The 57,671-nt window shown below is 40.9% G+C and carries 50 protein-coding genes and 1 other annotated feature (1 of these 51 running past the window's edge); of the genes, 45 read left to right on the top strand and 5 right to left on the bottom strand.

All coding sequences use genetic code 11. From position 1 onward, the window contains the following. Both NCCP2331_RS13505 and NCCP2331_RS13500 read right to left on the bottom strand, forming a co-directional pair. Positions 1 to 494, bottom strand: partial view of an LCP family protein gene (locus NCCP2331_RS13505; RefSeq protein WP_251671351.1) — the 5' end (the start) only. 520 nt of this gene lie to the left of the window's left edge; only the first 494 of its 1,014 coding nucleotides appear in the window; the start codon lies at positions 492 to 494; the stop codon falls past the left edge of the window. Positions 495 to 515: 21 nt separating this feature from the next. Then, the gene (locus NCCP2331_RS13500; RefSeq protein ID WP_153721387.1) at positions 516 to 1,151 is read right to left on the bottom strand and encodes a DUF1232 domain-containing protein; all 636 of its coding nucleotides are present in this window, start codon (positions 1,149 to 1,151) and stop codon (positions 516 to 518) included. A gap of 207 nt (positions 1,152 to 1,358) precedes the next feature. On the opposite strand from NCCP2331_RS13500, the gene NCCP2331_RS13495 reads away from it, so the two are divergent. The 17 genes from NCCP2331_RS13495 (at position 1,359) to NCCP2331_RS13415 (ending at position 17,998) form a co-directional block, all read left to right on the top strand. Then, the gene (locus tag NCCP2331_RS13495) at positions 1,359 to 1,856 is read left to right on the top strand and encodes a redoxin family protein (RefSeq protein WP_251671348.1); all 498 of its coding nucleotides are present in this window, start codon (positions 1,359 to 1,361) and stop codon (positions 1,854 to 1,856) included. Positions 1,857 to 1,874: 18 nt separating this feature from the next. Continuing rightward, positions 1,875 to 3,029, top strand: a complete 1,155-nt coding sequence (gene msrB / locus NCCP2331_RS13490) for a peptide-methionine (R)-S-oxide reductase MsrB (protein ID WP_251671346.1) — start codon at positions 1,875 to 1,877, stop codon at positions 3,027 to 3,029. 190 nt (positions 3,030 to 3,219) lie between these two features. Beyond that, on the top strand, positions 3,220 to 3,846 hold the full coding sequence (locus NCCP2331_RS13485; RefSeq protein WP_251671338.1) for an HD domain-containing protein: 627 nt from the start codon (positions 3,220 to 3,222) through the stop codon (positions 3,844 to 3,846). Positions 3,847 to 4,183: 337 nt separating this feature from the next. Then, positions 4,184 to 4,810 (top strand): SIMPL domain-containing protein, encoded by a 627-nt coding sequence (locus tag NCCP2331_RS13480; protein ID WP_251671336.1) that lies wholly within the window; start codon positions 4,184 to 4,186, stop codon positions 4,808 to 4,810. Between the two features lie 204 nt (positions 4,811 to 5,014). Beyond that, positions 5,015 to 5,176 carry a hypothetical protein gene (locus tag NCCP2331_RS13475; protein ID WP_228551029.1) on the top strand — a complete coding sequence of 54 codons (162 nt, stop codon included), beginning with the start codon at positions 5,015 to 5,017 and terminating at the stop codon, positions 5,174 to 5,176. A 353-nt stretch (positions 5,177 to 5,529) separates the two neighbouring features. Next, a complete protein-coding gene (locus NCCP2331_RS13470) occupies positions 5,530 to 7,011 on the top strand; it encodes a sodium:solute symporter family protein (protein ID WP_153721381.1) in 1,482 nt (493 codons plus the stop codon). Positions 7,012 to 7,025: 14 nt separating this feature from the next. After that, positions 7,026 to 8,273 carry an AGE family epimerase/isomerase gene (locus NCCP2331_RS13465; protein WP_194841079.1) on the top strand — a complete coding sequence of 416 codons (1,248 nt, stop codon included), beginning with the start codon at positions 7,026 to 7,028 and terminating at the stop codon, positions 8,271 to 8,273. After that, positions 8,264 to 9,502, top strand: a complete 1,239-nt coding sequence (locus NCCP2331_RS13460) for a hypothetical protein (RefSeq protein ID WP_251671334.1) — start codon at positions 8,264 to 8,266, stop codon at positions 9,500 to 9,502. Before NCCP2331_RS13465 ends, NCCP2331_RS13460 begins: the two co-directional genes overlap by 10 nt. Then, positions 9,499 to 10,272 (top strand): glucosamine-6-phosphate deaminase, encoded by a 774-nt coding sequence (locus tag NCCP2331_RS13455; RefSeq protein ID WP_153721378.1) that lies wholly within the window; start codon positions 9,499 to 9,501, stop codon positions 10,270 to 10,272. The genes NCCP2331_RS13460 and NCCP2331_RS13455 overlap by 4 nt, the downstream gene beginning before the upstream one ends. Next, a complete protein-coding gene (locus NCCP2331_RS13450; RefSeq protein WP_153721377.1) occupies positions 10,265 to 11,407 on the top strand; it encodes an N-acetylglucosamine-6-phosphate deacetylase in 1,143 nt (380 codons plus the stop codon). The genes NCCP2331_RS13455 and NCCP2331_RS13450 overlap by 8 nt, the downstream gene beginning before the upstream one ends. A gap of 1 nt (position 11,408) precedes the next feature. Beyond that, positions 11,409 to 12,164, top strand: coding sequence for a sugar isomerase domain-containing protein (locus NCCP2331_RS13445; RefSeq protein WP_153721376.1), 756 nt, complete (start codon positions 11,409 to 11,411; stop codon positions 12,162 to 12,164). Positions 12,165 to 12,215: 51 nt separating this feature from the next. Next, positions 12,216 to 13,361, top strand: a complete 1,146-nt coding sequence (locus NCCP2331_RS13440) for an ROK family transcriptional regulator (protein WP_153721375.1) — start codon at positions 12,216 to 12,218, stop codon at positions 13,359 to 13,361. 129 nt (positions 13,362 to 13,490) lie between these two features. Continuing rightward, entirely contained in the window at positions 13,491 to 14,483 is a 993-nt protein-coding gene (locus NCCP2331_RS13435; RefSeq protein WP_153721374.1) for a LacI family DNA-binding transcriptional regulator, read from the top strand. Between the two features lie 30 nt (positions 14,484 to 14,513). Further along, the gene (locus NCCP2331_RS13430; RefSeq protein WP_251671332.1) at positions 14,514 to 15,452 is read left to right on the top strand and encodes a sugar kinase; all 939 of its coding nucleotides are present in this window, start codon (positions 14,514 to 14,516) and stop codon (positions 15,450 to 15,452) included. A gap of 17 nt (positions 15,453 to 15,469) precedes the next feature. Continuing rightward, complete coding sequence (gene eda, locus NCCP2331_RS13425; RefSeq protein WP_153721372.1) at positions 15,470 to 16,093, top strand: bifunctional 4-hydroxy-2-oxoglutarate aldolase/2-dehydro-3-deoxy-phosphogluconate aldolase; 624 nt, start codon at positions 15,470 to 15,472, stop codon at positions 16,091 to 16,093. Further along, positions 16,093 to 17,160, top strand: coding sequence for a mannonate dehydratase (gene uxuA / locus NCCP2331_RS13420; RefSeq protein ID WP_251671330.1), 1,068 nt, complete (start codon positions 16,093 to 16,095; stop codon positions 17,158 to 17,160). Before eda ends, uxuA begins: the two co-directional genes overlap by 1 nt. A 1-nt stretch (position 17,161) precedes the next feature. Continuing rightward, a complete protein-coding gene (locus NCCP2331_RS13415; protein ID WP_251671328.1) occupies positions 17,162 to 17,998 on the top strand; it encodes an SDR family oxidoreductase in 837 nt (278 codons plus the stop codon). A gap of 116 nt (positions 17,999 to 18,114) precedes the next feature. On the opposite strand, the gene NCCP2331_RS13410 is transcribed toward NCCP2331_RS13415, so the two are convergent. Then, on the bottom strand, positions 18,115 to 19,092 hold the full coding sequence (locus NCCP2331_RS13410; RefSeq protein WP_194841078.1) for a LacI family DNA-binding transcriptional regulator: 978 nt from the start codon (positions 19,090 to 19,092) through the stop codon (positions 18,115 to 18,117). Positions 19,093 to 19,347: 255 nt separating this feature from the next. On the opposite strand from NCCP2331_RS13410, the gene NCCP2331_RS13405 reads away from it, so the two are divergent. From NCCP2331_RS13405 to NCCP2331_RS13305, 20 genes are all read left to right on the top strand, one after another. Then, the gene (locus tag NCCP2331_RS13405; protein WP_251671326.1) at positions 19,348 to 20,355 is read left to right on the top strand and encodes a TRAP transporter substrate-binding protein; all 1,008 of its coding nucleotides are present in this window, start codon (positions 19,348 to 19,350) and stop codon (positions 20,353 to 20,355) included. A gap of 310 nt (positions 20,356 to 20,665) precedes the next feature. Then, positions 20,666 to 21,169, top strand: coding sequence for a TRAP transporter small permease (locus tag NCCP2331_RS13400; RefSeq protein ID WP_153721367.1), 504 nt, complete (start codon positions 20,666 to 20,668; stop codon positions 21,167 to 21,169). Then, complete coding sequence (locus tag NCCP2331_RS13395; protein ID WP_153721366.1) at positions 21,170 to 22,450, top strand: TRAP transporter large permease; 1,281 nt, start codon at positions 21,170 to 21,172, stop codon at positions 22,448 to 22,450. A 14-nt stretch (positions 22,451 to 22,464) separates the two neighbouring features. Then, positions 22,465 to 23,865 (top strand): glucuronate isomerase, encoded by a 1,401-nt coding sequence (gene uxaC / locus NCCP2331_RS13390; protein ID WP_251671324.1) that lies wholly within the window; start codon positions 22,465 to 22,467, stop codon positions 23,863 to 23,865. Between the two features lie 11 nt (positions 23,866 to 23,876). Then, a complete protein-coding gene (locus NCCP2331_RS13385; RefSeq protein ID WP_153721364.1) occupies positions 23,877 to 25,334 on the top strand; it encodes a tagaturonate reductase in 1,458 nt (485 codons plus the stop codon). Next, positions 25,309 to 26,799, top strand: a complete 1,491-nt coding sequence (locus NCCP2331_RS13380; protein WP_251671322.1) for a UxaA family hydrolase — start codon at positions 25,309 to 25,311, stop codon at positions 26,797 to 26,799. Before NCCP2331_RS13385 ends, NCCP2331_RS13380 begins: the two co-directional genes overlap by 26 nt. Before the next feature lie 20 nt (positions 26,800 to 26,819). Next, positions 26,820 to 28,181, top strand: coding sequence for a hypothetical protein (locus NCCP2331_RS13375; protein ID WP_153721362.1), 1,362 nt, complete (start codon positions 26,820 to 26,822; stop codon positions 28,179 to 28,181). Positions 28,182 to 28,310: 129 nt separating this feature from the next. Further along, on the top strand, positions 28,311 to 29,279 hold the full coding sequence (locus NCCP2331_RS13370; protein ID WP_153721361.1) for a tetratricopeptide repeat protein: 969 nt from the start codon (positions 28,311 to 28,313) through the stop codon (positions 29,277 to 29,279). Positions 29,280 to 29,534: 255 nt separating this feature from the next. Beyond that, positions 29,535 to 30,821, top strand: coding sequence for a trigger factor (gene tig / locus NCCP2331_RS13365; RefSeq protein WP_251671320.1), 1,287 nt, complete (start codon positions 29,535 to 29,537; stop codon positions 30,819 to 30,821). Between the two features lie 201 nt (positions 30,822 to 31,022). Next, positions 31,023 to 32,291 (top strand): ATP-dependent protease ATP-binding subunit ClpX, encoded by a 1,269-nt coding sequence (gene clpX / locus NCCP2331_RS13360; protein ID WP_153721359.1) that lies wholly within the window; start codon positions 31,023 to 31,025, stop codon positions 32,289 to 32,291. 133 nt (positions 32,292 to 32,424) lie between these two features. Next, entirely contained in the window at positions 32,425 to 34,731 is a 2,307-nt protein-coding gene (gene lon / locus NCCP2331_RS13355; protein WP_153721502.1) for an endopeptidase La, read from the top strand. Then, positions 34,728 to 35,309 carry a ribosome biogenesis GTP-binding protein YihA/YsxC gene (yihA, locus tag NCCP2331_RS13350; protein ID WP_153721358.1) on the top strand — a complete coding sequence of 194 codons (582 nt, stop codon included), beginning with the start codon at positions 34,728 to 34,730 and terminating at the stop codon, positions 35,307 to 35,309. Before lon ends, yihA begins: the two co-directional genes overlap by 4 nt. A gap of 124 nt (positions 35,310 to 35,433) precedes the next feature. Continuing rightward, the gene (gene hemA / locus NCCP2331_RS13345) at positions 35,434 to 36,810 is read left to right on the top strand and encodes a glutamyl-tRNA reductase (RefSeq protein WP_153721357.1); all 1,377 of its coding nucleotides are present in this window, start codon (positions 35,434 to 35,436) and stop codon (positions 36,808 to 36,810) included. 202 nt (positions 36,811 to 37,012) lie between these two features. Beyond that, entirely contained in the window at positions 37,013 to 37,843 is an 831-nt protein-coding gene (gene ccsA, locus NCCP2331_RS13340; RefSeq protein WP_153721356.1) for a cytochrome c biogenesis protein CcsA, read from the top strand. Positions 37,844 to 37,858: 15 nt separating this feature from the next. Further along, on the top strand, positions 37,859 to 38,788 hold the full coding sequence (gene hemC / locus NCCP2331_RS13335; protein WP_153721355.1) for a hydroxymethylbilane synthase: 930 nt from the start codon (positions 37,859 to 37,861) through the stop codon (positions 38,786 to 38,788). Continuing rightward, positions 38,781 to 39,545 carry a uroporphyrinogen-III synthase gene (locus tag NCCP2331_RS13330; protein WP_153721354.1) on the top strand — a complete coding sequence of 255 codons (765 nt, stop codon included), beginning with the start codon at positions 38,781 to 38,783 and terminating at the stop codon, positions 39,543 to 39,545. The genes hemC and NCCP2331_RS13330 overlap by 8 nt, the downstream gene beginning before the upstream one ends. Beyond that, positions 39,542 to 40,522, top strand: coding sequence for a porphobilinogen synthase (gene hemB / locus NCCP2331_RS13325; RefSeq protein WP_153721353.1), 981 nt, complete (start codon positions 39,542 to 39,544; stop codon positions 40,520 to 40,522). The genes NCCP2331_RS13330 and hemB overlap by 4 nt, the downstream gene beginning before the upstream one ends. After that, positions 40,523 to 41,815: a glutamate-1-semialdehyde 2,1-aminomutase gene (gene hemL, locus NCCP2331_RS13320; RefSeq protein WP_153721352.1), complete on the top strand. Its 1,293-nt coding sequence runs from the start codon at positions 40,523 to 40,525 to the stop codon at positions 41,813 to 41,815. It begins immediately after the preceding gene. A gap of 732 nt (positions 41,816 to 42,547) precedes the next feature. Continuing rightward, positions 42,548 to 43,177, top strand: a complete 630-nt coding sequence (locus tag NCCP2331_RS13315; RefSeq protein ID WP_153721351.1) for a hypothetical protein — start codon at positions 42,548 to 42,550, stop codon at positions 43,175 to 43,177. 214 nt (positions 43,178 to 43,391) lie between these two features. Next, positions 43,392 to 43,610, top strand: a binding site (T-box leader). A gap of 185 nt (positions 43,611 to 43,795) precedes the next feature. Then, on the top strand, positions 43,796 to 46,441 hold the full coding sequence (locus NCCP2331_RS13305; protein WP_251671317.1) for a valine--tRNA ligase: 2,646 nt from the start codon (positions 43,796 to 43,798) through the stop codon (positions 46,439 to 46,441). A 25-nt stretch (positions 46,442 to 46,466) separates the two neighbouring features. Here NCCP2331_RS13305 and NCCP2331_RS13300 read toward each other — a convergent pair whose 3' ends face one another. Continuing rightward, positions 46,467 to 47,267 carry an ATP-grasp domain-containing protein gene (locus tag NCCP2331_RS13300; protein ID WP_251671315.1) on the bottom strand — a complete coding sequence of 267 codons (801 nt, stop codon included), beginning with the start codon at positions 47,265 to 47,267 and terminating at the stop codon, positions 46,467 to 46,469. Further along, positions 47,264 to 48,130 (bottom strand): ATP-grasp domain-containing protein, encoded by an 867-nt coding sequence (locus tag NCCP2331_RS13295; RefSeq protein ID WP_251671313.1) that lies wholly within the window; start codon positions 48,128 to 48,130, stop codon positions 47,264 to 47,266. Before NCCP2331_RS13295 ends, NCCP2331_RS13300 begins: the two co-directional genes overlap by 4 nt. Before the next feature lie 61 nt (positions 48,131 to 48,191). Between NCCP2331_RS13295 and NCCP2331_RS13290 the strand changes: the two genes are divergently transcribed. The 8 genes from NCCP2331_RS13290 (at position 48,192) to NCCP2331_RS13255 (ending at position 57,569) form a co-directional block, all read left to right on the top strand. Next, complete coding sequence (locus NCCP2331_RS13290) at positions 48,192 to 49,394, top strand: bifunctional folylpolyglutamate synthase/dihydrofolate synthase (RefSeq protein WP_251671311.1); 1,203 nt, start codon at positions 48,192 to 48,194, stop codon at positions 49,392 to 49,394. Positions 49,395 to 49,505: 111 nt separating this feature from the next. Beyond that, positions 49,506 to 49,943: a PulJ/GspJ family protein gene (locus tag NCCP2331_RS13285; RefSeq protein ID WP_251671309.1), complete on the top strand. Its 438-nt coding sequence runs from the start codon at positions 49,506 to 49,508 to the stop codon at positions 49,941 to 49,943. A 1-nt stretch (position 49,944) separates the two neighbouring features. Continuing rightward, positions 49,945 to 50,394 carry a PilW family protein gene (locus tag NCCP2331_RS13280; RefSeq protein WP_251671307.1) on the top strand — a complete coding sequence of 150 codons (450 nt, stop codon included), beginning with the start codon at positions 49,945 to 49,947 and terminating at the stop codon, positions 50,392 to 50,394. A 37-nt stretch (positions 50,395 to 50,431) separates the two neighbouring features. Beyond that, positions 50,432 to 52,183, top strand: a complete 1,752-nt coding sequence (locus tag NCCP2331_RS13275; protein WP_251671305.1) for a hypothetical protein — start codon at positions 50,432 to 50,434, stop codon at positions 52,181 to 52,183. 41 nt (positions 52,184 to 52,224) lie between these two features. Continuing rightward, positions 52,225 to 53,628, top strand: a complete 1,404-nt coding sequence (locus tag NCCP2331_RS13270) for a VanW family protein (RefSeq protein WP_251671303.1) — start codon at positions 52,225 to 52,227, stop codon at positions 53,626 to 53,628. 15 nt (positions 53,629 to 53,643) lie between these two features. Further along, on the top strand, positions 53,644 to 55,305 hold the full coding sequence (locus tag NCCP2331_RS13265; protein ID WP_251671301.1) for a GspE/PulE family protein: 1,662 nt from the start codon (positions 53,644 to 53,646) through the stop codon (positions 55,303 to 55,305). A gap of 12 nt (positions 55,306 to 55,317) precedes the next feature. Further along, positions 55,318 to 56,355 carry a type IV pilus twitching motility protein PilT gene (locus tag NCCP2331_RS13260; RefSeq protein WP_251671299.1) on the top strand — a complete coding sequence of 346 codons (1,038 nt, stop codon included), beginning with the start codon at positions 55,318 to 55,320 and terminating at the stop codon, positions 56,353 to 56,355. A gap of 2 nt (positions 56,356 to 56,357) precedes the next feature. Further along, on the top strand, positions 56,358 to 57,569 hold the full coding sequence (locus NCCP2331_RS13255) for a type II secretion system F family protein (protein WP_251671297.1): 1,212 nt from the start codon (positions 56,358 to 56,360) through the stop codon (positions 57,567 to 57,569). Positions 57,570 to 57,671 lie beyond the last annotated feature (102 nt).

Raw genomic sequence — 57,671 nt, 5'->3', positions numbered from 1 at the left:
TTAGAAAAGCCCTCAAAGTTTACAATGGCATAATATTGCACGTCCACATCGAAATTATGCTTTATGGTCTTTCGCACCAGCTCCGGTCCGCCGAGAAAAAAAGCGGCATTTAATTTTTGCATGCCGTATTCGGGAACTTCCACATATGTATCACGCATTAAAGAAACCAGTTTCACTTCATTTGTATCTTGATTATAATGACCGATCATCAAAGCATCTGAACGTGCTTCTTCTTCGTCAGCTCTCGCATCATTGCCGATTAAAAGAACGTTAATTTCCCCGAACTGTGCTTCTGCACCTTCAAACGGTTCAAATTTCATATTTTCCTTACTGTCGCTATCGCTTACTTTATCTTCATTAGCCATCGATACCCCATTATTATACTGGTAAGCAAAGTATCCCGCACCTGCCAGTAATAAAAACAAGAGAATAAGGAAAATGTTCCTGCGTCCTTTGTTCTTCTTCTTTTTCAAGAATTCACTTCTTTTCTCCACTTTCTTCACCTGCTCATCTGATTATGAATTTCTGGTTACAGCGTTTGAAGCAATCTGCACTGCGACTGCGTCATCGAGAAAGCCGATGGCGAATAAATAGTCCGGGATTACATCGATTGGTACAATGAAATACAGCAATGCGCTTCCGATAATCGCCAGCTCTTTCGTATTGCCGTTTTTCGTCTTAAACCGGTTGAATAAATATTTCATCTGGTCAATAAAAGGACCGATTCCTCCAGTGCTCTTCAGCTTTTCCTCAAATTCATGAAGTATACGTTCCTCACCATCTACCGTTTGAGAAAAAACTTCGTAATCGGTCAGCTGTTTTTCTACAGAAGAAATGGAAATGTTGGCAGAGAGCAGTTCCGAAGTATGTAAGAGCTGTTCAATTGTTTCATCATAAGCTGAAGTTGAATCTTTCTCATTATCTACAGGATAACCTGCCGATTCCAGCAACTTGGTCAATGGCAGATTCAGAACAGATGAAAACTGCTCCAGGTGATCAAGCGTTGCTTTTCGCTTATGGTTAATAATACGAGAGATCGTAGCTGTATCAATATTCGTTTGTTCACTTAACTTGCGCATGGATATAGACCGATTAGCCAGAGTTTCCCGCAATAACTGCCCAATAGTAATTTCAAGACTTTCTGACGCCATGAAAAGAGCCTCCTTTTAAAAGACATCAGTCAAAGATGTTTACCTATTTGTCTTCACTATAAAAAATAGTAAAGGAGTGTTGACAATTTGTCAACGTCTGCCGAAAACCGTATACTTTAGTCAGAGGGCAAACTGCAAAGGAAGTATCTTATGAATTTAAAGAGTTGCCGTTTCATTCTATAGGAATTTATAAAAGGAGGAGCCGTTATGCTGAAGAAATTCTTACTCCTGATCGCGGTGATTTTCGTACTGTCTGCCTGCTCGCAATCATCTGGCTCTGAAAAGGATTCAGCATCTGAGATCACGCTGAATACGATCGATGGGAAGTCAGTCAGTTTAGCTGATTATGAAGGAGAAAAAGTATACGTGAAATTCTGGGCGTCTTGGTGTTCCATTTGTCTTGCAGGCCTGGAGGAAGTCAATGCACTGGCTGGAGAAGACAATGATTTTGAAGTGCTGACTGTAGTTGCTCCTGATTATAATAATGAAATGGAAAAAGAAGATTTCATTGTTTGGTTTAAAGGACTGACTGGTGTAAATGATTTGCCGGTGCTGCTAAATGATGGAGGGAGCCTTGCGAAGGAATTCAATGTAAAAGGTTATCCGACATCTGCTTTCTTCGACAGAAGCGGGCAGCTGATCCGTTCGCAGCCTGGACATTTGTCTAATGAAAAAATAAAAGAGGCCATGGCTTTAATTGAGTAGAGAAAGGGGACAGAGCAGATGAAAATGAAATATCTTGTGGTTTTATTGGGATTATTGCTGCTTGGAGCCTGTTCATTCGAAAACGCTAATACAAATACAACAGATTCCGGTACGGATACAGATTCACTGCGACAAGAACTCGCGGAGGTTTTGAACTCGCCATCTGATTCAAAATATCCTGCAAATCCGAATAAAGATTTGACATTCAATAAGGATAATCTCCAGGAAGTGTATTTGGCAGGTGGCTGTTTCTGGGGAGTAGAAGCATATATGGAGCGCGTGTACGGGGTATATGACGTCACTTCCGGCTACGCAAATGGTACAACGGAAAATCCGACTTACAATGAAGTGATCACAGGGAAAACGGGCCATGCAGAAACCGTGCACGTCCAATTCGATCCCGAACGAACTGATCTGGATACAATACTGGACCATTTCTTTATGATTATCGATCCTACTTCATTGAATAAACAAGGCAATGATCGAGGCACACAATATCGTTCAGGAATTTTCTATAGTGATCCGGCTCAAAAAGCTATGATTGATGAGAAAGTAAAGAAGGAACAAGAGCAGTATAAAAAAGATATTGTGACAGAAGTTGAACCATTGACAAGCTACACATTGGCAGAAGACGAACATCAGGACTATCTTGAAAAAAATCCGAACGGTTATTGTCATGTTAAATTTGATACGCTGGAGGGCCAGGAAATTCCGTCTGTTATCGATGCAGCGGCCTATCCCAAGCCGAGCGAACAAGAATTGAAAGAAAAATTGACAAAAGAGCAGTATCAAGTAACACAGGGCGATAATACTGAAGCGGCGTTCTCTAATGAATATTGGGATACGTATGAAGATGGGATTTATATTGATGTAGCAACAGGAGAACCGCTTTTCTCAAGTGCTGATAAATATGATTCACAATGCGGCTGGCCAAGCTTCACGAAACCAATCATTCCCGAAGTCGTGACAGAGCATAAAGATAAGAGTTTCAATATGGAACGGATTGAGGTGAGAAGCCGGGCGGGTGACAGTCATCTTGGGCATGTGTTCCCAGATGGACCGAAAGATAAAGGGGGGTTACGTTACTGTATTAACAGTGCGGCCATTGACTTTGTCGCGCTTGAAGAGATGGAAGACAAAGGTTATGGCTATCTGACAAGCTACGTAAAATAATGTACAATAACAGTAATAGTAACTGAAGGAAAGGCAGCTCAGGCTCCCTTTCCTTTTTAACGATTTGAGATTGGATCGGGACTTTGTGAAGTGCCAAATAGAATGCTGCTGTAAAGCGAAACAACTATCACGGCATCTTAACAGAGTACTGCATCATAGTATGTAGTACGAACAAGAAAGGAATGAAAATATGAGAGAAATGGTTGCAAGCTGCAGAGAGCTTGTGGAAAAGATTTACATTCAATATGATGCGAGTCACGACCTGGATCATATTGACCGTGTAATGAAGAATGCAGAGAAGATTTTATTGAAAGAACCTGCAGCGGATAAACTGGTTGTACAATTAGCAGTTCTGCTGCACGATATTGAAGACGCTAAATATGAGGCAATGCATGAAGCGACGACGAATGAAATGCTGGATCAAATAGGAGCTTCTGCAGATCTTTCTGCAAAGATACTGTCTGCTATCGAAAGTGTGTCATTCAATGGCGGGCATGCAAAAGAGATCACGTCTATTGAAGGAGCGATTGTCAGAGATGCCGATCGTTTGGATGCAATCGGAGCGATTGGAATCGCAAGGGCATTCGCGTTTGGCGGTGCCAGAGGAAGAAAGCTATATGATTTAGAGGAAGAAGCACGCAGAACAATGTCCGCTTCAGAGTACCGCGCAAAAGAAACGGCTTCTGTAACACATTTTCACGAAAAACTATTATTGCTGAAAGAGTTGATGGTGACGACTGAAGGAATGCGTCTTGCAGAAGAACGCCATGATTTTATGGTGTCTTTTCTGAAACAGCTTAAGAATGAAATCGAATAAAAATTATTGGTTTCACAATCTGAAAATTAGATTTCCTATTCTGAACTTTGTCTGATAGAATTGAGTTACTGAGCATACGATTCTATCCTATGAAGAAAAAGGTGAGTCCTTGGATAAAAATAATAAATTATTTGTCATTACATTAATTGCCATTGCACTATTTACATTAGGCGGCTTTGCCGTGCAAAAAGGTTTTATCACATTTTAGAGAAGTCCTTAGGTCCTTATAAATGACCTGAGGGCTTTTTATTCTGCAATCAAATGTTGACCTGCTGCATATAGTATAGGTAGCTGCAACGGAATTTTTCATGAAATTATTAAAAGGAGTGTTTCCATTATGTATAACCAGGAAGAGCGAACGATTACAGTTTTCGGAGAAGGTGCGGTAAAGGCATCCCCTGACCGCGTGCAGATTGTTATATCTGTGAATTCGAGAGGAACGGAACTGCAGGAAATTCAGCGGGACAATGCCGACAGAATGAACCAGGTCAACAAAGCGTTGACAGCCGCAGGTATTTCACAAGATTCCATTCAGACGATAGATTACCAGATTCGTCCCGTATATGACTACTCGAATGGGGAACAGCGGTTTCAAGGCTATGAAGTGATTAACACGATCCGTATCACAAGTGATAACTTGTCCCGTGCAGGAGAACTTGTGGATTTGGCTGTAAAAAACGGCGCCAATCAAATTGGTTCGATAGAATTCAGCTTGCAGGACGAAGGTGAATATTATCAAAAAGCACTGGCACTTGCCCTGCAGGATGCAGAGAAGAAAATGATTACGATCGGTACAACATTGCAATTGCCGAACAAACCAATTCCAATGACAATAGAAGAGCAGCATGCTAATCAGCCGATCGCATTTCGGGCAGTTGCGATGGCAGATACAGTTTCCACACCTATTTCTTCCGGCACACTGACAATCAGTGCGAGTCTGCTAGTCAAGTATCAGATTGTCTGACGATGGGTGGCATACGTTTTGACTGTCTGCTACTATGAGATAAAAATGTTTGGAAAGAGGCGTCGCTGATGGATCTCTATTCATTATTAATGAGCGAGCGGTGGACGGGCAAGGTGCTGGCATAGGGCAAAATTTGAACACTGGCAACAACTATTCTTTTAAGAAGACTGAATATAGAGGACATGTGACGAGCCTGTTTTGCTTGTGGTAATTGGCGGAGAAGGCACGATTCGCGAAGTGTTGAATGGCATAATAGGATTCGAGCACGTTACGATCAGTATCATGAAAGCGAGTATAGGAAATGACTATTCCAGGGGATTTTCTGCTTTTCATGATATTACTGAAATTGAAACTTATTTAACGTGAAGTAGATGATAATTTCTTAAAAGTAAATATGAATTGCAAGCTTCTCGAATAACGGAAACGTTAGAGAAGTTTTTTTATTCATGTTGATGATTCAGTCAATATATTAACTAGTAAAAAAGTTGGCAGAATATGCGAACTGTGAAGTTTACTGTATTACTTTTGTAAAGGCATTTTTAGTACCTGTATTTCATATTCTGAAGTATCTTAGACTTACCTCATATATACAGTAAGTAAATTTTACTAATTCATAAACATTTCCGAAAAGTAAAAATGTAAGCATTTACAATTAGAAAATGGTATGTTATTTTGTATTTAGTCATAGACTATGATTAAATGAAAAGGAGAGTGAAGACATGGCGATGCTAGATTGGTTAGTAATTATTTTATTCTTTGTCGTAATGATAGTTATTGGATTTACTTCGTACAACAAAATTAGCGGGTCAAAGGATTTCTTCGTTGCCGGAGGAAAGTTGCCTTGGTGGTTATCCGGAATATCCCATCACGTCTCAGGTTACAGTGGTGCTGTATTTGTTGCATATGCTGCGCTAGCATATACTCACGGTTTTAGTATTTATATTTGGTGGGCATTAACTATTACCGTTGCTGTTATCACAGGAGCATACTTGATGGCTCCACGTTGGGCTCGCTTACGAATTAATTATGATATTGAGTCTCCCACTGAATATTTATCACTTCGTTATAATTTGCCTACCCAGCAGTTGATGGCTTGGTGTGGTGTGTTATTAAAACTATTTGATGTAGGAGCTAAATGGGCTGCTATAGGAATTCTGCTAAATGTTTTTACAGGTATTCCAATAATCTATGGAATTTTAGTATCAGGAATTGTTTCTCTTATCTATATTACAATCGGTGGATTATGGGCTGATGTTTGGACAGATTTTGCACAGTTTATCGTACAAATTGTTGCGGGTCTGGTTATGTTCTTTGTCGTAATGAATATGTTGGGTGGACCCAGTTCGCTTACAGGAATTTGGGCGCAATTACCGCAAGAAAACTCCATGTTGTTTAGAGAGCCATATACAGTCTGGTACGTCTTCTTCTACTTTTTCGTTGTATTCCTAAGCTACAATGGTGGAACCTGGAACTTGGCAACACGTTACATTTCTGCTCCTTCAGGTAAAGAAGCGAAAAAAAGCGGAATTTTATCAGGAGTGCTTTACCTTATCTGGCCATTGTTTTTATTTTTCCCGATGTGGGCTGCGCCTTTAATTCTGCCTGGCTTGGAAGATCCATCTAAACTATATGGTTTATTAGCTCAAGAATTATTGCCAGCAGGTTTGGTTGGGTTAGTACTAGCTGGTCTATTTGCTGCTACGATGTCAATGACTTCCTCTGATGCGAATACAATTTCGGCAGTTATTACACGCGATATTTTACCGGTTATGAATAAAAAGTATATTAATATGAGTCAGAAAGAGTCACTACGAATTGCTAGAATTACAACATTTACATTTACATTGATTACATTAGTTATTGGTATACAAGCTGAAAGTTTTGGTGGAGTATTAGGATTAATCATTTCCTGGTTCGGCGCACTAATTGGGCCTATCTCTATCCCGATGTTACTAGGTTTATTTCCACAATTTAAACATTCAGATTCAAAAGCTGCTATCAGTTCCATATTGGCAGGTTTACTCATGTTTGTACTTACAAAGTACGCATTCACACTGCCGCTATCATTATCAGTCGGATCACCGGTTCTAGTATCTGGAATCGTCTTTATCGGTATGGGATTACTAAACCGTAATACACCTGTCAAACCAGAAGTTGAAGCTCTTATTCAAGCTGTATCTAAAGATGATGTTAAAGCATAAGGGAAGTGATAGCATTGAATCGAGAAAAGTTATTGGCATTCTACACATCACAACTTAATGATAATTTTATACCCTATTGGGAATCAAAAATCGATGAACAATTCGGTGGTGTGTTCTCCTGTATTCAAAACGACGAAGACACTATACTCAGTCACAATAAGTATACTTGGTCTCAAGGCAGATTCTTATGGATGAACAGTCGATTGCTGCAATTGCGTGAAAGATATACATTAGCGGTAAATAAAAAATGGGAAAGATCTGCTCATAAAACGTATGAATTTTTGCAATCAAATGGTAAATTAGAAAACCAGCATGTTGTAAATGCAACAGAAGCAGATGGGACAAAGATAGATACAGAATTGGATGTAAGTATTTTTGCAGATTGTTTTTATATATTAGGCTATAACGCTTATGCAAACTATGTAAAAGATCAAACTATTTTTCATGAAGCGCTGGATACGTATCGATTGGTTAAAAGAAGAATAGAAGAGAATAACTTCAAATCTGAACCTTATCCAATTCCTGATAAATTTGAGTCTCATTCGATTCCTATGATTCTGATAAATGTAGCCGAAGAACTTTATGACACGGCTATCATTTTCGATGATCATTCTTCTTTAGAATTGAAGGAAGATATTAAAATTTATTTTATCAAGATTATGAAAGATCATTTTAATGGATCCAGAATCGTAGAAATGTTGCCTAAGAGAGACGAAGATAAAGATACGTTGCTCGCACGTCATGTAAATCCCGGTCATACTTTGGAGTGTGTATGGTTTTTGTCAGAATCACTTCATCATTTTACAAGTGAAGAGCAACGAAAATACGAAATTATGCTTCTTCAGTTAATTAAAGATACACTTGCAACTGGCTGGGATAAAGAATATGGCGGACTATTCAGGTTTGTAGATGAAAAAGGTGGAAAACCGGCTGGTCGTTTAATTCATGATAGATTTGAAGAACTAATTAATGACACATGGGAAACTAAGTTATGGTGGCCACATTCGGAAGCGCTTTATACTATTTTAAAATTCGCGTTAACATATGAAGATCAGGATTTATTGTTATGGTATGAAAAGCTAGAGTCCTATGTGTTTTCTACCTTTCCTTCATCTGAAGGAAAGGAATGGACTCAAATTAGAGATCGCTTTGGTCAACCAATTCGAAAAGTTGTTGCGTTACCCGTAAAGGATCCATTTCATATCGTACGCAACTTCTTGTTAATTCAACATCTTCTGAAAGGTGATGAAAAATGGAGGTAAGTACTCTCATTAAAGATATTACTCCAGAATTGCCTATTGGTTTAGCCGGATTCGCCCATAGGGAAGCATATACTGATTCAGTATATGCTCCGATTTTTTTAAAGCTATTTTTGTTTTCAGAAGGTAAACAAACAAAAATTATTGTTATAGCTGATTTGATATGGTGGGATGATAATTTTGTAAGTGAAACAAAAGATGAAATCTGTCGAAAATATAATATAAATGTACAGGATGTTATCTTTCACGCTACTCATAATCATTCAGGACCACAGACATCAGAAAAGTTTAGTGAGCAACTTGGCAAATATGATCAAAATTATGTGAGATGGTTAAAGAATGAAGTTCTTAGAAGTTTTGAATTACTCATTAAATCACCACGTATAAAGGTTACTTTAGAGGAATATACTGGGAAATCAGAAATTGGCGTGTATCGGCGAAAGATTGTGGACGGTTCCTGTTTGATGTTACCCAATTTGACTACAGAAATTGATGACACATTGACCGTCCTGCTTTTAAAGGATGTTAATCATAAAAACGTTGCAGGATTAATACATTTTAGTTGTCATCCAACCTGTACAGATGAAAATGCAGTGTCCAGTGAATATGTTGGAGTTTGCTGTGAAAAAGTCAGTCGTGAGCTAGATGGGATACCTGTAGCTTTTCTACAAGGTTTTTCTGGCGATATACGTCCTTGTCTTATAAATGATGGAACGTTTTACAGAGGACGGCTATCTGATATGAAAGCACTTGGTTTAAGGGTTGCAGAGGATGTCAGACGAATTCTAACCAGTCAACCTGCCATAGTAGAAGAATTCCAATTCTGTACTGAGAAGCTGACTCTACCTTTGCTTTTCACAAGAGCAACAAATGAACATGAAGATAGTACGCTGATGACAGAGTGGCGAAATTTAACGAAAAATGTGGCCGATGAACAAATGCTGAATATAACTTACTGGCGGTTATCAAAAGAAGTAGGGTTTATATTTTGTAATGCTGAAATGGTTCAAAGTTATGGGCAGAAAATTGCTGGTATAGATTCGACTGTTTTACCAGTTGCCTACAGTGATGGAATGATTGGTTATGTTGCAGATGAACTACAATTGGAAGAAGGCGGCTATGAATCCAATCAATTTATTTATTACTTTAACTTAAAAGGTAAATTAAATAGAAAAAGTGCACAGAAAGTTATTTCCAATTTAGAATGCTTGGTTAGGAGGAATATAAAATGAATGCAATTCTACAAGAAGGTATAAAAGGTACTCTCACCTATAGAGTATTTAAGTCTCGAGAAGAAATGGGTGAACATTCTGCAGATCTTGCAGCAAATAAGATTAAGGCTGCTTTAAACGAAAAAGATGAGGTTCGTGTAATTTTTGCATGTGCTCCATCCCAAAATGAGATGCTAAGACACCTAGTTGAAACTCCGGATATCGATTGGTCCCGCATCGTGGGTTTTCATATGGACGAATATATTGGACTTCCAGAAGATTCTACTCAATGGTTTAAGTTCTATATTGAAAATCATTTACTATCTAAAGTTTCGTTAAAAGAATTTCATTTTATTGATGGAACTAAATCTCCAGAGAAAATGATGGAGGAATATACAAGTTTATTGAATGAAGCTGAAATTGACGTTGTGTGCTTAGGTATCGGTGAAAATGGTCACATTGCTTTCAATGATCCACCAGTAGCTGATTTCAATGATCCGTTTATGATAAAAGAAGTGCAATTAGATCAATTTAGTCGCCAGCAACAAGTAAATGATGGTTGTTTTGAAACTTTGGATGAAGTTCCGACTCATGCGCTTTCCCTGACAATCCCCGCATTAATTAGGGCGAAAAGGATGGTTTGCACGGTGCCGGGCATTACGAAATCCCGAGCAGTCAAGGAGACATTATCTAATGAGATTTCTACAGATTGTCCTTCAACTATTCTTAGAAAACACAATGATGCTTATCTAATTATGGATAAATCTGCTTTTGGAGAATACTATGATTAAATTTAAAGGTAATACTCTTGAAGGAAAGTCAGTAGAAGTAACGATTGAGTCAGGTTTAATTAAAACTATAAAAGATATTAATTGGGATCCCACATTACTCACGATTGCACCGGGCTTAGTTGATATACAAATTAATGGATATAAAAGTCATGATTTTAATGCTGCTCCGCTAAGCGAAACTGATTGGGAACATGTTATTCAAGAATTACTGAATATAGGAGTAACCACTTTTTATCCGACGGTCATTACAAATAGTATTGAACGGCTGAACTATATTTTTCAAGAAAATGTAGACGTGTTATCAAAAAGACCAGATTTAGTTAAGCATATCGGCGGTTTCCATTTAGAAGGACCATTCTTATCACTGGAAGATGGACCACGTGGAGCGCACGAGAAATCTTTCATTAAAAAACCGGATTATGAAGAATTTCTCTCTCTCCAAAAATCCGCTAAAAAAATGATAAAAATTATTACGATGTCACCTGAGTGGGAAGGGTCTGACGCATTCATCAGATCAGTAGTTGCAGATGGAGTCAAAGTTGCAATTGGACACACGTCAGCAAATACAACGCAAATTCGGAATGCAGTAGAGTCTGGAGCAAGTATTTCAACACATTTAGGCAACGGGGCCCACGTTTTAATGAAACGGCATCCAAACTACATTTGGGATCAACTTGCAGAAGACGCGCTGTGGACAAGTGTAATTGCAGACGGCAATCATCTTCCGGAAAATGTAATAAAAGTTATGAAACGTGTAAAAGGTAAAAAGCTAATTCTAGTCAGCGATAGCGTAGCGTTAGCAGGTATGCCTGCCGGAAAATATCAAGCGTCTGTTGGCGGCTCTGTAACATTAACTGAAAGTGGCAGACTTCAATTGTCTGATCAACCTGAATTATTGGCTGGTTCAGCACAGAATTTATTACAAGGTATAGAGTTTCTTGTGAAAAATAATATTGATACTCTTGATGAAGCAATTAGAAGAAGCTCAATATTTCCAGCGAAGTTTATGGGGCTTGAATTTGAGGGCCTTAAGGTTGGAGCAAAAGCAGATTTAGTATTACTAAATACGTCAGGGACAGTTTTTGAGGTAGAGGTAGTATTTAAAGAAGGGATACTTAGGAAAGGAGAATTTTGAAATGTCTAAAATAATTGCTGATTATTATTCTGAGATCAAAAAGTATTTGGATGAAATAATAAAAACAGAGTCGGATCAAATAAAAAAAGCAGCTGAGATGGTGGCATCCCATATTAGTGATGATAAGATATTTTACGTATATGGACCAGGAGGACATTCAAACTTAGCATCACAAGAAGTATTTTTTAGAGCGGGTGGGCTAATGCACGCAAGTGCAATTTTAGATGAAGGAACATTATTAAGTGGCGGTGCACTCAGGTCAATGGCAATTGAAAGAACGCCGGGATATGGAAGGATTGTTATTGATGATTATAACTTGCAAAATGGCGATTTGCTCATCCTTACAAATGCTTATGGTATCAATGCAGCTACTATTGATGCTGCTTTGGAAGCGAAAGATCGTGGAGTTACTGTGATAAGTATCAGTTCATTTTCGCATGCAAATAATACACCAGAAAATCATCCTGCCAGACACCCGTCAAAATTAAATCTTCATAATATCAGTCATTTAAGTATTGATTCAAAAATACAAGTTGGGGATGCTGTAATAAATATAGAAGGACAAGAGCAAATGGTGGGTGCTATGTCTACATTTGCCAATGCTTTTATACTTAATGCCATTACATTAGAGACTGTTGAAATACTTGCTAGAAAAGGTATAAGTCCGCCAATTTGGAAGAGTGGGAATGCAACAGGCGGTGATGAATGGAATAATCAGTTTATATCACGTTTTAAGGGAAAGATAAGGAAATTATAAGCAGATCGGGTATAATGGAAGGAGAGGATTAAATAGAATTGGAGAAATTTCATGATAAAAGGAACTAGTTTTTTACGAGAGAAAAATAAAAGAAGACTTCTGGCTAAAGTCAGAGAACTAAATGAAACATCACGACAAGAATTGGTTAATTTAATGGGAGTAAGCAAAAATACGGTTTCTCTCATAGTTGATGAACTAATTAATGAAGGTATTATTGTAGAGAAAGGTAGTAAAGAACCAGGATTAAAAGGAAGACCGCCTATACGTATTCAAATTAATCGTGAAGGATATCGGGCGATTGGTTTTACTTTCAATCAATACGAACTCAAGTATATTGTAGTTGATTATTATGGTGATACAGTGGAAGAACGGACGATAAATTTAAATGGTACGGATCATGAATTAGTCTTGTCGAGAATAACTGAAATCATAGAGAGTCTTATAGCTAAATACAAATTAATAATAGGGATAGGAATTGGTGTCCCGGGTATCGTAGATGTCGATGAAAAAATGATCTTAACTTCAACATCCCTTAATTGGAAAGAGGTCTCTTTCAAGAAACTGAATGCATTTACCGTGCCAATCCATATCCACAACAGTGTGAATATGGGTGGTTTAGATGCAATGATTAGAAACGGATTTGTTGAGGATGAGGGCATTTTTTATATTCGTGTAGGTGAAGGAGTAGGCGGATCATATTTATATGGTAAAGAAATCATTTATGGCGCCAGCTGGACAGCAGGCGAGGTAGGTCATATTTCCATAGACAGCCAGGGACCTAAATGCCGTTGCGGTCAGGTTGGCTGTTTAGAAATGTTGATTAACCATCGCTCCGTAATTAACAAGCTGAAAAAAGAAGGAATTGAAATTGCGATGAAGGGAGAGGATTTATTTTTTACAGACGAACAATTGAAATCACTCAGTATTCAAAGCGTGATTGGTGAAAATGGAGCCTATTTAGGAAGAGCCCTTATTCAGATTATTCATCTGATTAATCCTAAGTATATTTTGATTGATAGTTCATATAATCAATTTGATGTTTTTAGTAAGCAATGTGAACATATGATAAATCAGCATACATTGCCTGCTTCTATCAGGTCTACTAAAATCACATTTGAAAATCAGCGAAATAGTCTTTGCAAAGGTTCTGCACTGGTTGCAATCTTATACTATGAAAATTATACAAACACTATTTAGATAAATTTAAATAAAAAATCTTTTAGGATTGACATCTCTTACAGTTGTCCTTTATGTTAGTTATAGATTTTTTATTTTTCTATTAATTTACTAAACCGGTTTAGTAAATGAGTCTGGAGGTGATTTATTTTGAAAGTTACCATGTTAGAAGTTGCGAAACAAGCAAATGTATCCAAAAGCACTGTCTCGCAATACATCAATAAAAGGTATGAATATATGTCTCCCGATACTAGGAAACGTATTGAACAGGCAATAGAGGAACTGGATTATGTTCCAAATTCGATTGCTAAAAGTCTTAAACAAAAAAAGACCAAGACAATTGGCGTAATAGTTGCAAATATTCTACATGAATTTTCTACTGAGATCATTCGCTCGGTAGGAAATGAATGTGATAAGAACGAATATCATATTTTTGTTTGTAACGCAGATGATGATCCAAAGAAAGAAAGAGGATATATCGACAATTTACTTGCAAGACAAGTGGATGGTCTCATTATTATTCCTACAGACGGCAATGGAACATATTATAGTGATCTATATAAAAGAAAGGTTCCTATCGTGTTTCTGGACAGAAAGACCACTACAACATCTTATCCAACCATAGTTTTGGATAATGAAGAAACTGCGAGGCTGGCAGTTGAACGTATTGTTCATGAAGGCAAAAAGAAAGTGGCTGTGGTGGGTACTTCTTTAGATAAATATATTAGTCCAAGGATTGAGCGTATTGAAGGTTACAAAAAAGCTTTAAAACACTACGGATTGAAGTCTGAGCCTTCATGGGTTATAGCTGAGGAACGTTTGAAGATTCAAATGGAATTGATCAAATTATGGGATTCACCTGGACAGAAACCTGATTCATTTTTCGCAATTAATGACATTGCACTAATTGAACTATTATACTTCGTGAAAAAGTTAAAAGCTGATGTACAGGAACAACTAACAATCGTGGCTGTTGATAATTCACCATTCCTAGATATATTACAAAGCAAAATATCGATTATTCATCAACCGACCCGATTAATGGGCGTGTCAGCTGTTGAACTTTTAATGCAAATGATAAACACAGACAGCATTGAAATCGAACAGCCTTTAAAGAAATTTACACCCACAATATCTAGTTAAAGAGGAGAGAGGGAAATGAGGCAATTCAGAGTGTTGACGATCGGTGATTCGATGATCACGATGACCCCGTTAAAAGAAGGCCCAATGAGAATGAACCATTATTTTGAGCGTAAAGTGGGAGGTGCTGAACTGAACTTTTCTATTGGGATGGCACGCCTCGGACTAACACCTTCCTTCATATCCAGGGTAGGAAAAGATGAATTCGGTCAGTATATTTTCAACTATTTAAGAGGTGAAGGAGTAGATGTTTCACAGATTGATTTCGTGGAAAATAAATCAACGTCTCTAAACTTCCGTGAAATTTTTAATAATGGTGACAGCCGAACTTATTATTATCGCACAAATGGGCCTATCTTATCGTTAGAACAGCAGCATTTAAAAGAAGAACACATTAAAGAGATGGATTTAATTCACCTTTCGGGAGTCTATTTGGCTCTCGATTCAAGTACGCTAGACATCGTTTTAAGAATAGTAAAAATAGCGAAGAAATACAATATACCCGTTTCATTTGACCCGAATCTTCGTTTGAAGTTATGGAGCATTGAAGAAGCTAGAGAAGCGTTTGAAAAGATTTATCCATTTGTTCAAATTTTCCTAACAGGGGAAGAAGAGATTGAACTGCTAATCGGGAGTGCTAATAAACCGGATATCGAAATCTTTACCGGGAAGCATACTATTTCTCATTTTGTGATGAAACGCGGTCATCGAGGTGCTTCATTATTTACAGATGGTGAATGGTACGATCGCGGGATTTACCAAGTTGATGCAGTGGATACCGTTGGAGCCGGTGACGGTTTTGATACAGGATTTATTTACGCCTATTTGAATCAATTAGAACCACTCGATATGCTGACCTATGGCAATGCTGCAGGAGCCCTCGTAACTACAGTTGTTGGAGATAATGAAGGACTGCCGTCACTGCATGAACTTGAAGCTTTTATAAATGGAACAAAGTCTATTGAAAGATAATTTTGGGAGGTTTTTAAATGGATTCAGTCATTAAAAGTATAGAAGAACAACGTGTCGTTGCGGTAATACGTGCAGATACTGCTGAAGAAGCAATAGCTATTATTGAGGGTGCGGTAGCAGGAGGGATTTCATTAATTGAGCTAACATACACTACTCCGGATGTAGCGGAAATATATGAAAAAACTCGCCATTTATCATTTACTTTTGGAGCTGGTACTGTAAATGATATTGAAACAGCAAAAGAAGCAGTTGAATTAGGAGCTGGATTTATTGTCAGTCCATATTTTGATCCTGAGGTTGCTGACTATTGTATGAATGTACAGATTCCTTATTTTCCAGGCTGTATGACTGTTAAGGAAATGATGATAGCAAAGAAAGCAGGAGCACCGATCATAAAACTATTTCCTGCAAATCATTTTGATTCATCGTTCATAAAAGCTGTGAAGGGTCCTTTACCTGATGTGAAGATTATGCCTACTGGCGGAATTGGGCTGCACAACCTTTCGGAATGGCTGCAAGCAGGGGCTATTGCTGTTGGAATTGGAAGCGATTTAAATAAAGCATATGCTGAAGGCGGAGTAGCAGCAGTTACTGATATTTCAAAAAAATATACAAGATTGGTGAAGGGAGTACAAGTCTGATGAAAATGACATTTCGATGGTATGGTGTTAATAACGACACAATTGAATTAAAGCAGATCAAGCAAATTCCTAATGTCGAAGGAATTGTATGGGCTCTTCATAAAAGGCCTGTAGGCGAAGTTTGGCCAATCGAAGAAATCGATGAAGTATTACAACATATCCAAGACAATGGATTTCATGGCGAGGTTGTAGAGAGCGTAAACGTACATGAAGATATCAAGCTGGGGTTAGACTCCCGTGCCCGTTATATTGAAAATTATAAAGAAACAATACGCAACCTGGGCTCCAGGGGTGTAAAGGTTATATGTTATAATTTCATGCCGATTTTTGATTGGACCAGGACTGATTTATTCTATCCGCTTGAAGACGGTTCCACTGCTCTTTTCTATGACCATTCAAAAATTACGAAGATGACTCCGTCTGAGCTTGTTGAAGAAGTTTCAAAGTCATCAAAACTGACTTTACCTGGTTGGGAAAAGGAAAAAATGGCTCAACTAAAAGAGTTATTTGAGCAGTATGAAAACATCTCTGAAGAAGACTTGTGGAGTAATTTGGAATACTTCTTATTAGAAATATTACCTGTGGCCGAGGAAGCAGGGATCAAGATGGCTATCCATCCAGATGATCCGCCATTTTCTATTTTCGGTTTGCCGAGGATTATGACAACTGAGAAAAGTGTGGAGCGTTTATTGCAGATTTCTCCATCTCCTTCAAATTGTCTAACTTTATGCACTGGTTCATTTGGTGCTCGTTCTGATAATGATGTAGTGGCATTGACCGAGAAATATATAAAGAACTCTCCATTTACACACGTTCGCAATGTAAAACATTTTGAAGACGGAAGTTTTGTTGAAACATCTCATTATACAACTGATGGTTCAATTGATATAGCGGGCGTAATTGAGCAATACGCAGATCAGCAATATGAAGGCTACGTGCGACCGGACCATGGCAGACATCTATGGGATGAAGAATGCAGAGCGGGTTATGGTTTATACGACCGTGCACTTGGAATTATGTATTTACATGGACTTTGGGATGCTTACTCCAGAAAGAGAGGAAACTAATATGTATCCAATACACTCATATTTCAAAAATAAAACTGTGGTGATCACTGGCGGCAGTGGCATTTTATGTTCTGAAATGGCTCGTGCTCTATCAAAACAACAAGCTAATATTGTGATTATAAATAGAACTTTAGAAAAAGGAGAGAAAATCGCAGATGAGCTTCGTTCACTCGGCGGGCAGTCGATGGCATTGTCTGTAGATATCTTAGATAAAGACTCGCTTTTAGATGCAAGAACGCAAATTCTAGATAAGTTTGGCGCTATCCATGTATTGATTAATGGTGCGGGTGGTAATCATCCAGATGCGATTACATTTGATGAATATTTCATTGAAAACAGTAAGGGAAATACATTCTTTGATTTAGACGAAACTGGATTCAAACAAGTCTTTAATACAAACTTCCTGGGAACATTCTTAGCTACCCAGGTCTTTGCTGAAGAATTGCTGAAAGTCGATCAGTCATCCATTTTAAATATTTCTTCTATGAGCGGGTATAGTCCTCTGACAAAAGTACCTGCATACAGTGCTGCGAAATCGTCAATAAATAATTTTACACAATGGCTGGCAGTGTATTTTGCCGGAACATCCATCCGAGTTAATAGTATTGCGCCTGGATTTTTCTTAACGGATCAGAATAGAGCTTTACTTACGAACGAAGACGGCAGTCACACAGATCGGGCAGAAAAGATATTAAGCCAGACACCTTTAAAAGAGTTCGGACAGCCTGATGATCTAATTGGCGCCATGCTCTTTTTGACAGATCCTCACTATTCAAGATTTATTACAGGAATCATCATCCCTGTAGATGGCGGTTTCTTAGCATACTCCGGTGTGTAACATCGATTAATAATTATCAAGGGCGAAATGTTGGTAACAAAAATAGACCTCAGACAATTCAAAAGGAATTGTCTGAGGTTTATTAGATTTTGGATTAGAATAAAGTAGAATTAATTTTAAATATCATTTCTTGTAGATTCTCTAACTACAAGAGAGGAACGTAAAGAATATACCATTTTTTCATTTGTACCTTTATCTATTTGCATAATTAAGGTATTCACTAGAGACTGGGCAATACTATCATTTGAAACACCGACACTAGTTACAGGTACTTCCAGATTGCTCATTTGAGGAATATTATCGTATCCGATAATTGAGATATCTCTTGGAATATGAATGTTCTTTTCCTGAAGTCCTCTTATAACTCCTGATGTTATATCGTAACTTGAACATATAACTCCGTCGGGAAGATTCGTATCCTCTTCTAAAATCTCCTGAATGCAATTATAGCCGTTTATCCAATCGAGTCCTTTACTATTAAATACAGAGTGATCTATTTCAAACTTTTCAGTTGCATGGATAAAACTGTTTAATTTGGCCAGTTGCCGATCGTCCCGGCTGTCAGTATCACCAATAAACGCCAGTCTTTTGTATTTTCTTTCACTGAAAAACTGAACAGCCTGTGAAATTGCTCCTTCGTAATCTACATCTACAATTGAAAAGTTCTTTTGGGGCGAATTTACACCATATGCGATAATGGGTATATTTAAATGGTTTCCCGTAAAGTCAGTCATTGCCTGCTCATCAAAAGCGATGACCCCGTCCACTTGAAATCTTTGAAATTGCTGTAAGGAAATCTCAATTTCATCTATCGATAACAAAATGTTATATTCATTATGTTTAGCGTGTTCATTTATTTTCGAAATGATAGCTGCCGGAGCAATTCTTTCAAGCGTTGGCCAAATGACACCAATTGTTTTCGATTTTTTTTGTACCAGTCTTTGCGCTGCAAAGTTTGGTTGATAGCCTAATTCCTCAGCAATTTTAATAATTTTTTCTTTAGTAATCGGCTTTACCAAAGGACTGTCATTTAACGCTTTCGAAACAGTGGAATAGCTCACATTTGCTACTTTTGCTATATCTTTAATTGTCACAGCCATATGTCCTACCACAAATCCCCTCGTTCAATACTATACTGTTTTATATTCTAATACGATTCATATAACTGAATTAAGTGAATTTCAGATTCTCTAATTACAACAAAACTTACCATTGCTTTTCCATTTGTCGGAATAATCTTTTATAGTTCTTGCAATCTATCATATTATAACATATAATTAAAAATAATAATAACAACGTTGTTATTATTAATGAAAGCGTTTACTAATATTAGAAATGGGGGACTTGGTTTGAAAAAGTTTTGGTTATCTTTACTTGTTGGTTTGATAGCAGTCGTCATGGCAGCATGTGGTGGAGATGAAGGCAGTGAAGATGGGAGTGCGAGTGCAAGCGGGGAGAAGACTATTACGTTGAAAATGGCGGATAACCATCCAGATGATTATCCTACTGTTGTCGGCGATAAAGAGTTTGCACGTCTTGTTGAAGAAAAAACTGATGGCAAGTATAAGATTGAAGTCTATTCAGGAGGACAATTGGGCGATGAAAAAAGTGTCATTGAGCAGCTTCAGGTCGGTTCAATTGATTTATCCCGTGTTAACGTAAGCCCTGTATCTGAGTTTTCAGACCAAATTGGCGTTCTTGGACTGCCTTATTTATTTGAAGATGAGGATCACAAATGGGATATTTTGAATGGTGAGATCGGTGAAGAGTTATTGGAAAGTTTAGATGATGCGAAGCTTGTAGGATTAGCCTATTACGATTCTGGTGCACGAAATTTTTACAATTCCAAGCGCCCAGTTTCCAAACCAGCAGACATGAAAGGTTTGAAAATCCGTGTACAGCAATCTGATATCTTTATTGAACTTGTAAAGTCTCTTGGCGCATCCCCAACTCCTATGTCTTATGATGAAGTATATTCAGGAATTCAAACAGGAGTATTAGACGGAGCTGAGAATAATTTCCCGAGTTACTATTCTTCAAATCATTTTGAAGTTGCGAAATACTACACAATTGATCAGCATTCTAACGTTCCTGAAGTAGTTTTAGCTTCCGCTTCTCTATGGGATAAACTAGATGAAGATGCAAAAAAGGCTTTTAAAGAAGCTGCAATGGAATCACAAAAAGTTCAACGCGAAGCATGGGACAAGTTGACGGCAGATTCAGAAAAAGAAATTTTGGCTGCTGGAAATGAAATTACAGAAATAGATGACCCGGCTGAGTGGAGAGAAGCAGTACAGCCTTTATACGACAAGCATGGGGAAAAGTATAAGGAATACTTAGACAAGATAAAAAAATAAATTCATTCAGGAGTCAGCCCTCTGAACATGGGGGGCTGGCTCAAAGAATTAACTAATCAAGGTGTATTAGATTGGAATAGCTTTTTTAATTAAATAATTTTTTATATTGCGTTTTGACCAACCTTCAATACATACTTCTCAATTTGTAATTTAATAAAGTTTGTTTTTAAGATACTTCAGGCTGAATAATAATTTGAAACCGAAAATGTTTTTCCTGACTCATATGCTCTATATCCCTGTTCGTGTTATTGACAGCTCGGATTTTCTACATATGTTGTGATTTCAAATAAATCTAAAGGAGGATTTGGCTATGAGTAGTTTGCAAAAAGTTAAATACCACTTTGACCGTACTGTAAACTTTATTGCACTTTCAATGGTGCTGATTATGAGTGTAGTTGTAATAACACAAGTTTTCACTAGGAACGTTCTAAATTACACACCAAGATGGTCTGAGGAATTTTCCATGTTGTTGCTTGTATGGATAACTTTTTTAGGAATTGCTGTTGGATTCAGAGAGAAGCTGCATATTGGGGTCAGTGTTTTTGTTTCATTAATGCCGAAACCAATCCAGAAGGCAACAGTATGGATTTCTAAAATTATTATAATTGGCGTGAGCTTTCTATTTATCTACTATGGTTTACAATTTACAGTTCTTATGGGTGGATCAACAATGGCAGGAACTGGTTTTCCTACGAGTGTATTATATGCCTCAATTCCCGTTTGCGGTTTTCTAATGTTGATATATGGAATTGAATTACTTTTTCACGATGACATTCATACAGATTTGTCTGACACTCCAGAGGAGGAAGTATAAATGGGAGTATTAATTTTAATTGGCGGCTTTATATTACTTTTGATTATTAGAGTACCTGTTGCGCTTTCGCTCGTTGTGTCATCTCTTTTAACAGGTCTATACTTAAATATTGACTTGGCTGCAATAGTTCAAAGAATGGTAAGTGGAGTTAATTCATTCTCACTATTAGCCATCCCGTTTTTCATTTTAGCCGGTGAAATTATGAATGAAGGTGGAATTTCGAGAAGACTAATTGACTTATCAAATGTATTAATTGGAAGAGTACGCGGAGGACTTGCAATGGTAAATGTATTGGCAAGTACATTTTTCGGCGGCATTTCGGGCTCAGCAGTTGCGGATGTTTCTTCGATTGGGTCAGTCCTGATTCCTATGATGAAAAAGAAGGGCTATGATTCCGATTATGCAGTAAGTGTTACAGTTTCCAGTGCTGCTCAAGGTGTTATGATCCCGCCTAGTCATAATATGATCATTTACTCAACTGCTGCGGGCGGTGTTTCTGTAGGTGCTCTATTCATGGGTGGAATTGTTCCGGGTCTCCTGCTTGGTTTAGTTTTGATGATTCTTACTTATGCAATAGCAGTTAAAAGAAATTATCCAAAAGGTGAGCCTATTAAAAAAGAAGACGTTCCCCGTATTTTGAGAGAAGGATTTTTAGGTTTGTTTACTGCAGTGATCATTATCGGTGGAATTGTCAGTGGTATTTTCACAGCTACTGAATCTGCCGCAATCGGTGTACTTTACGCATTTATCATCTCTTTCTTTGTCTATCGGGATATCCCAATCAGCAGAATGGGAGTTATTTTAAAGCGTACTTTTTACACACTTTCCATGGTTATGTTTTTAATTGCTGCATCATCAGGTTTTGGATGGTTATTGGCATTACTGAAAGTTCCGGCAATGGTAACAGATTTATTGATTTCTGTTTCGCCTAATGATTTCGTCACTTTACTTTTAATTAATATTATATTATTGGTTTTAGGAATGTTCATGGACATGGCGCCGTTAATTCTGATTGTCACACCTATTTTATTACCGGTTGCACTTAGTATTGGACTGGACCCTGTTCACTTCGGGGTTATGCTTATATTAAACTTATCAATCGGCCTTATTACTCCACCAGTTGGCACTGCGCTCTTTGTAGGGTGTGCTATTGGTAAAATACCTATTGAAAGAGCTTCACTGGGTATGTTGCCCTTCTATGGAGCGATGGTCATAGTTTTGTTACTTGTTAGTTTCATTCCGCAACTTTCGTTAACACTGCCAGATATTTTACTAAAATAAAGGAGCGATATTTTATGAAAAAATTTATGGATGATACATTCCTGCTGTCAAATGAATTAGCGATTAACCTATTTGAAAAACATGCAAAAAATATGCCCATTATCGATTATCACTGCCATTTGAATCCACAGGAAATTGCTGATAACAAATCTTTTAAAAACCTGACGCAAATTTGGTTATATGGTGATCATTACAAATGGCGTGCAATGCGTGCAAATGGAATCGATGAATTTTACATCACCGGTCAGGCAACAGACTATGAGAAATTTATGGCATGGGCTAAAACAGTTCCTATGACAATTGGAAATCCACTTTATAATTGGACGCATTTAGAACTGCAGCGCTACTTTGGTATCTATACCGTATTAAATGAGGACACGGCAGAAGAAGTTTGGAATCGGGCAAATGAGCTCTTGCAGACTGACGATTTCGGAGTCCAGCAATTGATAGAGCGCTTTAATGTAGAAGTTATTTGTACTACTGATGATCCTGTTGACGATTTGTCCCATCATGAAAGAGTTGCAGCTCAGCAACATTTTAAAACAAAAGTGTTACCTAGTTTCAGGCCTGACAAAGTGTTGAATATTCATTTATCTACTTTTGAAGATTGGATTAAAAGCTTAGAACATGTTGTAGGCTACTCTTTATCTGAATTTACTTCACTGCTCAACGCATTGGAAGAAAGAATTCAATACTTTCATGACAGGGGCTGCCGGGTTTCAGATCATGCGCTCGATACAGTTACGTATAACGAGGTTACTGAAGACGAAGCAGCTCTTATTTATAAGAAAGCCATGCATGGAGATTCACTGACAACAGATGAAATAGTGAAGTATCGGACTTTTTTACTGCTGTTTTTAAGTAAACAGTACTCGAGTCATGATTGGGCGATGCAATACCATATGAAAGCATTGCGAAATACGAATGAAAGAAAATTGAGTCTGCTAGGCCCGGATACCGGATTTGATAGCATAAATGATGGAGATATTGCACAACCGCTTGCGAGCTTATTAAATGAAATGGAACTTCAGGAAATATTGCCGAAAACCATTTTATATTCTTTGAATCCCAACGACAACTATGTATTAGGGACAATGATTGGAAATTATCAGGGCGGTCAGCCGGGTAAAATTCAATTTGGTACTGCGTGGTGGTTCAATGATCAAAAAGACGGCATGTTGGATCAAATGAAAGCACTGGCGAACTTAGGGCTGTTTAGCCAATTTATCGGTATGTTAACAGACTCCAGAAGCTTTTTATCATATACGCGTCATGAATATTTCAGACGATTGGTCTGTGACCTGGTTGCAGGCTGGGTAGAAAACGGAGAAGTTCCAAATGACGAGAGATTATTAGGGGGTATTATTGAAAACATTTGTTATGGAAATGCAAGGAACTATTTCAAATTTGAGTAAGGAGCGTGGAAATGGAACGATTAAATAAGAACATGGCAGAAGAAATAAATTCAAGTCCTGAAAAGATTGTTCAATTTGGCACAGGGAATTTTCTGCGCGGATTTACAAATTGGATGATTAAGCGTTTAAATGATGAAACATTTTTCCGAGGCAGGATTGTATCAATGGCATCTACTTCCTCGAATAACTATAAGAAACTAGAGGAACAAGACAATCTTTATACGTTATATATGCAGGGGTTGGTTAAAGGTAAATTAGTTGAAGAAGCCACAATTATAGATACCGTCTCCCGCACCATACCTCTGAATGAGAGATATAACGATTTTCTTCAGTTAGCGGCGGTTGATTCTGTAGAGTTCGTATTTTCTAACACAACCGAAGCGGGAATTGTATTTTGTGACGAAGACAAACTGCAAGGAAATATTAAATCATTTCCTGCTAAATTAACAGAAGCTTTATATAAGCGTTATGAGACATTTAACGGAGACAAGACAAAGGGATGGACAATTATCCCTTGTGAACTTATTGAAAATAACGGTAATGTTCTGCGCGATTTTGTCATACGCTATGCTGTACTATGGAATTTAGAAGAATCCTTCATTAATTGGATTAAGGAGTACAATTTCTTTTACAACAGTCTAGTAGATCGTATTGTACCGGGTTTTCCGACAAACCCGGATGAATATTTCGTCAAGCTGGGATATCGCGATGAACAACTTGTGATAGCCGAACAATATTATATTTGGGTTATCGAAGCACCTGCTGCCTTACAAGAAAAACTTCCATTTCATTCAGCCGGTTTGAATGTTCATTTAGTTGAAGATTTAACTGCTTACAGGGAAAGTAAAGTCTATTATCTAAATGGAGCGCATACTGCTATGACTCCTGTTGCATTACAACTGAATGAATCCTTTGTCAATCAGGCAATGGCTAACCCTATATTAAAGAAGTATGTGGAGAGATTATTTCAGGAAGAAATAACAACGTTGTTAAAATATGATCGTAACTTTCTGATGGAATATGGAGAAGAAGTCATTGCTCGTTTTGAAAATCCTACTATAGATCACCGTTTAAATGGTATTGCACTGAATGCTTCATCTAAATGGAAAACGCGCAATCTTCCTATGTTCGAAAAATATATGGAATCCTACGAAAAAGTGCCTTTACTTATGTCGCTTGGTCTTTGGAGTTGGATATTGTTTTATCGTCCCTCATCAAAACAACCAATCCAGGATGATTCTGAGGTTATTTCGAAAATGGCTGCATTCTGGGAGTCATACGAGCGTAAAGAAACGGATGCCAATGAATTAATGGCTAATATAATAAATTCGGGATTATGGGGTCACTATGTATATTCGGCTAAGCTTGCCAATCAATTAGCACAATGGCTGGTGACTTTTGAGAACAGCGGTTTCCAGCAAGTTGTATTGGAGGTAATAAACAATGAACCAAGTATTACAAATCAATAAGCATGATAATGTTGTAGTTGCTTTACAGCCAATTGCGAAGGGGTCTGCGTTTGATTTTAACGGACAGTTGATTCACGTGAAAGAAGATATACCCACCGGCCATAAAATCTCAATAGCGATGATTAATAAAGATCAAGAAATTATTAAATACGGCTATTCTATCGGGCATGCAGTGAGGGCGATAGAAATTGGTGAACATATTCACACACATAATATAAAAACGTCTTTACAAGATGAAAATCAGTATAGTTACCAACCGATAAAACACGGAAGCAACATAACGAAATCAACTTATACCTTTCAAGGATATCGACGTGCAAATGGCGATGTAGGTATTCGCAATGAGTTATGGATTGTACCTACAGTTGGTTGTGTAAACGGTGTAGCTGAACGTATAATACAAATTTTTAAAAGTGAAGTCGATTCTATAGCTCCCTTCGAATCTATAGATGTTATGAAACATTCATTTGGCTGCTCTCAGTTAGGTGACGACCATATAAACACCAGAACGATTTTAAAAGATATTATCGAACATCCGAATGCTGGCGGTGTCTTGGTGCTGGGATTGGGCTGCGAGAATAATGAGCTTTCCACATTACGTTCCTTGCTGACTGATCCTGATTCGTCACGCGTCAATTTTTTAGTAAGTCAGGAAGTCGAGGATGAAATAGAAGCGGGAGTTGCAAAACTGCATGAACTTCATCAGGCAGCGATGGGCGACCAGCGTGTACCGGTACCCATATCGGAATTAAAAATCGGATTAAAGTGCGGGGGGTCAGACGGCTTCTCAGGCATTACAGCAAATCCCTTATTGGGAAAGTTTTCTGATTTCTTAATTGCGCAAGGAGGTTCTACTGTATTAACCGAAGTTCCTGAGATGTTCGGCGCAGAAACCATACTGATGAATCGGGCAAAAGATGAGCAAGTCTTCAATAAAATTGTAGATTTGATCCAAAGTTTCAAACAATACTTTATAGCACATGATCAACCAATATATGAAAATCCTTCACCTGGAAATAAAGATGGGGGCATCAGTACTCTGGAAGATAAGTCATTGGGTTGTACTCAAAAGGCGGGGACTGCGATTGTAACCGATGTATTGGATTACGGTGAGACATTAAAGGAAAAAGGTTTGAACTTATTGAATGCTCCAGGGAATGACTTAGTAGCTTCTACAGCTCTGGCAGCTTCAGGGTGTCACATAGTGCTATTCACAACTGGACGTGGTACTCCTTTTGGCACATTTGTTCCTACTATAAAAGTTTCTACCAACAGTATGCTTGCCAACAGAAAAAAACATTGGATTGATTTTGATGCGGGTGAAATTTTAGAGGGCGTTTCCATGGATGAAGCAGCAGAAAAATTCATAGCATATATTCTTCAAGTTGCGGGCGGCACATTAGTTAACAATGAAAAAAATCACTTCAAAGAGATTGCTATATTTAAATCAGGTGTGACATTGTAAGTAAAGGAGCGGACCTTATCGTGCAATCTAAACATACTTCAAAAATGTACATAGTATATTTATTGGTATTTCTTGTACATGTTTTGAATGTTATTATTTTTGATGAAAAGTTATCTCAACCGTTAGGATACTTGGCAATCCTCCTTTTATTAATATCATTTAAAAATGCGGGCACTTTATTTAAAGTGCTCGGTTTTAGTTTTATCCTAATTGGAGCTATTGTGATGTATACAGAGAAGCTTCCATTAAACGAGCTTCCGTTAATGATGACTTCTAATTTATCCGTTCTCGCATTGTTAATGATGCTGCCGTGGATGACTTCTGTTGTCCAAATAGGCAGATTCGACAAGACCATGACTTCATTAATTGAGGCAAATGCAAAAGATTTGGGTCAATTATATCCCCGCAGTGCATTTACAACGTTTACTCTTGCGTCATTTTTGAACTTATCCGCTGCATCCATTTCACAGGATGTACTGAAAGAGCATTTAAAGCAATTACCCGACCGTGTAAAAAATGAATTTATATTACGGACTACATTGCGCGGGTTTACCCTGGCGCTGCTGTGGAGTCCGCTTGAACTACTGTTGGTAGTTACGATCTTCACGACAGGTGTTCAATATCTGTCATTGCTTCCTTGGCTGCTGGTTATTGTAGTTATCACTTTTGTCTTGGACAGTTTCATTGGCAATCGTTCATTTCGCAAGTATTCTTATGAGGGCGACAACGGAAAGCAAATAGATAAAAAGAATACAATGAAAAGTTTAATCCATCTGATTTGTGCGCTTGGTCTTTTTTTAGCAATTGTCGTTACGGCAGGTAAGTTGTTTAATATTGATTTCCTAATTGCGGTTACACTGGTGATTTTACCTTTTACTTTATTATGGTCATTATTTATGAAGAGATTGAAAAGTTTTTGGAAGATTGCACTGCCATTTTGGATTTCTAAAACCAACACAATGCAAAATTTTGTAGTACTCTTTATTGCCTTATCGTTTTTCAGCAATAGTCTAAACAGCTCTTCGGTATTAAGTGTTATTGAACAGCCAATAGTCCACTTAGCTAATTATCCATTACTCATTTTTATTGCGATTCAACTATTTTTTATTTTATTGAGTATGGCCGGAATCCATCCTGTCGCTACAATCGGCATTCTGACTTCAGTTATTTCTATATTGTTGACTATTTTAAATCCATTAAGTGTAGCCATTGTTATTGTCACTTCTTCGGTAGCGACTTTGACAGTCGGGTCATATGGATTAGTTGTAACGCTGACTTCCATGAACCTAGAATACAGTCCGTATAAAATCACCTGGTCGAATATGCCTTTTGCTATTATGTATGGATTTGTAGGATCGATTGTGGCGTTTTTATTATTATAACCAGAATGTTAATATGGAACGGATATCTATTTTCTAAAGAACAAATCTGCATATAATTCTTTGACAGTCTTAACTGGAATCCCTTTCCCGTCCTATGCTATAGTAAAATGGAAAAGGCTGGTGAAGAGAGTGCAGAAACGAAGAAGGCCGGTAATTCGTAAAGGAAATGTAGTGGTTTTTCCGGGAACATTGGAGCGTTTGCATAGATTGGGCAGAGAAGCGATGGAGAAAGATCTCTATGACGAAGCAATTGATCACTTTGAAGCCATTCTCGACATCAATCCGGATGAAATATCTGTATTAGATCTACTTGCCATTGCTCTTTATGAGACGAAGGATTTTGAACGTGCAAAAGACTACGCACTGCTTGCGATGCAAAAACAGTCCGGTGACTACATAGAAATATTGGAACTGTATCTGTCGATTTCCATTCAGCTTCAGCAATATGAAGAAGTAGAGCTGACGATTCAAGGTTTATTGGAAAAAGATATGATCCCTTCAGACAGCTTGCAGAAGTTCCAATACTTGCGTGAATTGAATGGCAGATTAACTGATCGTTATATAGAAGAAACTGAGTTGCGGGAGCCTTCCGTCACATTAAAGGATTTTCTGCAGATGTCGACGAATGGCAGACAGGAATTTCTGCTATCTTTGCAAAATCAGCTGCTCGGACCTTACATTCCATTGCTAATTGATATCGTACAGCATGAAGACAGTATGCCGGTCGTCAAGACGTATGCACTGCTGCTGCTTCAAAAAAGCGGTACGAATGAATCTGTTACGATTACAAAGTATCATTATGAAACAGAAGCGATCCCGTCAAGGCTTGTTTCTATCGAATTGGATCCGTTTGTCAATGAAGTACAGTTTCTGGCAAAGTCCCGTTTCGAAAAGGATCCGACAGCAAGTGAGCTTGCTGAAAATTTGATCATGAAATACGCCGTGCTGCTGTATCCTTTTCATTGGAGTCCTTATACAGCAGAGGAAGTTGCGGATGCATATACCGCTTATACAAAACAGTTATTATATGGAATAGAGATGGAGCAGACGGCACTGGTGCAATTCATCCGCTCTGTCGATGAAGAAATGGACAGCTGAAGAATGAATATTTCTTGAAACATGGTTAGACTATGTTATACTAAAATGGTTGTCAACTGCTTATCTGTCTTCAGTAAAGTTCTCAATCAAAATACTGGTGAGAAATATTATAATAGTTGAATTCAGATAAAACTTTCGAAGGGTGTCCAAGATTTTTTCGTTTTTGCTGGAAAAATTCAGATACAATCACGCGAAGGTATAATTGATTAAAATAAAAGTAGTAAAAGTTGTGTAAATGATTTGGAGGTCAGAAATATGACAGTTAAATGGGAAAAACTAGAAGGCAGTGAAGGGAAACTTACATTTGAAGTTTCTGTAGAGCGTTTTAACCAAGGTATGGATGAAGCGTTTAAAAAAGTAGTAAAGAAAGTACAGGCTCCTGGTTTCCGTAAAGGAAAAATGCCTCGCAAAATGTTCGACAAAATGTACGGTGAAGAAGCGCTTTATAATGATGCAATCGATATCGTATTGCCTGAAGCGTACTCAAAAGCTGTAGAAGAAGCAGAAGTTGATCCAATTGCTGCTCCTGAAATCGACATTGAAAAGCTTGAAAAAGGCGAGCCGGTTGTATTCACAGCAGTAATCGCTCTGAAACCAGAAGTGAAATTGGGAGAATACAAAGGGCTTGAAGTAACTCGTCAATCGACTGAAGTTACAGATGAAGAAGTAGATGCTCAGCTTGAACAACGCCGTGAAGGACTTGCGGAAATGGTTGTTAAAGAAGACGGTGCTGCTGAAGACGGCGATACAGTAACAATCGACTTTGAAGGTTTTGCTGACGGCGAAGCATTTGAAGGCGGAAAGTCTGAAAACTACGAGCTTGAAATTGGATCAGGTTCATTTATCCCAGGATTTGAAGAGCAAGTGGTCGGTATGAAAACAGGAGAAGAAAGTGAAATCGAAATTACTTTCCCTGAAGAGTACCATGCAGCTGAACTAGCTGGAAAACCTGCTACATTCAAAGTGAAAGTTCACGAGATCAAGTCGAAGGAAGTTCCTGAGCTTGACGATGAGCTGGCTAAAGAAATCGACGAAGAAGTTTCCTCAGTAGAAGAGCTTCGTACGAAACTTAAAGAAGAAGCAGAAGAAGTGAAAAAGAACGATTCTGAAACAGCACTTCGTGACGATCTGGTTGAACAGGCAGCAAGCAACGCGGAGATGGAAATTCCACAAGCGATGATTGATTCTGAAACAGACCGCATGATGCAAGATTTCGAACAACGTCTTCAAATGCAAGGCATGAACCTTGATCTATACTTCCAGTTCTCTGGTCAGGACGAACAAACGCTTCGTGACCAAATGAAAGACGACGCGTTAAGCCGTGTTCGCGTATCATTAACACTTGAAGCAATTGGAGCAGCAGAAAATGTGGAAGTTCCTGAAGAGGAAGTAAATGCAGAACTTGAAAAGATGTCAGAACAATTCGGTATGGAAGTGGAGCAGATTAAAGCAACACTTGGCGGCACTTCAGTACTTGAAAATGATCTTCGTTTCAATAAAACGGTTCAGTTGCTTGTAGATAACGCTAAAATCGTTGACTGATTGATCCATAACAACTGATACAAGGTACGGTTTACCGTACCTTGTTTTTCATAAGTAAAAGCTCGTTAGTATAATCCATGCAAATTTCCACAAGCTAATGCAATAATCTGATTACCGAATACATATTTGCCTTGCAGTTCTAAATAGTTGATTAAGTCAAGGTAATCTTGTAGTATATTCACTTGAATAGGGGTGAGCATAATGTTCAAATTTAATGATGAAAACGATAACCTGAGCTGTTCTTTTTGCGGTAAATCACAAGATCAAGTCCGTAAATTAGTAGCAGGCCAAGGTGTTTATATTTGTGATGAATGCGTTGAACTTTGTGCAGAAATCGTGGAAGAAGAAGTCGGTCTGGAAGAAGGCTTCGAGTTGAAAGACGTTCCAAAGCCAAAAGAAATCCAGAGCATTCTTGATGAATATATCATCGGGCAGGACCGCGCAAAGAAATCACTAGCGGTTGCCGTTTATAATCACTATAAACGTGTGAATTCAGGCAGTAAAATTGATGATGTCGAATTAGCGAAGTCAAATATCGTCTTGATCGGACCGACAGGAAGCGGTAAAACCTTACTTGCTCAAACGCTGGCTCGAATCCTGGATGTGCCATTCGCAATCGCGGATGCGACTTCATTAACTGAAGCAGGTTATGTTGGTGAAGACGTAGAGAATATCCTGTTGAAATTAATTCAAGCTGCGGATTTCGATATCGAAAAAGCAGAAAAAGGTATTATTTACATTGACGAAATTGATAAAGTAGCACGTAAATCTGAAAATGCGTCCATCACACGTGACGTGTCAGGTGAAGGTGTCCAGCAAGCGTTGCTGAAAATCTTAGAAGGAACCGTTGCAAGCGTACCGCCTCAAGGAGGACGCAAACATCCGCACCAGGAATTCCTGCAGATTGATACAACAAATATTTTATTCGTCGTAGGCGGTGCATTTGATGGTATTGAAGATATCGTTAAACGCCGTATCGGTCGTAAGGTCATCGGTTTCGGAAACAATCCTAACAAGGAAATCAGCGAAGATGAAAGCTTGCTGTCACGTTTGATTCCGGAAGACTTGCAGCAATTCGGTTTAATTCCCGAGTTTATCGGCCGTCTGCCTGTCATCGCTACACTGGATGCTTTGGATGTGGATACATTGTATCAAATCCTAACTGTTCCTAAGAATGCGATCGTCAAGCAGTATCAGAAAATGGTTGAACTTGATGATGTAGCCCTTCGTTTCGAAGAAGATGCATTGCTTGAAATAGCCAAAGAAGCGATCGCTCGTAAAACAGGAGCTCGTGGATTGCGTTCGATTATCGAAAATATCATGCTTGATGTAATGTATGAGTTGCCGTCACTTGAAGAAGTGAAGGAATGTATCATTACGAAAGAATCGGTTCTTGGAACTGCGTCACCAATTTTATATAAAGCTGATGGTACCGTATTTGATATTGATTCAGAAAAAAATACGGCATAACGCCGAAATGGCAAAAAGCCGGCTGTGCCGACGCGTGAATAACGCTCGGCAGTCGGCTTTTTCTTACATATGAATGAACAAGTTATACATATACATATTTTAATGGAGGTGGCTAGTAGTGCCGAGTATTCAAATGAAGAACATCCCTTTATTGCCACTTCGCGGAGTGATCGTTTATCCAACCATGCTGTTACATATTGATGTAGGAAGAGAGCGTTCGGTGTTCGCAATCGAACATGCTTTAGCCGGTGACCATCAAGTTTTTCTTGCTACCCAAATGGATTTAAGTTTAGAAAATCCGGAAAAAGAAGATTTGTATCGTCTGGGTACGCTTGCTACCATCAAATCAATGACCCAATTGCCAAATGGCACGTATCGTGTATTAATCGAAGGTGTACAGCGTGCACATTGGTCTTCCTATGAAGAAGCAGATCTATATCCGGTTGTAAACGTTAAAAGTTATGAGGAAGATCAAGTAAAAGACGCGGAAATTGAAGCGCTCATGCGAACGCTGATCGCTCAGTTTAAGCGCTACGCCAAGAACAGCAAGCGTATTTCGGAAGAAACAGTAGAGACAGTCGAAGACATCCAAGAGCCCGGACGATTGGCTGATATGATTGCTTCTAATTTGCCGTTGAAACTGTCAGCTAAACAAGAAGTTTTGGAAATGACTGATATTCCTGAGCGTTTGGAATGGCTGATCAGCCGTATGTACAATGAGCAGGAAATTATCGAGCTGGAACGCAAAATTAATGAGCGTGTTAAGGAAGCGATGGAACGTACGCAGAAAGAATTTTATTTGCGTGAGCAGTTGAAAGCAATCCAGACGGAGCTTGGTGATAAAGACGGCAAAGGGCTGGAAGTGTCAGAACTCAAAAAGAAAATTAATGAAGCAAACATGCCGGAACATGTGAAAGAAAGCGCTGAGCGTGAGCTGGAGCGTTTTGAAAAAATCCCTTCTGTTTCAGCGGAAAGCGGGATCATCCGCAACTACATTGAGTGGCTGATCGTGCTGCCATGGACCAATGCAACGGTAGATCAATTAGATATCACGAGATCTGAAGAAATTCTGAATCGTGATCATGAAGGATTGGAAAACGTCAAAGAACGGATTTTAGAGTTTCTGGCGGTTCGTCAAATGACAAACTCGCTGCGGGGACCTATCCTGTGTATCGATGGACCGCCGGGAGTCGGAAAAACTTCATTGGCTCGTTCGATTGCCGAATCGCTTGGACGGAAATTCGTCAGACTGTCTCTGGGCGGAGTTCGTGATGAGTCTGAAATCCGCGGTCATCGCCGGACATATGTCGGTGCGATGCCTGGCCGAATCATTCAAAGTATGAAAAAAGCGGGAAGTATTAACCCTGTATTCTTACTGGATGAAATCGATAAAATGTCCAATGACTTCAGAGGTGATCCATCGTCTGCCATGCTTGAAGTTCTTGATCCTGAGCAGAACAGTACATTCAGCGATCACTATATTGAAGAGCCTTACGATCTGTCTGACGTGTTATTTATTGCAACTTCTAATGATTTAGGAGCGATCCCGGGCCCGCTGCGCGACCGGATGGAAGTCATTTCTATCCCTGGTTATACGGAGCAGGAGAAACAATCGATTGCTAAAAACCACTTGATTCCGAAACAGTTGAAAGAACATGGTCTGACGAAATCGAAGGTACGGTTCCAAGACGAAGCAATTTTGGATTTGGTTCGTTATTATACTAGGGAAGCCGGCGTTCGTTCATTGGAACGGGAAGTGGCAAGCATTTGCAGAAAAGCTGCACGGCAGATTCTTTCAGGTGATAAGAAAAGCTTAACGGTCAGCCCGAAGACTTTGGAAACTTTACTTGGCAAAAAACGCTTCCGGTTTGGACAGGCAGAAACGGTAAATCAAGTTGGGATGGCTACAGGCCTGGCCTACACAACAGTTGGCGGAGACACTTTGCAGATTGAGGTTTCATTGTCGATCGGTAAAGGTAAACTGTTGTTAACCGGAAAATTAGGCGATGTCATGAAGGAATCTGCACAGACGGCATTATCATATGTACGGTCAAAAGCAGTAGATTTTGGAATTGATCCAGAATTTCATGAAAAATGGGATATCCATATCCATGTTCCTGAAGGCGCTACGCCGAAAGACGGTCCTTCTGCGGGTATTACCATTGTAACAGCTCTTGTTTCTGCATTGACAGAACATCCGGTTCGCCGGGAAGTCGGTATGACAGGTGAAGTAACATTGCGCGGCCGTGTGCTGCCGATTGGCGGTTTGAAGGAAAAAACGCTGAGTGCGCATCGTGCAGGATTGCGGACCATCATAATTCCGCAGGACAATGAACGTGATATTGAAGATATACCGGAAAGTGTACGTAAAGAATTAACATTTAAACTCGTGTCGGATGCTCATGAAGTACTCGATATCGCTTTGGAGGAAACGAAATGAAAGTCCATAATGTCGAAATGATCATGAGTGCGGTGAGACCTGAACAATATCCTACGGAAGGTTATCCGGAGTTCGCTCTGGCAGGCCGTTCCAATGTAGGAAAATCATCGTTTATTAATAAAATGATCGGACGTAAAAGTCTGGCCCGTACTTCATCAAAACCAGGGAAGACGCAAACATTAAATTTCTACAAAATTGAAGAGCAGTTATTTTTCGTTGATGTGCCCGGCTATGGTTATGCGAAAGTGTCGAAAACTGAACGCGAAACCTGGGGCGGTATGATTGAACAATATATTACTTGCCGTGAAGAGCTGCGGGCTGTAATTCAGATTGTCGATCTTCGCCATCCGCCGACAGCTGATGACTGCATGATGCACGACTTTTTGGCACATTATAATATACCGACAATTGTTGTGGCAACAAAAGCTGATAAAATACCTAAAGGTAAATGGGAAAAGCATAAGAAAATCGTCAGAACAACTCTCAATATGGAAGTACATCATCCATTAATACTTTTTTCATCTGAAAAAGGAATGGGTATGGACGAAGCATGGCGTGAAATTGAAAGCCGTATGTAATGCTTTACGGGATAATTAATTGCTAAAAAATGACGTCAAATGATGTTCACATTTGATATCCCGACAGAATCACTATGTATGATATAATGAAGTTACGAAAAGATCTGAAAGGTGTGAGCACCTAATGCATACAGTTGTCGTCGGTGTTAACCACCGAACAGCCCCTGTCGAAATTAGGGAAAAACTATCATTCGTCGAAGCTGAATTGCCGCAGGCGATGCAAACTTTGCAACAGCAAAAAAGCATTTTGGAAAACATCATTATTTCCACTTGCAACCGCACAGAAATTTATGCGGTCGTCGATCAGCTCCATACAGGACGATATTATATAAAAAAATTCCTCTCCGATTGGTTTTCGATTCCAATGGAGGATTTTTCGAGCCATTTAATTATTCATGAAGAAGACGGTGCAGTGGAACATTTATTGCGTGTGGCTGCAGGGATTGACTCCATGGTATTGGGTGAAACGCAGATTCTTGGCCAAGTCCGCAGCAGTTTTCTGTCTGCACAGGAAATCGGCACTACCGGTACTGTGTTCAATGAGTTGTTTAAACAAGCTATCACGACAGCAAAAAGAGCGCACACTGACACTGCGATCGGTGAGAATGCTGTGTCTGTTTCTTATGCTGCTGTAGAACTTGGAAAGAAAATTTTTGGTTCACTGAAGCATAAACATATTGTGATTTTAGGTGCCGGTAAAATGGGTGAATTAGCTGTAAAGAACTTGCAGGGAAGCGGTGTCGGAAAGATTACTGTCATTAACCGTACTTTCTCAAAGGCTGAGTTACTGGCAGCGAAGTTTGAAGGCGAAGCAAAATCCATGCAAGAACTGCAATGCATTTTGCTGGAAGCGGATATTTTGATCAGTTCTACAGGCTCTACGGAATTTGTGATTGATTACGATCTGATGCAGCTTGTGGAAAAATTGCGTAAAGGAAAGCCTTTGTTCTTAGTGGACATTGCAGTTCCGCGCGATTTGGATCCGAAAATCAGTGATCTTCCTAATATGTTTTTATATGATATTGATGATCTGCAGGGAATTGTTGAAGCAAATCTGGCTGAACGCAAACATGCAGCAGAAGAAATTGGTTTGATGATTGAAAAGGAAGTCGTTCTATTTAAAGAATGGCTGTCTACGTTAGGTGTTGTGCCGATGATTTCTGCTCTGCGCAAGAAAGCGGCAAGAATTCAGAGCGAGACGATGGCAAGCATTGAAAATAAGATGCCGGATTTAACCGATCGTGAAAAGAAAGTGCTTAATAAGCATACTAAGTCGATAATCAATCAATTGCTGAAAGATCCTATTCTTCAGGCAAAAGAATTATCTACAGATAAAAATGCCTCTGAAAAATTAGCTTTATTCGAACAAATCTTTGGCATAGCTGATGAAGTTCTCGAAGAAAAAGAACAGTTGGCAATTCAAGCGAAAGTACGTCTGCAAAAACGTGCAGAACATAGAAATGAATCTGTAGAATCAACCGAACTTAATTATTTGTACTAATAGACTGGTGGTTCTGTATCTTGCTCTTTCACAAGAACGATACAGGCCCCTTTTTTGTATGTAAGAGAGAGTTGCGGTTTGCGAATTACGGAATAAAACGATTGCAATTATTTGCAGTGAAGCCCTGTCATTTGAGACAATAAAGAAGTGAATTCGGCTGAATGTAATCGAGAGGTTTTGTTTGAAAGGCAGAGAATAGCATATGGTGGATTTGACAATGGCAAGACTTCAGGAATTTATGATTGTACTGTATGCCCTTGGTCTTGTCTTTTACTTAATTGACTACTTTAAAAAGCAGAAGGCCGTGCAGCGCATTGCATTCTGGCTAATCGTCGCGGTATGGGTGACACAAACTGCAATCCTGACATTGTACATTGTCGAAATGAAACGTTTTCCTGTCCTGTCACTCGTGGAAGGAATCTATTTTTACGTATGGCTGCTGGTAACGTTGTCGATCGTGTTCCAACTGATTTACAAAGTAAATTTCATGGTCTTTTTTATGAATATTATTGGTTTTATATTTTTAATGATTCATGTTTTTTCCAATTTAAAATACACAGCCTCCACAGTCGGAGATTCCCTTGTGTCTGAAGTGCTATTTATTCACATTACGACAGCAATTCTCTCGTATGCAGTGTTTGCTTTGGCATTTGTTTTTGCTTTACTATATTTAATTGTATACAAAGTTTTAAAAAAGAAGAAGTTTACAAAGCAGTTTTCTAGTCTGCCGAATCTTCATCAAACAATGATGGGAATGAAGATGTCGATTTATACCGGCATACCGATCTTGTTTGTCAGCTTGATCTTCGGTGTGCAGTGGGCATATGTCGCTCTTACCGATTGGTCGGTCTTTGATATGAAAATTATGGGTTCATTTGCCGTTTTATTATTTTATACCGGTGTGATCTTTTTTCATTACAAAGGTAAACTGCAGCCGCTGGAATTTGCCTGGATGTCAATTTTTGCATTTCTCTTTACCGTCGTGAATTTCTTTTTAGGCAGTACGCTGTCGCAATTTCATTTATGGATATAAGGAAGGAAGAGTATTTTGAGAAAAATTATTGTTGGTTCCCGCAGAAGTAATTTAGCATTAACACAAACGAAGTGGTTCATTGAGCAGCTGAAAGAAGCTGGGGTTCCATTCGAATTTGAAATTAAAGAAATTGTGACAAAAGGAGATCAGATTCTGGATGTTATGCTATCAAAAGTAGGCGGAAAAGGTCTGTTTGTTAAAGAAATTCAACAAGCACTTTTCGATAAGGAGATCGACTTTGCAGTACACAGTATGAAAGATATGCCCGCCGTTATTCCGGATGGTCTGACAGTCGGCTGTGTACCTGAGCGTGTAGACCCGCGTGACGCCTATATCGCAAACGATCATGTTCGTTTCATGGACTTGCCAATCGGGGCAGTTGTCGGCACATCAAGCCTGCGCCGCAGTTCTCAGCTGCTGATGCTTCGTCCTGATCTTGAAATCAAATGGATTCGCGGAAATATTGATACACGTCTCCGCAAATGCCGTGACGGAGAATATGATGCAATTATTCTGGCTGCTGCAGGCCTCAAGCGTATGGGCTGGGATGACGAAATTGTAACGGAATATCTGGCGCTTGATGATTGCATTCCGGCTGTAGGGCAAGGTGCATTGGCAGTTGAATGTCGTGAAGATGACGCTGAACTGCTGCAGGAACTTTCAAAACTGACGGATCATAAAACATGGATAGAGTTGCAGGCCGAACGCACTTTCCTTTCTGAAATGGACGGTTCCTGCCAAGTGCCTATCGCTGGATTTGCGACGTTTGACGGCAAAGAAGTGGAATTGACAGGATTTATTGCCTCACCGGATGCAATTCAAGTCTTCCGTGAAACTGTGAAGGGAACAGATCCTGTTGCAGTCGGTAAAGAAGTAGGAAAGCTTTTGCGCGATCAGGGCGCTGCTGAAGTGATTGAGAAAGTGAAGGCGGAAATGGATGCGTAACGCGTTACCTTTATATGAAGAAACAGTGATTTTCACTGGAACCCCCAAATCTCAGGAAGCAGCTGAACTGGTTAAGGGGTATGGGGGTATTCCGGTTTCTATTCCGCTCATTGAAGTGGAAGAAGTAAAGAAAAAAGATGACAAAGAACGTTTGAAAGATGCCATGAAAGCAGACTGGCTGATTTTTACGAGTCAGAGTGCTGTTGCTTCATTCCGTTCTAAAATGCTGCGCAATCAAATTACTTCCAAGAACTATGCCGGCAAAGTTGCTGCAGTCGGCACACGAACAGCAGCTGCATTAGATCAGCTCGGCTTTGATGTATCATTCATTCCGAGTGTATTCAGTGCAGATGTATTTGTGAAACAGTTTAAACCAAAAGAATCAGAACAGTTGAATGTATTGTTTTTAAAAGGATCGCTTGCAGGCACTATGATTCGTGAAGAGCTGCCATTCCACGTTTCGGAATGGACAGTGTATGAAACGAAAAGTGCTGTGAGTTCCATTGATAAATTGATCAAACAGATTACTCAGAAAGAACAGGTTTCCGTGCTGTTCGCAAGTCCCTCGGCTGTGGATGTATTTGCTTCACGTGTCGTACCGAAAACGACGTGGAACGGTTTTACCATCTGCGCCATCGGACATGTCACCGAGCGCGCCTTGCTGAAAGCCGGAGCGCCTGTTCATGTAATACCTGAAACGTATACATTGGTCGAGCTGGTGCATGCACTAGCCAAACGAAAGGAAGGTTTCAAATGAACCCGATTGAATTTAAAAGACATCGCAGACTTCGCACAAATCCAACTGTGCGTGCAATGGTAAGGGAAACGTCTATTAAAGCTGCTGATTTTATTTATCCAATATTTGTAACAGAAGGCGAGCAAGTCCGAAACCCGATTGCTTCCATGCCGGGAGTCGATCAGTTTTCCATTGATATGCTGCTGAAAGAAACAGATGAGGTTGTTGAACTCGGCATTTCTTCGATTATTTTATTCGGCATTCCGTCTGATAAAGATGAGTGCGGAACAGAAGCGTATGACGACGACGGTATTATTCAGCGGGCAACACGTGCGGTGAAAGAGCGTCATCCTGAACTCGTTGTCGTTGCTGACACATGTCTTTGTGAGTATACAGATCACGGACATTGCGGAGTCATCAAAGATGGGGATGTTGATAATGATGCGAGTTTGGTGCTGCTTGCGAAGACTGCAGTCAGCCAGGCGAAAGCCGGAGCAGATATAATTGCACCGTCTAATATGATGGACGGCTTTGTTGCAGTTATTCGGCAGGCTCTTGACGACGCAGGTTTCCAAAACATTCCGATCATGTCTTATGCGGTAAAATATGCATCAGCTTATTATGGTCCATTCCGTGATGCAGCACAGTCCACGCCGCAGTTTGGTGACCGTAAAACGTATCAGATGGATCCTGCAAATCGAATGGAAGCGATGCGTGAAGCAGAATCCGATATTTTAGAAGGTGCAGATTTCATCATTGTGAAACCGGCTCTGTCTTATTTGGATATTATCCGCGATGTGAAAAATCATGTGTTATTGCCTGTTGTTGCGTACAATGTCAGCGGAGAGTATGCAATGGTCAAAGCAGCTGCGCTTAACGGCTGGGTAGACGAAAAGAAAATCGTGCTGGAAACATTAACAAGTATGAAGCGTGCAGGCGCAGATATTATTATGACATATCATGCAAAAGATGCTGCTCGCTGGCTGGAGGAGAAATAATTGAGACGAAATTATTCGAAATCTGAAAAAGCATTCAAAGAAGCTGTAAACTTAATGCCGGGCGGTGTGAACTCTCCGGTTCGCGCGTTTAAATCTGTCAATATGGACCCGATTTTCATGGAGAGCGGAAAAGGTGCGATCATTAAGGATATTGACGGCAATGAATATATCGACTATGTATTGTCTTGGGGACCCCTCATTTTAGGACATACAGATCCGGATGTTGTATCTGCGATTCAGCGCGTGGCTGAAACCGGGACAAGTTTTGGGACTCCGACTTTAGTGGAAAATCAATTAGCTGATCTTGTGATCGAACGCGTACCGTCGATTGAAATGATCCGCATGGTTTCATCCGGTACAGAGGCGACAATGAGTGCCCTTCGTCTGGCAAGAGGTTATACACACCGCAATAAAATCTTGAAATTTGAAGGCTGCTATCATGGTCACGCGGATTCATTGCTGATTAAAGCAGGATCTGGTGTTGCGACTCTTGGCTTGCCTGACAGTCCGGGTGTACCGGAGTCGATTGCTGCTAATACAATTACCGTTGCATACAATGACTTGGATAGTGTCAAAGCGGCATTTGACGAGTTTGGTAATGATTTAGCGGGCGTTATTGTGGAGCCGGTGGCCGGTAATATGGGCGTCGTTCCGCCTGAGCCGGGTTTCCTTGAGGCGTTGCGTGAATTGACAACTGCAAATGGCACGTTGCTAATTTTTGATGAAGTAATGACTGGTTTCCGTGTTGGCTATAATTGTGCCCAAGGTCACTTCGGTGTAACTCCGGACCTGACATGTCTTGGAAAAGTAATTGGCGGCGGCCTGCCCGTCGGTGCTTACGGCGGAAAGCGCGAAATTATGGAGCACATGGCACCAGCAGGTACTGTTTATCAAGCAGGGACATTGTCTGGAAATCCAATGGCAATGACTGCGGGTATCGAGACGTTGAAAAAGCTGACTCCTGAATCGTACGAACGTTTCGTTAAGCTTGGCGATTTGTTGGAAGATGGATTCCGTGAAGCAGCTTTAGCCAACAATATTCCGCATACAGTAAACCGTGCCGGCTCGATGATCGGGTTCTTCTTTACGAATGAACGGGTCAATAATTACGATCAGGCAAAAACTTCCGATCTGCAATTATTTGCAGAATACTATCGTTTGATGGCAGAAGAAGGCATTTTCCTGCCGCCTTCTCAATTTGAAGGTATGTTCTTATCTACTGCTCATACTGAAGAGCATATTGCAACAACGGTAGAAGCGTTCCATCGCGTATTTGCTAAATTAAAGAAATAATTTTCAAAACGCCAGGCGGACATCTGTTGTGACGACAGATGTCCCGCCTGGTGTTTTTTTGTTTTAAAAGTTTGGCTCATCACCAAAACAAGTGCTTGACAGTGTACATAGCAAGCAGTTTGGAGTTAAAGGTAAGTAGAGAGAGACCGTTTCCCTGCGTTCCAGGCGGACGCGTTCTGGAGGGCCCTCGGTGAGCCAACTGGTCGCTTCGCTCCCCTTAGTTGTCTCATCCTATCGGGCTGATCCTCCCAGAGTCGCCGCCTGGAACGAAGGTACACTGGATTGTTTTTCAATACTCTTTGCGTGAGTGGGCAGTATGAGCTTACTGTCTTAGATTAGTATAAGAAGTATAGAATTTCATGCAATACCTATTACCCCCCAAGGGACACAGATCCTTGCGATCAATGACTTTGCAAAGTCGAGTAAACGAAACAACGCCGACTAACTCGCACTCTGCAAAAAAGCAGCATGACATATATTCTCCACACCAGCGAAGGCGCCTTTGCGGGGTCGGCCGTTGCTGGGAGACTGCTGGCACGTTCTTCGCCAGTAGGCTCATAGCGTAAGGCAATCCCCCAGCGCCGAAGCGGCTTTAAACTGCCGCAGGATTTACGCAATACGTACGTGACACGTTATCAAAAACAAATTTTGGCGCAGACCCTAAAAAGATTTCTTCTAAAAATCGCAGCAGCTTCATATAATGGCCTGAGTTAAGAAAAGGAGTGAAGCATATTGACTGCACATGAATGGACAGTGTCGGAGACTTTTTATTTTCCGGCTGAATATGGTGCTTTTTCGGAGGCTGCCGAGCTGAAAGTGACGCCGGGTTATACGGAAGAACGCACAGAAGAGGCAATCCGGCTGCAAGGAATTTATCATATCGCCGCCAATGTGGTCTTTGATTCAGACAAGCTGATCGAGGATTCAGCAGAAGATCGCTTAATTATTGACGATGTGGAAGTGGAGAACGGCAATGGATATTTTGAATATGCGGTCCCGCTGAATGTGGATTTGCCTTCGGAAACAGTCAGTACGGTTGATCTGAAAATCGCCGATGTACAGTCCTCTCCGCTGGAAGACGGCGGATTGTATGTAGAATGGAAAGTACAGCTTCAGAGCGAATCGGTTGTGAAAGAAGAAGCAGTGGCTGCAGTACAGGAAGTAGCAGTCGCAGTAGAGTCGACATCTCATTTAGAGTTTTTGGCGAATGCCGATCAGGCAGTGGAGCAGGGGCAAAAAGAAATGGAAGACTTTCTCTTGTACATCGCAGAGCTTGATGACGATGTAACAAGAAAGATCTTCCATTCAAATAATGTTTTTGTAGAAGCAGAACGAGAGACAGGCGAGGAGGCAAAACAATAAAAAGTCGCCTGTTGTCGGCACGATCAGCAGCCGGATTAATTGGAAAACGGTCAGCGGAATAATACAGTTCTTGCAGTAAAACCTGGTTTTCCTCAGCCAAGGCGGCAGCAAGTAGGGATTATAGCTTCTGCGCACGTACACCATCCTTTCAGGTTTCATTAAGTTACGCTTGACGTCTTCAGCGTTCTTCCACTATAATAATGGGGATTAGAATATCTATGCGTTGAATAGGTCAGTACATGTGACGGGTTTTCTTAAGAGAGGGTGCGATTGGTGGGACGTACCTGGAAACTGCAGATGGAACGTCGCCTATGAGCAGTTTCTGTGAACCTTCAGTAGCAGAGACCGGTGAAAACCGTTACGATCCATGAAGATGTATGCTTATTAAGCGTTCATAAATAAAGGTGGTACCACGAGCTCCTTCGTCCTTTTTACGGGATGTATGGGGCTTTTTTGTATTCACTTTTATCTGAATTCAACAGAAAACCCCTGCTGAATTCAGATAAAGCCTCCGGCGGATGTCATGAATTTTGGATGGAGTTAAATGTGCAAGCACATTTCAAAATCCAGACGCAATCACGCCAAGGCGCGCTTGAAAGAATAAAGGAGGAACTAAAAATGACAGATGAACTGACAATGCCGACAAAATACGATCCCCAGGCAGTCGAAAACGGCCGCTATGACTGGTGGCTTCAAGGTAAATATTTTGAGTCCGATGTAAAGAGCGAGAAAGAACCGTATACCATTGTGATCCCGCCGCCGAATGTGACCGGCCGGCTTCATTTAGGGCACGCGTGGGATACTACGTTACAGGATATGCTTATTCGAATGAAGCGTATGCAAGGCTATGATGCCTTGTGGCTTCCAGGGATGGACCACGCAGGGATTGCCACACAGGCGAAAGTGGAAGAAAAACTGCGTGCTGAAGGCAAGACGCGTTATGATCTGGGCCGCGAGAAATTCGTTGAAGAGACATGGAAATGGAAAGAAGAATATGCGGATCATATCCGTGAGCAATGGTCAAAACTTGGATTGGCTCTCGATTATTCACAGGAACGTTTTACACTTGACGAAGGTCTATCCAAAGCAGTGCGTGAAGTTTTCGTTACCCTTTATAAAAAAGATCTGATCTACCGCGGAGAATATATTATTAACTGGGATCCTGCGACGAAGACGGCTTTGTCTGATATCGAGGTTATCCATAAAGATGTGCAGGGTGCATTCTATCATATGCGCTATCCATTGACGGATGGCACGGGACATATTGAGATTGCGACTACACGTCCGGAAACGATGCTCGGGGATACAGCCGTTGCCGTACACCCGGATGACGAGCGTTACCAGCATTTAATTGGCAAGATGGTAAAGTTGCCGATTGTCGGCCGTGAAATTCCGATTGTTGCAGATGATTACGTTGAAATGGACTTCGGAAGCGGAGCTGTGAAAATAACACCGGCTCATGATCCGAATGACTTTGAAGTGGGTAATCGTCACAATTTGCCACGCGTACTCGTTATGAATGAAGACGGTTCAATGAATAAGCTGGCGGGCAAGTATGAAGGCATGGATCGTTTCGAATGCCGCAAGCAAATTGTGAAAGATCTTCAGGATATGGGTGTGCTTTTTGAAATTGAAGAACATATGCATTCTGTCGGTCACTCTGAGCGAAGCGGTGCGGTGGTTGAACCTTATCTGTCTACACAATGGTTCGTGAAGATGCAGCCGCTTTCCGAAGAAGCGATTAATCTGCAGAAAAATGAAGAAGAAAAAGTTCATTTCGTTCCGGAACGCTTTGAAAAGACGTATCTTGGATGGATGGAAAATGTCCACGACTGGTGTATTTCCCGTCAGCTCTGGTGGGGCCACCGGATTCCTGCCTGGTATCATAAAACGACAGGTGAAATCTATGTTGGACAGGAATCTCCTGCTGATGCGGATAACTGGGAACAGGACAAGGATGTACTCGATACGTGGTTCTCATCCGCTCTATGGCCGTTTTCCACTATGGGCTGGCCGGACACTGACAATGAAATGTTCAAAAAATATTACCCGACAGACGCCCTTGTTACAGGATATGATATTATCTTCTTTTGGGTGTCCCGCATGATTTTCCAGGCATTAGAATTCACGGAAGAGCGTCCCTTCAAGGATGTCTTGATTCACGGGCTGGTGCGCGCGGAAGACGGGCGGAAAATGTCTAAATCTCTTGGCAACGGTGTAGATCCAATGGACGTCATCGATCAGTACGGAGCAGACGCATTGCGTTACTTCCTGGCGACCGGTTCTTCACCTGGACAGGATTTGCGCTATTCAACAGAAAAAGTCGAAGCGATCTGGAACTTTGCCAATAAAATTTGGAATGCTTCCCGTTTTGCGTTGATGAATATGGATGGCATGAAGTTCGAGGAAATCGATCTGTCAGGAGAGAAATCAGTAGCGGACGACTGGATTCTGACACGTCTGAATGAAACGATCGAGCAGGTAACCAGCCTTGCAGACCGTTATGAGTTCGGCGAAATGGGCCGTGCGCTGTATAACTTTATCTGGGATGATTTCTGTGACTGGTATATCGAGATGGCGAAATTGCCGCTGTACGGTGAAGATGAGGCAGCAAAGAAGATGACTCGTTCGGTACTGGCGCATGTGCTGGATCAGACGATGCGTTTGCTGCACCCGTTGATGCCGTTCATTACCGAAGAAATCTGGCAGAACTTGCCGCATGAAGGCGAGTCAATCACGGTAGCGAAGTGGCCGGAAGTGGATGCTACGCTATCTGACTCTGCGCGTGCGTCTCATATGAAGCTGCTGATGGATATTATTAAAGCGGTGCGTTCTATCCGTTCAGAAGTGAATACACCGATGAGCCGTAAAGTCGATCTGTATATTTCTGCGAAAGATGAGTCGACAGTTGAAGTTCTGGAAGCGAACCGCAGCTATATCGAGAAATTCTGTAATCCGGAAATGTTGACGATTGGTGTGAAAGTGGATGCACCGGGAAAAACAATGTCAGCTGTTGTAACAGGCGCAGAGCTGTATTTGCCTCTGGAAGGCTTGATTGACATCGAAGAAGAAATCGCCCGTTTGACGAAAGAACTTGGCAAGTGGCAGGGCGAAGTGAAACGTGTTCAGGGCAAATTGTCCAATGAACGCTTTACTGCGAAGGCTCCGGCTGAAGTGGTGGAAGAAGAACGTGCGAAAGAGCAGGATTATTTAGAGAAGCATGCGGCGGTTGAGCGTCGTATTGCGGAGTTGAAGGAAATTTGATATGTGAAAACAGGGCTGCAGCGAGTTAATTCGCCGGCCCTGTTTTTTTTAGTTGCCGCTGTATGTAAGCCATCAGCTTCTCGGCAACGGAAAAATCATGCGTTGCGTATAGTGAGCGTGCGCCGACGGGATCTTCGATTTCATTCAGCTGCCAGCCGCCATGCACAGGCAGCAGGAAGTCGATGCCGATGTAGTCGCTCTTGATGGCGCGGGCGATGGTTTGGACTTGTTTTGTTTGCGTACCATCTAATGTATATTTCTCGATAGTGCCGCCGAGCGTGTAGTTCGACTTGAATGACTCGGCGTCACCTGTACGTTTGACTGCGCCAAGTACTTCATCGCCGAGCACGAAGACGCGGACATCCTGTGAATGGGAGTCGATAAATGGCTGGGCGATGAGTTCATTCGGATGAAATTGGCTCAGTACCTCGTTGGCTTCAGACTGGGTGCTGCAGAGAAATACTTCACTGCCGCCATGTCCGTTGCGAGTTTTCAGCACGAACGGCAAATCAGGCAGCCGTTTATCTGCACGAAACGTCGGAACAGCGGGAATGCCGAGCAGGGAAGCGAGTTCGAATGTCCGCAGTTTATCGTTGGCGATTTCATTGACGGCTGCACGGTTGAACAGGCGACAGTCGGATTTCTCCAGCTGACGGGCGAGCGCCGGGTTTCTGTCCCGGAATAACAGGAAGTCATAAGTTGTATTTGGCGGTTCAGTCAGCAGCTCAAGACCGATATTCAATTTTTCTGCTTCATTCTGCAGATCGGCAATGAAAGCGTGATTCCGTTCCGCTTCCTGTACGCTATAGTAGACAGCGCCTCTCATGCAAGCTTCCTCAATACATAGCTGACCATCGCATCCGCCACATTGATTCCCGTGACGTTATAAATATTACGTATATGGGCGGCTGCGTTCACTTCGCAGACAAGCGGTTCTTCATTCGGACCGTATAGGAGATCCACGCCCGCAAACTCCGCGCCGACCGCTTTCGCCGCACGCAGTGCCAGCTGCTTTTGCTCAGCGGTCAGTTCGACTACTTCCGCTGTGCCGCCGTTTGTAATATTTGCCCGGAAATCCGTTTCGGAATGCCGGTACATTGCCGCGACTATGTCATCGCCGACGATATTGACCCGCAAATCACGCCCTCTGCTCGAACTGATAAATTTCTGGAAAACATAATCAACGCCGCGCAGTTCATCCGTCTTTTCATAGAAAGCATCCTCTGTCTCAATCAAATACACTTTCATGCCGAATGAACCGTGGCCTTCCTTGATAATCATCGGCAGGCCCAGCTGCTCGAGCACAATTTCATAATAGCCGCTGTCACGAATGGTGAAATTCGGATACACTTTCGGCGCAATAATCGTCCGCGGCATAGCAATTCCATGTTTCGCCAGCTCCAAATATTGCTTCGCTTTATTATCGCAAGTCTCGATGACTTCAGGATCGTTGAAAATCGGAATACCCATCTGTTTCAAATAGCTTGCGAGCAGAATATCTTTATCTAGAAAAACCACGAAATCCGGCGGGTTATGGATCGGCTCCTGCAAATCGATCGGAATTTCATTGTTTCGTAGAAGAAGAACTTCCACACCTGCCCGGATGGCCGCTTCCCCGACGAGCCGCGCCTGATCGGCAAATTTATCACTTGTCAGGCTGCCGTTATAAATAATCCAACAACTTTTCAATCACTCCGCCACCTTTGCTATAATGAATCTACACATTAATTTTAGCACAGGAGGAATTTCAATGATTCCAAAACTCGATGAATATAAAAAACAATTTGATATAGAAAGCGATGACGCGATAAAACCGGGATTGGATGCGGTGATGGGAGCGTTGTCCACCGTACTGAAACCGGAAAAAGACCTGCACATCATCCATGTCGCCGGCACGAACGGCAAAGGCTCGACAATTGCGGTCATGGAAGCAGTGTTGCAGGCGCACGGCTATACAACAGGCGTGTTTTCCTCACCCGCGATGATTGATTTGCATGACCAGATTCGAATAAATGGAGATTCTATTTCGCCAAATGAACTGGAGTATGTGTTTGAGGAAATGAATGCGGCAGATCTAAGCGGCGTGCTGACGGACTTTGAATTGTTGACTGTGGCGGCGTTTCTGGCTTTTCGGAATGCCTCGCCTGATTACGTTTTATTGGAAACGGGAATGGGCGGACGGTTTGATAGTACGAATGTGGTGATGCCTCTAGTTTCGGTGATTACGTCGATTTCGCTCGATCATACCGGATTTTTAGGCGATACGGAGAGAAAAATCGCGCGTCATAAAGCAGGGATTATCAAACCGGGCATTCCGGCGGTGATTGGAGGGCTTTCTGAAGAGGCACGGGAAGTGATGGAGGAAGAAGCGGAACTCAACAGAAGCCTGCTGTATGTATACGGCAAAGATTTCCGGATGAATGCTGACCAATTTGAAGGAATGCAGGCATTTGAGCTGCCCGAACGCCGGATGAAAGGACCGCATCAGGCAGTCAACTGTGCAGTCGCGCTGGAAGCTTTGCTTGCGGCAGGCATTCCGTTGAAGCAGAAGGCAGTTGCAGAAGCAGTCAAAACTGCACAGCTGCCGTTTCGCTTTCAGGAAATCAGGGAAGGCGTGTTTATAGACGGAGCGCATAATCCCGCCGCTGCCAAGATGCTAGTACGGACAATTATGGAGCAGTTTCCGGGCGAGAAAGTCGATTGGGTGATCGGCATGCTGAACACAAAGGATTACGAAGAAGTATTGAAAATCTTCGCGCAGCTTGCGAACAGCTTCACTTTCGTAGATTTTCCACATCCCCAAGCAGCCAAAGCAGAGGATTTACTGGCAGTTTGTCCGCTTAATGAAAGCAAAATTGTGTCAATTTCCGAAATTGATCGGGAACAGAGCGGAAAACATAAAAAAGTAATTGCCGGCTCTCTTTACTTGTTGAGCAGTTTAATGAGACAATAGGCTTAAATCTATCGAAGTAACTAGAATTATATTGAAAATAAAGGTATTTAGTTTGATGTCAGACCATAAAATATAAAGATAATGAAATGATATACAGAAAGGAGAATCGTCATGAAAGCTAAACGGGAAAAAGGCATGACGCTGGTTGAAATATTGGCTGCACTCACTATACTGGGAATTGTTTTCATTGGCTTTATGACGATTTTTCCGCAGATGAATAATATGAATGAACGAACAGAGGCAAAGTTGGAGACGATGAATTTAGCAAAGCAAGAGTTAGCAATACTAAAGAATTCACCATCATCAATCAGAGATCGTGAAATAAAAAAACCAATAGATGCCGATAAAGAAACTTTCTATTATCCTATAGAGAGTTTAGAAGAGGCTAAGAAATATAATGTTGAAGTTGATTGCTATAAAAATGAAGAGTATTGCAGTAAAGGACAGAAAGAAGAAAAATTATATAAAATTCATATAAAAGTTTTAAATGAAGATAAGTTAATTAGTGAGACTTTTGGTTATTTGAAATTAGGGCAGGTGAGTGATTGAGATGCCTAAGAATCAAAAAGGAATGACGTTAGTTGAAGTGTTAGCGACACTGATTCTTCTTTCTTTGGTGGCTGGCGTGATTTGGACAACGGTCTCCATAGCTTCTCAATTTAATATTTCTGAGACTTCAAATTTGCGACTTCAACAAGAAGCTAACTATATCATTTCACAACTTCAGCAGGTTCATAGAAATTGTTTTACGTATGATTTAACAATTAGTAAAAATGAAGTAAGAGTAGATAATTGCATGGAAGATAAAGTTACATCATCGGAATCTTATAACGGTGTGATCAGTAACCAATTTAATTACCTACCCATATTAGATCATAAAGGACAAACACCAACAAAAACAGATTTAAACCTTTCAAGCTTTAAAGTAACAGACCCTGAAAGAGCTAAGAGGTTTGTTGAAATACCAACTATAATTTCTCGTTATAAAACGGAAAAATGAGTTAAAACAATTGAAACAAAAGAAGGGAGTTAACGTGATGAAATATCCAAAAAACGAAAAAGGTTACGCGTTAATTATCGTTTTGTTTGCTATTGTTTTTATAACAATGATAACTGCTGTTTTTATGAGGGGTGCCTTGAGTAATGCTAAGCAGGAAAAGACAGTAGATGAAAATAATCTTACTGTGGTAGCTGCAGAGGCAGGAGTTGATTATTACACCTTCGAATTAAAGAAAGCATATAACGATGAAGACCTAAAGCAATTATTAATTGATAAAGTGAATGAGTCTATTGCAAATGAAGAATCACATATAAATGCTGTAAGAATTAATAAAGAGATAGTAGAGTACGTAAAAGATAAAATTAATGAAAAAGTTGAAGAGATTAGAGATTTGCAGAAGATAACCACTTTTGATCTTGCTGATGATTATCGGCATGAGCTATTAATGCCTCCTTCAATTTCAGATAAAAAAGTTGAAAGTGGCATTACAGAAATCATTGTTAAAGGTGAAGTAGAAGGGATAAATGAGAATGAAAGCATAAAGAAAGAAAAGGTGAAGAAGCTGACTTTCGAACTGAAATTTGAGTTACCAGATATAGAAGGCTACCTTAAAAACTTAGATGGTAATCAGGAAGGTAATGTTGGTAACGACAATGATTTTGATATGAATCATGAAATACCATCTAATATTTGTAAAAACATAGTAGATATAGAAAATGAAAATTGTCTCTTCCCCTCTGGAAAGACAAGTTCTTTAGAATCTGTTAAAGACAAATCAAAAGTATTTATTAATGAAGATTATAATGGCCATAAAAGTATTGAAATTCAGGAGTCGTTATTTTACACAAAGGGAATTTCAAACGGAAGTAATTTTGATGTGCAAAAATCCCAGTTTCATATTGTTGGAAATCTAAATAAATATGGAGGTATGAAAATTCAAGAGTCTAACGCTTACATCGGAGGAGAATTTAGTGAATCTGGCAGTGTAGACTTTCAAAAGTCAAACATTATTATAGGGAAGACATTTAATTTCAGAGGATCTAGTGGAAATCAAATACAAGAAAGCATCATGAAGGTAGGAGCTGATTTCCGTGCTCCAAATAAAATCACAATTCAAAAAACAGATTTAACTGTAGATGGTATGATGGAATTTAGAAGCGGAAGTAAATTTGAAGAATCAAGACTTAGTGTAGGAAAGCAATTAGATGCGCCTTCTAAATTAGAGGCACAGAAAACAGAAGTGAGAATTGGGGATTTCTTGCAACTTAATTCTGGGGGAGACTTTCAAGAATCAAATTTCCATATTGGTTCGTATTTGAATTCTCCTCAAACTCTTAATTTACAAAAGACTAAGATGTATGTTGGGGGATATCTGCAAATTAACACTGAGTCTAAATTCGAAGAATCAGCAATAAATATAGAGAATTATTTCAAGTCTCCAAACAAAATAATTATCCAAAAATCGGCAGTTACCACAAAAAATACAAATATTGACAAATTAAACTTGCAGGAAACAGTATATTGTAGTGAAGACTTTAAAGCTAGAGAACTTTCTATGGAAAAAAGTAAGATTTTTTATATTAATAGTTCTAGTCATGAAGGTAACGGTGAGGATATTTTTAAACTGACTAAGGCTCAATATGAAGACACATGTAATTTAGATAAGCAAATCGACGAACCCAAACCGCCTAAACTACCGGGAGGAGGGCAACCTTCTGAAATACCTGAACTTCCAGACGAGAATATATTTTCCGGCCATATACCAAAACTTGAAAAAGTAGAGTACTAACCAAATTAGCATGTTGCCACTTCATGAAAAAGGTGATCACAATGAAACCAAAACTATACACAATAACCCTGCTCTGGGCAGCCGCACTCCTGGCTTTGTCCGCGCTCTTCGTTCAAGACACCTACGCAGGTGACGGCTTCTTCTCAAACATCAAACGCTTCGGCAAGCATACGTATGTTGGTCCATTTGATGTATCGAAGATGAGCCATAAAAAGGCGAAAGAGAAGCTGGCAAGCGACTTTACGGAGCTGGATGAGAATCTGCAAGTAGAATTGATGGTGCAGGATTATTCTGTGCAGGTGCCTGCTGAAGTGATTACGTTTGATCCAGACGCGACACTCTCGCAGGCGGCTTCGGGGCAGGATAACGCTTTGATTGCGGATGTTTCGCGTGACGGGCTGCGAACGGTGCTGAAACAGAATTTTGATTTGCTCTCATTCTCGGAAGATGAAGTAGATACGATTGCTTCTAAAATAGAAGAGTATGTGCGCAGTGGAATTATGCCGCAGCGGATTCATTTGCCTGAATTTATTCCTAATTTGTACTCACAGACACAGACCATCGCGACGGCATCTTATCAGCTTTCGGAGGTTCCAAAAGGTATCCGGTTGTTGATGAATGACCTGGATGGAACAGAAATTCAGCCGAATTCTACGTTTTCATTTACAGAGTTTTTAGAAAGCAAGGAAGCGGCAGCGGCATCGGATGAAGAGATGACTATTATGGCTTCGATGCTGTATGCGGCGGCTTTGCAGACGAACTGGATTATTGACGAGCGGAATATTAGCAGCGAGCTGACGGCGGAAGTGCAGCCTGGTTTTGAGGCGGCGATCAATCGCAAACTCGGTTTGAATTTCATGTTCTCTAATCCGAATCAGACAGTATTCACTGTTCACACGAATTGGACAAACTCCAAGCTTGAATTGACGGTGGAAGGGTTGCCGTTTGTTCATAGTTACGAACCGGAAGTGGAAACATTGAAGACCTACGAGCCGAAAACGGTGATCCGCTACAGTGCATTCGTATCGCCGGGCGTCAAGGAAACATTGGACAGCGGAAAGAAAGGACTCGAAGCGACGGTGAAGCGGAAAGTAATGCTCAATGGTTCGCTCGAAAACTATGAAGATATTTCGGTAGATTTCTATATGCCGGTTCCGCGGGTGGAACGCCATCATCTCATACAGAACGAGAAAACCGATGACAATGCCAATAGCGGAACGGACGGAGACCCAGGAGGCAACGATTCGAATGAAGGCGGTTCGTCTGACGGAAACACCGACGGCAGCGGAGGGACTGGTTCAGGAAACAGCGGAAGTTCATCCGACAAGCCTGGAAACAACTCGTCGAAACCAAACGCATCAGACGGGAAAGGTGATAACGAAATCATCTACGACAAAGGCGGGAACATCATGAAGTTCGATAAGGATGGCAATCCAATCGACTGACAGAGGGGGATTCAGATGGCATCAACTAGAAAACGTCTGGGTGATTTATTAATAGAATCCGGATTATTGACGGATGAGCAGCTGATGAGCACGCTGAAAGATAAGCCGCGCGACCAGCGGCTGGGTGACGCATTGCTTCAGCGCGGATATATTACCGAGCAGCAGCTGATCGAAGTGCTGGAGTTCCAGCTCGGCATACCACATGTGAATTTATTCCGCTATCCGTTTGATCCAAAACTCTTTAATATCGTGCCGAAAGGATTGGCCAAGCAGAAAATGATTGTACCGCTTAAGCGTGATGGCGATAAATTATTCGTCGCAATGGCGGACCCGATGGACTATAACACAATTGAAGACCTGCGCCTGTCGACTGGTTTCCATATTGAGACGGCAATTGCGTCTAAAGATGATATTAATCGAACGATCACTAGGTATTATGATGATGAATTATTTGACGATATCGTATTTGATGAACCAGAACCGCAGGCGGAACAGCAGCAGGAAGAACTAGTCGATAATGATTCACCGATCGTCCGTCTCGTCAATCAGATTATTTCGAGCGCTGTATCGATGAAGGCGAGTGATATCCATATCGATCCGCAAGAACACCAGGTCGTCATCCGGTTTCGTGTAGACGGCAAGCTGCATACGGAGCGGGTGCTTCCGAAGCATATGCAGTCCATGCTGATTGCGCGGATCAAAATCATGGGAAATCTGAATATTACTGAATCACGCATCCCGCAGGACGGCCGAATTAAGATTACAATTGATTTCCGGCCGATTGACCTGCGCCTTTCTACTCTGCCGACCGTTTTTGGAGAGAAGGTCGTCATGCGGATTTTGGATTTGAGCAGCTCGCTGAACGACTTGGCGAAGCTCGGGTTCGGACCAACAAATTTAAAACGCTTTCTAGAGGAAATTGAAAAACCGAACGGTATCATATTAATTTCAGGACCTACCGGCTCAGGTAAATCTTCTACGCTATATGCGGCATTAAATAGGCTGAATGACGAAGACGTCAATATCATTACGATTGAAGATCCGGTCGAGTATCAGCTCGAAGGAATCAATCAAATCCAGGTGAATAACAATGTTGGATTGTCGTTCGCGACAGGACTACGCTCGATTCTGCGTCAGGATCCCGATATTGTCATGGTCGGTGAAATCCGAGATAAAGAGACCGTGGAAATTGCGATTCGAGCGTCACTGACGGGGCACTTAGTTTTAAGTACGATCCATACGAATGACTCGGTCGCATCCATTTCCCGTCTGCTCGATATGGGCGTCGAGCCGTTTTTGCTGACGGCTTCATTGAACGCCATAGTCGCGCAACGCTTGATCCGTAGGGTTTGCCGAGACTGTGGTACTCGTCAGCCGGCTACTCAGCGTGAACAGGAGATTTTTGCGAAACGCGGCATGTCGATTGAAGAAGTGAATCGCGGAGCAGGCTGTCCGGCATGTAATATGACCGGCTACCGCGGGCGAATTGCGATTCATGAAGTGCTGATTATCAACGCAGAGATGCGCGAAGCGATTAACAATAATATGTCACCGAGCGTCATGCGGGAAATCGCGGAGCGTAGTGCGACGATTTTCCTGATTGATGATGGTTTAGAAAAAGTAAAGCAGGGCATTACAACTACTGAGGAAGTGTTGCGAGTGGCCTTGATTGAATAGGGGTGTTGTGCAATGCCAGAACGAATTGACCAATTATTAACCGATGCGTTTCAAATGAAAGCGTCCGATATTCACCTCACAGTCGGTGTGCCGCCGGTGTTACGTGTACATGGCGAGCTGAAACGGTATGGTAAAACGGTGCTGAACGAAGAAGATACCCAGGAAATTGCCTATCAGACTGTGCCTGAAAAAATGATGGCGGCGTTTAAAGAGGCCGGCCAGATCGACTACTCCTATGAAATTGCCGGTGTCTCGCGTTTCCGTGTCAATGCTTTCCAGCAGCGCGGCGCGATTTCATTGGCATTCCGGACAATTCCTACAAAAATACCGACGATTGAAGATCTACTTATGCCCAACACACTAAAAAATTTGGCTGATACGGCGCAAGGATTAATCTTGGTTACAGGGCCTACAGGGTCAGGTAAATCCACTACTCTTGCGGCAATGATTCGTTATATGAATGAAACGATGCGGAAACATATCATTACGCTGGAAGATCCGATTGAGTATATGCATGACCACGGAACATCTATAATTGACCAACGCGAAGTTGGATTCGATACGCTGTCTTTTGCAGACGGTCTGCGGGCAGCGCTTCGGCAGGACCCGGATGTCATACTCGTCGGGGAAATGCGGGACTTGGAGACAATTTCGACTGCCATTACTGCAGCGGAAACCGGCCACTTGGTTCTGGCGACTTTGCACACATGGAGTGCTGCTTCCACAATTGACCGGATTATCGACGTCTTTCCTCACGGCCAGCAGGCACAGATTCGCGTGCAGCTTGCCGGTGTGCTGACTGCTGTCGTTTCACAGCGGCTGTTCCAGACTTCCGACAAAAAAGGACGCCGTGCGGCTACAGAAATTATGATCAATAATCCGGCAGTGTCCAATTTGATCAGGTCGGAAAAGGTGCATCAAATACCTAACGTTATTCAGACTAGCCGCTCTCAAGGAATGCATATGATGGATCATTCGGTGAAAAAACTTTTGGAACAAAGGATTATTTCTTATGAGATGGCACAGCCTTACTTGCAGGGGGATGACTGACCGTGGCACGTTTTACGTATGAAGGGCGCGATGCCAAAGCGATTCGCCGGGGTACCATGACAGCAAACAATAAGCGTGACGCGGCAATTAAACTGAAAAGTCAAGGAATTCGTGTGGTCAGTATCGTTGAACGGAAAGAGACCGTTCTGACGAAAGATATTACGATCGGCAGCCCCGTGAAACGTGATCAGCTTATTATGTTCCTGCGGCAGTTCTCCACTTTGCTGCAAGCGGGAGTGACGATTGTTGATGCGGTGAGAATTCTATCCATGCAAGTAGAGCAGCCGGCATTCCGGAAAATATTGAATTCCATCCAGGAAGATTTACGTACGGGGACACCGCTGTCAGTCGCTTTTGAAAAGCATTCGAAAGTTTTTGAGCCGCTGATTTTGAATATGATCAGCGCAGGTGAATTATCAGGTACTGTCGATGAAGCGCTCGATCAGCTGGCTGATCACTATGAGAAAGCGTACCGGACGAGACAGAAAGTTGTTTCAGCGATGGCTTATCCGGTGGTAGTCGGTATTCTGGCAATTGGCGTTGTCATCTTTTTGCTTTCATTTGTCGTACCGATGTTTGTCGATATGTTCGACAGCATTGGGGGCGAATTGCCTTGGCTTACACGATTTGTGATGTCGGCAAGTGACTGGATTCAGCATTATTGGTATCTATTAATCTTGTTTGCGTCTGCCATAGTCGTGGGGATTTTACTGATGCGTAATAATCCGCAGGGCAAGTATATGTTAGATTCGTTCTTATTGAGGGTTCCGATATTCGGCAATATCGTCAAAAAGTCTGCGCTGGCCATGATGACACGGACGTTAAGTTCGATGTTTTCAAGTTCTGTTCCTATATTGCAGGCGTTATCAATGACGGAGCGTGTGGTCGGCAATGAAGTTATCTCCCGTGTCATCGGTGAATCCAAGCAATCGATGGAACGCGGCGGATCACTGACGGAGCCAATGATGAACCACTGGGCATTTCCACCTCTAATCCCGCATATGATTGCGATAGGCGAGGAAACTGGGTCATTAGACTCCATGCTGGCGAAAGTCGCAGATTTCTACGAGAAGGAAGTTGAGGCGGCAACAGACCGCTTGAAAGCACTCATAGAGCCAATCATGATTGTTTTTCTGGCTGCAATTGTCGGGACTATTGTTCTCGCAATTATGCTTCCGATGTTCAGTATGTTTGAACAGATAGATAGTTTGTAACAGAAAATCCACTATTTTTAAAAGAATTTACGAATTTGCTATTTTTCTAGTGTTAAATTCCTAAACGCTCTGCTATACTAATCTCATAGAGTACGAAAAACA

Origin of the sequence: Sporosarcina sp. NCCP-2331, from assembly GCF_023707945.1 — a bacterium.
In the GTDB taxonomy this organism is placed as follows: domain Bacteria; phylum Bacillota; class Bacilli; order Bacillales_A; family Planococcaceae; genus Sporosarcina; species Sporosarcina cascadiensis.
This window is presented reverse-complemented; position numbering and strand designations above follow the sequence as displayed.

What these genes read in the sequence shown, in the direction of transcription:
- NCCP2331_RS13395 (WP_153721366.1), top strand. Translation starts at nt 21,170, where the DNA reads ATGGGAGTATTAATTTTAATTGGCGGCTTTATATTACTTTTGATTATT.
- NCCP2331_RS13500 (WP_153721387.1), bottom strand. Translation starts at nt 1,151, where the DNA reads ATGGCGTCAGAAAGTCTTGAAATTACTATTGGGCAGTTATTGCGGGAA.
- msrB (WP_251671346.1), top strand. Translation starts at nt 1,875, where the DNA reads ATGAAAATGAAATATCTTGTGGTTTTATTGGGATTATTGCTGCTTGGA.
- NCCP2331_RS13385 (WP_153721364.1), top strand. Translation starts at nt 23,877, where the DNA reads ATGGAACGATTAAATAAGAACATGGCAGAAGAAATAAATTCAAGTCCT.
- NCCP2331_RS13290 (WP_251671311.1), top strand. Translation starts at nt 48,192, where the DNA reads ATGATTCCAAAACTCGATGAATATAAAAAACAATTTGATATAGAAAGC.
- uxaC (WP_251671324.1), top strand. Translation starts at nt 22,465, where the DNA reads ATGAAAAAATTTATGGATGATACATTCCTGCTGTCAAATGAATTAGCG.
- NCCP2331_RS13445 (WP_153721376.1), top strand. Translation starts at nt 11,409, where the DNA reads ATGTCTAAAATAATTGCTGATTATTATTCTGAGATCAAAAAGTATTTG.
- hemB (WP_153721353.1), top strand. Translation starts at nt 39,542, where the DNA reads ATGAACCCGATTGAATTTAAAAGACATCGCAGACTTCGCACAAATCCA.
- NCCP2331_RS13485 (WP_251671338.1), top strand. Translation starts at nt 3,220, where the DNA reads ATGAGAGAAATGGTTGCAAGCTGCAGAGAGCTTGTGGAAAAGATTTAC.
- ccsA (WP_153721356.1), top strand. Translation starts at nt 37,013, where the DNA reads ATGGTGGATTTGACAATGGCAAGACTTCAGGAATTTATGATTGTACTG.
- NCCP2331_RS13300 (WP_251671315.1), bottom strand. Translation starts at nt 47,267, where the DNA reads ATGAGAGGCGCTGTCTACTATAGCGTACAGGAAGCGGAACGGAATCAC.
- NCCP2331_RS13480 (WP_251671336.1), top strand. Translation starts at nt 4,184, where the DNA reads ATGTATAACCAGGAAGAGCGAACGATTACAGTTTTCGGAGAAGGTGCG.
- NCCP2331_RS13450 (WP_153721377.1), top strand. Translation starts at nt 10,265, where the DNA reads ATGATTAAATTTAAAGGTAATACTCTTGAAGGAAAGTCAGTAGAAGTA.
- lon (WP_153721502.1), top strand. Translation starts at nt 32,425, where the DNA reads ATGAAGAACATCCCTTTATTGCCACTTCGCGGAGTGATCGTTTATCCA.
- NCCP2331_RS13400 (WP_153721367.1), top strand. Translation starts at nt 20,666, where the DNA reads ATGAGTAGTTTGCAAAAAGTTAAATACCACTTTGACCGTACTGTAAAC.
- NCCP2331_RS13455 (WP_153721378.1), top strand. Translation starts at nt 9,499, where the DNA reads ATGAATGCAATTCTACAAGAAGGTATAAAAGGTACTCTCACCTATAGA.
- NCCP2331_RS13270 (WP_251671303.1), top strand. Translation starts at nt 52,225, where the DNA reads ATGAAACCAAAACTATACACAATAACCCTGCTCTGGGCAGCCGCACTC.
- NCCP2331_RS13285 (WP_251671309.1), top strand. Translation starts at nt 49,506, where the DNA reads ATGAAAGCTAAACGGGAAAAAGGCATGACGCTGGTTGAAATATTGGCT.
- NCCP2331_RS13470 (WP_153721381.1), top strand. Translation starts at nt 5,530, where the DNA reads ATGGCGATGCTAGATTGGTTAGTAATTATTTTATTCTTTGTCGTAATG.
- tig (WP_251671320.1), top strand. Translation starts at nt 29,535, where the DNA reads ATGACAGTTAAATGGGAAAAACTAGAAGGCAGTGAAGGGAAACTTACA.
- uxuA (WP_251671330.1), top strand. Translation starts at nt 16,093, where the DNA reads ATGAAAATGACATTTCGATGGTATGGTGTTAATAACGACACAATTGAA.
- yihA (WP_153721358.1), top strand. Translation starts at nt 34,728, where the DNA reads ATGAAAGTCCATAATGTCGAAATGATCATGAGTGCGGTGAGACCTGAA.
- NCCP2331_RS13305 (WP_251671317.1), top strand. Translation starts at nt 43,796, where the DNA reads ATGACAGATGAACTGACAATGCCGACAAAATACGATCCCCAGGCAGTC.
- NCCP2331_RS13460 (WP_251671334.1), top strand. Translation starts at nt 8,264, where the DNA reads ATGGAGGTAAGTACTCTCATTAAAGATATTACTCCAGAATTGCCTATT.
- hemA (WP_153721357.1), top strand. Translation starts at nt 35,434, where the DNA reads ATGCATACAGTTGTCGTCGGTGTTAACCACCGAACAGCCCCTGTCGAA.
- NCCP2331_RS13495 (WP_251671348.1), top strand. Translation starts at nt 1,359, where the DNA reads ATGCTGAAGAAATTCTTACTCCTGATCGCGGTGATTTTCGTACTGTCT.
- eda (WP_153721372.1), top strand. Translation starts at nt 15,470, where the DNA reads ATGGATTCAGTCATTAAAAGTATAGAAGAACAACGTGTCGTTGCGGTA.
- NCCP2331_RS13380 (WP_251671322.1), top strand. Translation starts at nt 25,309, where the DNA reads ATGAACCAAGTATTACAAATCAATAAGCATGATAATGTTGTAGTTGCT.
- NCCP2331_RS13440 (WP_153721375.1), top strand. Translation starts at nt 12,216, where the DNA reads ATGATAAAAGGAACTAGTTTTTTACGAGAGAAAAATAAAAGAAGACTT.
- NCCP2331_RS13260 (WP_251671299.1), top strand. Translation starts at nt 55,318, where the DNA reads ATGCCAGAACGAATTGACCAATTATTAACCGATGCGTTTCAAATGAAA.
- NCCP2331_RS13280 (WP_251671307.1), top strand. Translation starts at nt 49,945, where the DNA reads ATGCCTAAGAATCAAAAAGGAATGACGTTAGTTGAAGTGTTAGCGACA.
- clpX (WP_153721359.1), top strand. Translation starts at nt 31,023, where the DNA reads ATGTTCAAATTTAATGATGAAAACGATAACCTGAGCTGTTCTTTTTGC.
- NCCP2331_RS13275 (WP_251671305.1), top strand. Translation starts at nt 50,432, where the DNA reads ATGAAATATCCAAAAAACGAAAAAGGTTACGCGTTAATTATCGTTTTG.
- NCCP2331_RS13330 (WP_153721354.1), top strand. Translation starts at nt 38,781, where the DNA reads ATGCGTAACGCGTTACCTTTATATGAAGAAACAGTGATTTTCACTGGA.
- NCCP2331_RS13415 (WP_251671328.1), top strand. Translation starts at nt 17,162, where the DNA reads ATGTATCCAATACACTCATATTTCAAAAATAAAACTGTGGTGATCACT.
- NCCP2331_RS13265 (WP_251671301.1), top strand. Translation starts at nt 53,644, where the DNA reads ATGGCATCAACTAGAAAACGTCTGGGTGATTTATTAATAGAATCCGGA.